At 52.2% G+C, this 48,687-nt stretch carries 51 protein-coding genes and 1 riboswitch (1 of these 52 cut by a window edge); of the genes, 5 read left to right on the top strand and 46 right to left on the bottom strand.

Features of this window, described 5'->3' with window-relative positions; all coding sequences use genetic code 11:
• Window positions 1-210 (top strand): hypothetical protein (locus ULO1_RS15005; RefSeq protein ID WP_207651127.1); only part of this gene is annotated, 210 nt, incomplete at its 5' end.
• A 317-nt stretch (window positions 211-527) separates the two neighbouring features.
• Here the strand turns inward: ULO1_RS15005 and ULO1_RS06870 are convergent.
• A complete protein-coding gene (locus ULO1_RS06870; RefSeq protein ID WP_078664231.1) occupies window positions 528-1,895 on the bottom strand; it encodes an MFS transporter in 1,368 nt (455 codons plus the stop codon).
• 93 nt (window positions 1,896-1,988) lie between these two features.
• Here ULO1_RS06870 and ULO1_RS06865 point away from each other — a divergent pair, with 93 nt between their 5' ends.
• Complete coding sequence (locus ULO1_RS06865; RefSeq protein WP_078664232.1) at window positions 1,989-2,141, top strand: DUF1540 domain-containing protein; 153 nt, start codon at window positions 1,989-1,991, stop codon at window positions 2,139-2,141.
• A 32-nt stretch (window positions 2,142-2,173) separates the two neighbouring features.
• On the opposite strand, the gene ULO1_RS06860 is transcribed toward ULO1_RS06865, so the two are convergent.
• The 17 genes from ULO1_RS06860 to ULO1_RS06780 form a co-directional block, all read right to left on the bottom strand.
• On the bottom strand, window positions 2,174-2,719 hold the full coding sequence (locus ULO1_RS06860; RefSeq protein WP_078664233.1) for a carbonic anhydrase: 546 nt from the start codon (window positions 2,717-2,719) through the stop codon (window positions 2,174-2,176).
• 21 nt (window positions 2,720-2,740) lie between these two features.
• Entirely contained in the window at window positions 2,741-3,718 is a 978-nt protein-coding gene (locus ULO1_RS06855; protein ID WP_079906288.1) for a sodium:calcium antiporter, read from the bottom strand.
• A gap of 200 nt (window positions 3,719-3,918) precedes the next feature.
• Window positions 3,919-6,006 carry a molybdopterin-dependent oxidoreductase gene (locus tag ULO1_RS06850; RefSeq protein WP_079933239.1) on the bottom strand — a complete coding sequence of 696 codons (2,088 nt, stop codon included), beginning with the start codon at window positions 6,004-6,006 and terminating at the stop codon, window positions 3,919-3,921.
• Between the two features lie 6 nt (window positions 6,007-6,012).
• Window positions 6,013-6,327 (bottom strand): metalloregulator ArsR/SmtB family transcription factor, encoded by a 315-nt coding sequence (locus ULO1_RS06845; protein WP_078664236.1) that lies wholly within the window; start codon window positions 6,325-6,327, stop codon window positions 6,013-6,015.
• Between the two features lie 13 nt (window positions 6,328-6,340).
• On the bottom strand, window positions 6,341-7,396 hold the full coding sequence (gene arsB / locus ULO1_RS06840; protein ID WP_079906285.1) for an ACR3 family arsenite efflux transporter: 1,056 nt from the start codon (window positions 7,394-7,396) through the stop codon (window positions 6,341-6,343).
• A 368-nt stretch (window positions 7,397-7,764) separates the two neighbouring features.
• On the bottom strand, window positions 7,765-8,043 hold the full coding sequence (locus ULO1_RS15150) for a hypothetical protein (RefSeq protein WP_242946583.1): 279 nt from the start codon (window positions 8,041-8,043) through the stop codon (window positions 7,765-7,767).
• A gap of 2 nt (window positions 8,044-8,045) precedes the next feature.
• Window positions 8,046-8,228, bottom strand: a complete 183-nt coding sequence (locus ULO1_RS06830; protein ID WP_078664238.1) for a hypothetical protein — start codon at window positions 8,226-8,228, stop codon at window positions 8,046-8,048.
• 185 nt (window positions 8,229-8,413) lie between these two features.
• Window positions 8,414-9,277 carry an agmatinase gene (speB, locus tag ULO1_RS06825; protein WP_079906284.1) on the bottom strand — a complete coding sequence of 288 codons (864 nt, stop codon included), beginning with the start codon at window positions 9,275-9,277 and terminating at the stop codon, window positions 8,414-8,416.
• Window positions 9,278-9,286: 9 nt separating this feature from the next.
• Window positions 9,287-10,114 (bottom strand): polyamine aminopropyltransferase, encoded by an 828-nt coding sequence (gene speE / locus ULO1_RS06820; protein WP_078664240.1) that lies wholly within the window; start codon window positions 10,112-10,114, stop codon window positions 9,287-9,289.
• 75 nt (window positions 10,115-10,189) lie between these two features.
• Window positions 10,190-10,786: a metallophosphoesterase family protein gene (locus ULO1_RS06815; RefSeq protein WP_159071812.1), complete on the bottom strand. Its 597-nt coding sequence runs from the start codon at window positions 10,784-10,786 to the stop codon at window positions 10,190-10,192.
• Window positions 10,764-11,855, bottom strand: a complete 1,092-nt coding sequence (locus tag ULO1_RS06810; protein ID WP_079933238.1) for a CotS family spore coat protein — start codon at window positions 11,853-11,855, stop codon at window positions 10,764-10,766. The genes ULO1_RS06815 and ULO1_RS06810 overlap by 23 nt, the downstream gene beginning before the upstream one ends.
• Window positions 11,855-12,898 (bottom strand): CotS family spore coat protein, encoded by a 1,044-nt coding sequence (locus ULO1_RS06805; protein ID WP_159446843.1) that lies wholly within the window; start codon window positions 12,896-12,898, stop codon window positions 11,855-11,857. The genes ULO1_RS06810 and ULO1_RS06805 overlap by 1 nt, the downstream gene beginning before the upstream one ends.
• 67 nt (window positions 12,899-12,965) lie before the next feature.
• Window positions 12,966-14,447 carry a cell wall metabolism sensor histidine kinase WalK gene (locus ULO1_RS06800; RefSeq protein WP_079933236.1) on the bottom strand — a complete coding sequence of 494 codons (1,482 nt, stop codon included), beginning with the start codon at window positions 14,445-14,447 and terminating at the stop codon, window positions 12,966-12,968.
• On the bottom strand, window positions 14,444-15,139 hold the full coding sequence (locus ULO1_RS06795) for a response regulator transcription factor (protein ID WP_079906279.1): 696 nt from the start codon (window positions 15,137-15,139) through the stop codon (window positions 14,444-14,446). The genes ULO1_RS06800 and ULO1_RS06795 overlap by 4 nt, the downstream gene beginning before the upstream one ends.
• 3 nt (window positions 15,140-15,142) lie before the next feature.
• Window positions 15,143-15,868: an epoxyqueuosine reductase gene (locus ULO1_RS06790; protein WP_078664246.1), complete on the bottom strand. Its 726-nt coding sequence runs from the start codon at window positions 15,866-15,868 to the stop codon at window positions 15,143-15,145.
• Between the two features lie 179 nt (window positions 15,869-16,047).
• Entirely contained in the window at window positions 16,048-16,593 is a 546-nt protein-coding gene (locus ULO1_RS06785) for a spore coat protein (RefSeq protein WP_078664247.1), read from the bottom strand.
• Window positions 16,594-16,606: 13 nt separating this feature from the next.
• Window positions 16,607-16,798 carry a spore coat protein gene (locus tag ULO1_RS06780; protein ID WP_078664248.1) on the bottom strand — a complete coding sequence of 64 codons (192 nt, stop codon included), beginning with the start codon at window positions 16,796-16,798 and terminating at the stop codon, window positions 16,607-16,609.
• A 132-nt stretch (window positions 16,799-16,930) separates the two neighbouring features.
• Between ULO1_RS06780 and ULO1_RS06775 the strand changes: the two genes are divergently transcribed.
• Together ULO1_RS06775 and ULO1_RS06770 are read left to right on the top strand one after the other, a co-directional pair.
• Entirely contained in the window at window positions 16,931-17,593 is a 663-nt protein-coding gene (locus ULO1_RS06775) for a DUF134 domain-containing protein (RefSeq protein WP_079906278.1), read from the top strand.
• A 13-nt stretch (window positions 17,594-17,606) separates the two neighbouring features.
• Window positions 17,607-18,173: a hemerythrin domain-containing protein gene (locus ULO1_RS06770; RefSeq protein ID WP_078664250.1), complete on the top strand. Its 567-nt coding sequence runs from the start codon at window positions 17,607-17,609 to the stop codon at window positions 18,171-18,173.
• Between the two features lie 52 nt (window positions 18,174-18,225).
• Here the strand turns inward: ULO1_RS06770 and ULO1_RS06765 are convergent, their stop codons facing one another.
• From ULO1_RS06765 to ULO1_RS06700, 14 genes are all read right to left on the bottom strand, one after another.
• Window positions 18,226-19,197 carry an ABC transporter ATP-binding protein gene (locus ULO1_RS06765; protein ID WP_079933235.1) on the bottom strand — a complete coding sequence of 324 codons (972 nt, stop codon included), beginning with the start codon at window positions 19,195-19,197 and terminating at the stop codon, window positions 18,226-18,228.
• Window positions 19,198-20,217, bottom strand: coding sequence for an ABC transporter ATP-binding protein (locus tag ULO1_RS06760; protein WP_078664252.1), 1,020 nt, complete (start codon window positions 20,215-20,217; stop codon window positions 19,198-19,200).
• A gap of 12 nt (window positions 20,218-20,229) precedes the next feature.
• Entirely contained in the window at window positions 20,230-21,126 is an 897-nt protein-coding gene (locus ULO1_RS06755) for an ABC transporter permease (RefSeq protein WP_143325424.1), read from the bottom strand.
• Between the two features lie 23 nt (window positions 21,127-21,149).
• Window positions 21,150-22,079 carry an ABC transporter permease gene (locus ULO1_RS06750; protein WP_079906276.1) on the bottom strand — a complete coding sequence of 310 codons (930 nt, stop codon included), beginning with the start codon at window positions 22,077-22,079 and terminating at the stop codon, window positions 21,150-21,152.
• A 118-nt stretch (window positions 22,080-22,197) separates the two neighbouring features.
• Window positions 22,198-23,853 (bottom strand): peptide ABC transporter substrate-binding protein, encoded by a 1,656-nt coding sequence (locus ULO1_RS06745; RefSeq protein WP_079906275.1) that lies wholly within the window; start codon window positions 23,851-23,853, stop codon window positions 22,198-22,200.
• A gap of 29 nt (window positions 23,854-23,882) precedes the next feature.
• Window positions 23,883-24,338 (bottom strand): Lrp/AsnC family transcriptional regulator, encoded by a 456-nt coding sequence (locus tag ULO1_RS06740; RefSeq protein WP_078664255.1) that lies wholly within the window; start codon window positions 24,336-24,338, stop codon window positions 23,883-23,885.
• Window positions 24,339-24,459: 121 nt separating this feature from the next.
• Window positions 24,460-24,981 carry a lytic transglycosylase domain-containing protein gene (locus tag ULO1_RS06735; protein ID WP_242947908.1) on the bottom strand — a complete coding sequence of 174 codons (522 nt, stop codon included), beginning with the start codon at window positions 24,979-24,981 and terminating at the stop codon, window positions 24,460-24,462.
• Window positions 24,982-25,054: 73 nt separating this feature from the next.
• The gene (coaE, locus tag ULO1_RS06730; RefSeq protein WP_078664257.1) at window positions 25,055-25,648 is read right to left on the bottom strand and encodes a dephospho-CoA kinase; all 594 of its coding nucleotides are present in this window, start codon (window positions 25,646-25,648) and stop codon (window positions 25,055-25,057) included.
• A gap of 109 nt (window positions 25,649-25,757) precedes the next feature.
• Window positions 25,758-26,390 carry a sporulation membrane protein YtaF gene (gene ytaF, locus ULO1_RS06725; RefSeq protein WP_159446842.1) on the bottom strand — a complete coding sequence of 211 codons (633 nt, stop codon included), beginning with the start codon at window positions 26,388-26,390 and terminating at the stop codon, window positions 25,758-25,760.
• 60 nt (window positions 26,391-26,450) lie between these two features.
• Window positions 26,451-27,278, bottom strand: coding sequence for a DNA-formamidopyrimidine glycosylase (gene mutM, locus ULO1_RS06720; protein ID WP_079933232.1), 828 nt, complete (start codon window positions 27,276-27,278; stop codon window positions 26,451-26,453).
• Window positions 27,279-27,280: 2 nt separating this feature from the next.
• Window positions 27,281-29,809 carry a DNA polymerase I gene (gene polA / locus ULO1_RS06715; RefSeq protein ID WP_079933231.1) on the bottom strand — a complete coding sequence of 843 codons (2,529 nt, stop codon included), beginning with the start codon at window positions 29,807-29,809 and terminating at the stop codon, window positions 27,281-27,283.
• Between the two features lie 70 nt (window positions 29,810-29,879).
• Window positions 29,880-31,025, bottom strand: coding sequence for a DUF4349 domain-containing protein (locus ULO1_RS06710; protein WP_079906305.1), 1,146 nt, complete (start codon window positions 31,023-31,025; stop codon window positions 29,880-29,882).
• On the bottom strand, window positions 31,022-31,552 hold the full coding sequence (locus ULO1_RS06705; protein ID WP_079906271.1) for an RNA polymerase sigma factor: 531 nt from the start codon (window positions 31,550-31,552) through the stop codon (window positions 31,022-31,024). Before ULO1_RS06705 ends, ULO1_RS06710 begins: the two co-directional genes overlap by 4 nt.
• A 73-nt stretch (window positions 31,553-31,625) precedes the next feature.
• Window positions 31,626-32,816 (bottom strand): MFS transporter, encoded by a 1,191-nt coding sequence (locus tag ULO1_RS06700; RefSeq protein ID WP_200805625.1) that lies wholly within the window; start codon window positions 32,814-32,816, stop codon window positions 31,626-31,628.
• Between the two features lie 464 nt (window positions 32,817-33,280).
• Between ULO1_RS06700 and ULO1_RS06690 the strand changes: the two genes are divergently transcribed.
• A complete protein-coding gene (locus ULO1_RS06690) occupies window positions 33,281-34,258 on the top strand; it encodes a hypothetical protein (protein ID WP_143325422.1) in 978 nt (325 codons plus the stop codon).
• Here the strand turns inward: ULO1_RS06690 and ULO1_RS06685 are convergent.
• From ULO1_RS06685 to ULO1_RS06620, 14 genes are all read right to left on the bottom strand, one after another.
• Window positions 34,251-35,153 (bottom strand): DMT family transporter, encoded by a 903-nt coding sequence (locus ULO1_RS06685; RefSeq protein WP_079906269.1) that lies wholly within the window; start codon window positions 35,151-35,153, stop codon window positions 34,251-34,253. The genes ULO1_RS06690 and ULO1_RS06685 overlap by 8 nt on opposite strands.
• A gap of 54 nt (window positions 35,154-35,207) precedes the next feature.
• On the bottom strand, window positions 35,208-36,956 hold the full coding sequence (gene pyk / locus ULO1_RS06680) for a pyruvate kinase (protein ID WP_079933228.1): 1,749 nt from the start codon (window positions 36,954-36,956) through the stop codon (window positions 35,208-35,210).
• 18 nt (window positions 36,957-36,974) lie between these two features.
• A complete protein-coding gene (gene pfkA / locus ULO1_RS06675; RefSeq protein WP_078664267.1) occupies window positions 36,975-37,937 on the bottom strand; it encodes a 6-phosphofructokinase in 963 nt (320 codons plus the stop codon).
• Between the two features lie 98 nt (window positions 37,938-38,035).
• Entirely contained in the window at window positions 38,036-38,995 is a 960-nt protein-coding gene (locus ULO1_RS06670) for an acetyl-CoA carboxylase carboxyltransferase subunit alpha (protein WP_079906267.1), read from the bottom strand.
• The gene (gene accD, locus ULO1_RS06665) at window positions 38,995-39,876 is read right to left on the bottom strand and encodes an acetyl-CoA carboxylase, carboxyltransferase subunit beta (protein ID WP_079906266.1); all 882 of its coding nucleotides are present in this window, start codon (window positions 39,874-39,876) and stop codon (window positions 38,995-38,997) included. Before accD ends, ULO1_RS06670 begins: the two co-directional genes overlap by 1 nt.
• Window positions 39,877-39,901: 25 nt before the next feature.
• Entirely contained in the window at window positions 39,902-40,111 is a 210-nt protein-coding gene (locus ULO1_RS06660) for a hypothetical protein (protein ID WP_078664270.1), read from the bottom strand.
• A 45-nt stretch (window positions 40,112-40,156) separates the two neighbouring features.
• Window positions 40,157-40,387: a trp RNA-binding attenuation protein MtrB gene (mtrB, locus tag ULO1_RS06655; protein WP_078664271.1), complete on the bottom strand. Its 231-nt coding sequence runs from the start codon at window positions 40,385-40,387 to the stop codon at window positions 40,157-40,159.
• 52 nt (window positions 40,388-40,439) lie between these two features.
• Window positions 40,440-40,913: a phosphatidylglycerophosphatase A gene (locus tag ULO1_RS06650; protein ID WP_079906265.1), complete on the bottom strand. Its 474-nt coding sequence runs from the start codon at window positions 40,911-40,913 to the stop codon at window positions 40,440-40,442.
• A gap of 66 nt (window positions 40,914-40,979) precedes the next feature.
• Window positions 40,980-41,543 carry a Uma2 family endonuclease gene (locus ULO1_RS06645; RefSeq protein WP_079933227.1) on the bottom strand — a complete coding sequence of 188 codons (564 nt, stop codon included), beginning with the start codon at window positions 41,541-41,543 and terminating at the stop codon, window positions 40,980-40,982.
• Window positions 41,544-41,557: 14 nt separating this feature from the next.
• On the bottom strand, window positions 41,558-43,150 hold the full coding sequence (locus ULO1_RS06640; protein ID WP_159446841.1) for a phosphodiester glycosidase family protein: 1,593 nt from the start codon (window positions 43,148-43,150) through the stop codon (window positions 41,558-41,560).
• On the bottom strand, window positions 43,125-46,628 hold the full coding sequence (locus ULO1_RS06635) for a DNA polymerase III subunit alpha (protein WP_079933225.1): 3,504 nt from the start codon (window positions 46,626-46,628) through the stop codon (window positions 43,125-43,127). The genes ULO1_RS06640 and ULO1_RS06635 overlap by 26 nt, the downstream gene beginning before the upstream one ends.
• 14 nt (window positions 46,629-46,642) lie before the next feature.
• On the bottom strand, window positions 46,643-47,572 hold the full coding sequence (locus ULO1_RS06630; RefSeq protein WP_079933224.1) for a magnesium transporter CorA family protein: 930 nt from the start codon (window positions 47,570-47,572) through the stop codon (window positions 46,643-46,645).
• A gap of 124 nt (window positions 47,573-47,696) precedes the next feature.
• Window positions 47,697-47,861, bottom strand: a riboswitch (M-box (ykoK) riboswitch).
• 15 nt (window positions 47,862-47,876) lie between these two features.
• The gene (locus ULO1_RS06625; RefSeq protein ID WP_079906260.1) at window positions 47,877-48,527 is read right to left on the bottom strand and encodes a phosphatase PAP2 family protein; all 651 of its coding nucleotides are present in this window, start codon (window positions 48,525-48,527) and stop codon (window positions 47,877-47,879) included.
• Window positions 48,528-48,532: 5 nt separating this feature from the next.
• Window positions 48,533-48,687: the 3' portion of a DRTGG domain-containing protein gene (locus ULO1_RS06620; RefSeq protein ID WP_079933223.1), read on the bottom strand. 1,153 nt of this gene lie beyond the right edge of the window; the window shows 155 of its 1,308 coding nt (coding positions 1,154-1,308); its start codon lies off the right edge, out of view — the gene reads right to left on this strand; it ends in the stop codon at window positions 48,533-48,535.

Genomic DNA, 48,687 nt, shown 5'->3' with positions numbered 1-48,687 from the left:
TATCGACTATTTTTATTGATTGTTTATTTTCTTTCTCATGCGCTCTCATATTTCTACCTTAACACCCTAAGTTATCCACATCAAGCCTTAAAGCATAATTTCCTAAACATTAAAAAAGCCTCTCTGTCCCGACAGGGACGAGAGGCTGAAGATGCCTTCCGCGGTACCACCCTGGTTGTTCCGGTCAAGCAAACCGGAACCCCTCTGTAGCCGGATAACGGCGGCTAACCCGGTACGGCCTACTGCCTGAGCAAGGGTTCGACCGACAGCTCAGGGGTGATCCCCGTCCGGGCCCGTGACACCGGTTTCCACCCTCCCGGCTCTCTTGCGTCCGTTCTCCCGACAGCCTTCCCCGTCGTCGCTTGTATAATGTATAACAGCTATATTTGTTAGTTATTGTACTAATGATGTCTGAATGTGTCAATACTTTTAGCGAAAATTTTAATGTTAAATTAATGTTAACTCACCACCCCAACGGGCTTGTCCGGCCTCTGAACGGTCGCTTTACCAGGGTGAACAGCTAAAACTTATCTGGCCCCCTCCTGTACCGCTTTTCGGCCCTGCATATTGATGACCAGACCCAGTATACTGATCAGGGCCCCTGTATAAAACACCCAGTCCATAGCCTGCAAAAAATCGTGGCTGAGCTTGTAGACGGTACCAAAGACAGACATGGAATAGGCGATCCCGGTAGCCATCCCCACATTGCGCATCAGGGCATTGATGCTGCCGGCAATCCCCAGTTTTGGTTTGGGAACAACTTCCATCATACTGCTGTTATTGGGGCTCTGGAACAGGCCCATACCCAGGCCCAGTACGGCCAGGTGCAGGAAAACCGCCAGCAGAGAGGAGTTTTTATTCAGAGTAGTCAAAGCCAGCAATCCGATGGTATTGACCGCCAGACCGGTATTGGTCAACCACTGATAGCCGAATTTGTCGGACAAACTGCCTGCCACCGGGGCCACAACTGCCATTACCACCGGAAAAGCGGAAAGAGCGATTCCGGCCTGAGCCGGGGAATAACCCAGTACCTGCTGGACATAAAAGGTCATAATCAAATTGGTGGAGAACAGGGAGATGAAAGAAATTAAACCGGTGATACCGCCATAGAAAAAGGGGCGGCGCTGGAACAGGGTTAAGTCGATTAAAGGACTGTCCATGCGGCGCATGCGGTAAAACAAAAAGATCAGGAGTGCCAGCCCCGCGCTACCAACAGCCAGCAAGCGAGGATCAGTCCAACCCAGTTTGTAACCTTCCGACAGAGCCCAGAGAAAGGCAGTTAAACCGGTAACCAGCAGCACTGCCCCCAGGCGGTCAAAGGTTTCCCCCCGGCTCAGTTCTTCTTCCCGGGGTAAGTTGAAGATCGACCAGATGAAAGCTAAAAGTCCAATGGGTATATTGATATAAAAGATACTGGGCCAGCCCCACTGAGCCACCATTACTCCGCCCAGGGAAGGCCCGGTCATGCTGCCTGCCGAAACCACGGTACCGATTAGACCCAGGGCCCGCCCCCGTTCCTGGGGCGGGAAAGCTGCTGTCACCAGCCCCATGCTATTGGCCATTAACATAGCTGCTCCCACTGCCTGCAGGATGCGGGCCAGGATCAGGACCAGCAGGGAACTGGCCTGGCCACAAAAAAAAGAACCCAGGGAGAAAACCAGAAAGCCGCTGGCATAGACGCGCCGCCGTCCCCACAGATCCGCTGCCCGGCCAAATACCAGCAAAAGACCGGAAATAGTTAATAAATAGGATGTAACTGCCCACTGAATTTCCCCGATGGTTACACCTAAATCCCGGGCTATGGTGGGTAAAGCAACATTGACAATGCTGCCGTCGAGAGTGGCCATAAAAGTACCAAGAGCTACATTGGCCAGCACTAACCATTTTTTGCTCACAATTATCCCCTCCCCACACAATTATATCCTGAATAAAAGCAGAAAACAAATGAAACAATATGCCTGTAAATCTATAAGGGGAGGTGTAGAAAAATGGCCACTATTAAATGCAAAGTAGAAGAATGCACCTATTATGATAATGCTATGTGCACTGCCAATACCATCGAAGTAATGTCCACCGGTGATAAGCGGGTCTCTTCTTCTGATGGCACCATGTGCAATACCTTCAAGCCTGCCAACCGGTAAAGGCAAAAGCAGAGGCCAGACGGTCTCTGCTTTTACTCTTTATACCCATCCACTACCAGTTCCAGATGCCCGGTATCGGGACAGAATAAAAGGCCATGATAAGGAATATCTTTAGGCAAAAGCGGGTGATTGCGCAATCCTGCCACCACTTCTCGCACATGGCCGTGGTAATCTTCCCCGAAGCCCTGAAGCCAGGCAGCCAGGTCCACACCCTCCAGGTCTTCCGGCTTCACACCCCGGGCCAGCATGGCCTGCCGCATCCTGTCCGCATCCGGTTTGGCCATTCCGCAATCGAGGTGGGCGATTACCACCACCTCTTCTACCCCCAGCAAATAGATAGCCACGGCCAGGCTGCGTACCACATCTTCGGTTAAAATAGTACCGGCATTTTTGATAACCTTGGCTTCCCCCCGTTTTAAACCCAGGGCCGGCTCCAGCATTTCCACTAGCCGGGTATCCATACAGGAGAAAATGGCCAGTTTTTTGGCCGGCAACTTGCCCGCCTGCCGGGCTTCCCGCTCCTGTTCCCAGCGCTGGACAAATTCCCGGTTAGCTTCCAGGATTTCCCTTAACAACATGAACACCACCCCCTGCTGTCATTATATAATGGTCAGTACAAAAAGCAAATAAAAAATCGCAAACAAAAGGAGCAGCTGGCCTGGAATGCGGCCCTGGCGCCGCCGGTTCACCAGCCAGAGGACTAGAGCAGCCACCAGGGCCAGGCCGATACTGGTCAGCCCCTGTTGCCCCAGCTGCCAGTCGGTGAAAACCATACCAAAGGCCGGCAACAGGCTGCTCTGAAAGACCATCGCTCCTGTCATGTTGCCAGTGGCCATTACATCCTTATTCTGCCGCATCCAGATAATGCTGTTCAGTTTTTCCGGCAACTCGGTGGCCACCGGGGCGAGAATCAGGGCGACCAGCATAGGACTGAGGCCCAGCCAGACCGCTATTTCCTCTACTCCACTTACGAACAGTTTGGCCCCCAGGATAATCACCCCTAATGCCAGCACTACCTGCAAAATCACCAGCGGCTTGCCCGGTTCCGGGTTTTTGCGAGCCAGATAGAGAGGGGGACAGTGGCCGATGGCTTCACAGTCAGCCTGCAGGGTACGCCAGACATACCAGAAATAGCCCCCGGCCAGCACCAGAGCGATACCATATTTGGCCCAACCGGGCAGGAAAGCTGCAACTACCGCCAGACCGTAGAAGACCAGGAAGAAGCCCAGATCCCGGTTGAGCTGTCCTTTGTTGACTGCCACCTCAGTGCCTGTTTCCCGTCGCTTCCGGTAAACCAGAGCCCCGGTTCCCACCAGGGCCAGCCCCAGGGTGACCAGCATAAAGGGGGCACCCAGAATCGCCCCTACCCCAATATGATGCCCGGCTTCTCCCACACCAAATAAAATGGCTACCACCGGAATCATGCTTTCCGGTAAGGCTGTGCCGACAGCCGCCAGCACACTTCCCACTGCACTCTGGGACAGATTAAGCTTTTTGCCCAGCCACTCAATCCCATTGGTGAAAAGTTCAGCCCCAATTAAGATAATAATCAGTCCTCCCAATAACTGCCACAACATAACTATCCCCTCCTATCAACTTTATTATTAACAAAAATAGACCCTGCCTTTCCTTCTCAGGAAAGACAGGGTCTTGCTTGGCTCCATCAGCCAACAGAGCCGGGCCTAAACGGCCGGAATGACGACTCTGTTCACCGGGCAATTTGCCCGACAGCTACTCCCCCTGTGTATATGCTAAGTATAGTTTAGCAAGGGAAGGTTCATTTGTCAACCTTTCTTAGCCTAACCCGGCATTCCTTGAGAATAGCCTGACCGCTGCCTGCTTCTGCCGTACCGGCCAACAAACGATTTACGGCTGCCCCCCGCCCTTTAGCCCGACTGCCCAGGGCCCAGTGGCCAAAACCATGGGCCAGGCCTACCACCCGGGGATGGATACCTTCTGTAAGGAAAACCCCGCTCTCAATCCAGCCATACTCTGATTCTACCCGTACCCGGTCCTCCGGGCCAATACCCAGAGCTGCCGCTGTCTCGGGATGAATCCAGAGGGGGTTTTCCCCATAGGCTTGTAACAGAGCCGGATTGTTCTGGCTGCGGGTATGGGTATGCTGATACACTTTCCAGTTAACCATATAAAAGGGATAATCCTGATTGGGCAAAGTCCCTGGCGGCTGCCAGTCACAGCCCAGCTGGATGCGGCCGCTTTCAGTAGGAAAGGGCCGTTCCCGCCATTTCTCATAACAGGTCGGTCCCCGGTTGAATACCGCTCCCGGCAGGCTGGCCAGTTCCGACAAGGAAAGTCCACAGGCCTGTTTCACCTGCCAGTCCAAGTACTGCTGGTAAGAAAGGTCAAATCCGGATAAGCTCAATTTCCGGGCCAGTTCCAGAATCCATTCATATTCCGGCCAGATGCCGGACCGCGGCTCCACCACCGGCTGGCGCAAACTGAGGGAAGGAAAAGCCGTCCAGTTTACTGTCAGGTCATAACGTTCATAAAAATGAGTACCTGGCAGGACCAGATCAGCCAGCAGGGCCGTTTCAGACAGATAGACATCGCAAACAGCCAGAAAATCCAGGCGACGCAGGGCTGCTTCGCTTTTCTCCACATTGGGCAGGGATAGCATCAGATTCTGAAAAACCACCACTGCCGCCCGCGGCTGATAGGGCTGTCCGCTGAGAATGGCTTCCCGGGCTGCCACATAACTGCCGGACTTGTGGGCAAAGGGATAGGCTGCTCCTCGCCCATCGACAGCAGGACTAGCAATCTGCGGCCAGTTCGGTTGCGGAGGACGCCCCGTCAGTTTAAACCTTTCCGGCCAGAGCAATCCACCGGGGCGATCAATGGTTCCCAGCAGGGCATTGAGACAGGCCACCGCCCGGGTAGTTTCCATACCGTTACTGTAATGGCTGACACCACACCAGGCATCCACCACTACCCTGGGTGCATATTCGGCCAGCAGAGCAGCCAGTTCCTCAATTTTCCTTTCCTCCAGGCCAGTCAGTTCGGCAGCCCAGGCCGGGGTTTTGTCCTGCAGATAGACGGCGAATTCATCCCAGCCACTGGTGTATTGCTGGACAAAATCCCGCTGATATTTGCCATCCCGCCAGAGGATATGGCAAAGAGCCAGCACCAGGGCCCCATCGGTTCCCGGTCGCACTGGCAGCCAGTGACCGCGGCAGGCGGTTTTGCTCCTGACCGGGTCAGCCACAAACAGCCGGGCCCCCTGGTCCAGAGCCTGCTCCAGAGCTGCCGGCAAGTACATCCATTTTACTGCCTCCAGGGGGTTCCAGCCCAGCAGCAGAATGACCCGGGCCTGAGACAAATGGGCCAGCGGACGCTCTATGCCCAGAACCCGCAGAAATCCGGCCCGCCGACCGGCATCGCAGATATTGGTGTGGTTGAGGAAATTGGGAGTGCCATAGGCCCGGCAAAACTCCTCCTGAATGTGAATAAAGGAATGATCTTCACAAAACCAGAGCAGACTTTCCGGCCCATGTTCCCGCCGCAACTGCTCCAGCCGTTCCGCCAGTAGTGCGAGGGCCTCTTCCCAGCTGATGGTCTGCCACTGCCCGCTGCCCCGTGGCCCTTTGCGCAGAAGGGGCCGGGTAAGGCGTTCCGGATCCGCCCACTGCCGGGGAGCATGCACTCCTTTCAAGCAGACCCGCCCACCGCGCTGTTTTTGCTCCTGAAACTCCTCCCAGGTCAGGGCCACTCCGATCGGGTTTTCGGAATTGGGCTTGATTTTGACTACCTCCCCATCCCTGATGCCGGCCAGAATACCGGTCTGGCCGCCACAGCCATTGCAACAGGTAGGGATCCAGGTTAGTTCATCATCTTTGACCGCTTTCATGTTCTTTTACTCCTTTGGCTGACACCGGCTGGCAGGCCGGGGAGGTAGTGGTTCCCCGGTGACAAGCAGGCCCTGGATTTCTGCCGTCAGTGCCTGCACAGCCTCAGACTGCAAACGGTAATAACTCCAGCGCCCCTCTTTGCGATCCGTCACCAGTCCGGCCTGTCTCAGGATTTTCAGATGATGGGAGGCTGTTGGCTGACTCATCTCCAGATAATCCATGATTTCACAGACACACAGCTCTCCCCGGGCCAGCAGCCGGATAATCTGCAGCCGATTCTCATCCGCCAGGGCCCGCAGTTTTTCCGCCAGTTCTTTCATGGTTAGCCTCCTGTCAGATGCTGCTATCCTTTAAGCCATAATACTTTCTACCCCAGGCCAGAGCTACATTAACTAGAGCGATCATCACCGGCACCTCAATCAGGGGACCGATAACCGCTGTAAAGGCCTCTTTGGACTCAATCCCGAAGACAGCTACCGCCACCGCGATCGCCAGCTCGAAGTTGTTGCTGGCTGCGGTAAAGGACAGACTCACTGTCTTGCCATAATCAACTCCCGCCTGGCGGCTGAGGAAGAAGGAAACCGCAAACATAACCACAAAGTAAATCAAGAGGGGAACTGCAATGCGTAACACATCCAGAGGCAGTTCAATTATATATTTCCCCTTGTAAGTAAACATTACCACAATTGTAAAGAGCAAAGCAATTAACGCCAGGGGACTGATTTTAGGCACAAACTTTTTCATATACCATTCGCTACCTTTAGCCGGTTCCAGCAGGGTTCTGGTTAAAAACCCGGCCGCAAAGGGAATCCCCAGATAAATGGCTACCGATTTGGCTACCTCAGCCATGGAAATATGCACTTCATAGCCTTTAAGCCCAATCCAGGTGGGCAAGACGGTAATAAAAATATAGGCATAAACAGAATAGAACAGGACCTGGAAGATGGAATTAAAGGCCACCAGAGCTGCCGCATATTCCGTATCCCCTTTGGCCAGGCTGTTCCAGACAATCACCATGGCGATACAGCGAGCCAGGCCGATGAGAATCAAGCCTACCATAAATGAAGGATAATCCCGCAAAAAGGCTACTGCCAGGATGAACATAAGCACCGGGCCAATCACCCAGTTCTGCAGCAAGGAAAGGGATAAGGCCTTACCATCCCGGAACACTTTACCCAGCTCCCGGTAATTTACTTTAGCCAGGGGCGGATACATCATCACAATCAAACCGATAGCGATAGGGATGGAAGTGGTACCGACCGAGAGACTATCCAACCACTGCGCCAGTCCGGGAAAGGTCCAGCCCAGCCCTACTCCCAGCGCCATGGCCAGGAAAATCCAGAGAGTGAGGAAACGATCGAGGAGCGATAAACCCGATTTGGCACTCATGTTTAATAAGGCCTCCTTTATTTATATATTTATATATGTTGATATGTTAATTATATTATATGTCAGGGGTGGGAAAAAAACAAGAGGACCTATCAGCGGTCCTCTTGTTGCTTAGTTAATTAAACGAATCATTTGAACTAAATTATCCAGTGGATCCTTCCGAAAAATCTTGAATCCATTTCGTGAATAAAAATCAATTAGCTTGGGCTTGTCCTGGCATTCTAAAAAAACAATCCGCCCACCTACTATTTCCTGTGCTCTTGAGATAACCGCGAGGGCATATTTCATTAACTTATCTCCGTTTATATCATCTTTATATAGATCATTTTTTCCCAGTTGACCAATTAAAAATGCAGGTATTTCAGTAATTAATCCGTCTCCTTTCTTGAATAAAGCCCATCGAGTCTGCGAATCTGGGATACGCTGGTGCCTTCAGGTATTTTGAGCGACTGTAATGCCAGGGCAAAATATCCCAGGAGCTTAAATTCTCCTTCTAATAATGCCTCCTCATCAAAAACAAGGTATGTTCGGCTTTTTGCTTTTTTCTCATAAATAATTGCTTTCTCTTTAATAAAATTTTCAATATCACGATCTTTTGCGCATTTAAAAATAGAGATGACTTCCGATACTTTCTTTTCGGAAGCCATCCCTAAGAATTTTTCGAGAGGGATAAGCAACGTCTTAATATTTCTTCACCCCTTGCTATCTCCTCAGCAGAAGCCAGCTTCTTATTGACAGGTTTCACATCTTCAGACAAAAGTACATCAATCAGTTTTTCAATTGCTTCTGGTTCTCTGATAATAATATTCTTATCAAAAGATACAGTTGCCATAACATCCACCTTCTATACTGAACACATCCTTTGCTATTATTATATGCTTTATCCTTATAGAAGTCAAAAAAATTTACAAACTTACACAAAAAAACACCCGCATAATGCGGGCGTATAAAAGGTGGGGTGAAAAGTCATGTGATAAATCACACATATATATTATCATAAATTGTAATTAATGGCAACTATTTTTCCGTAAAAGCCAGCAGCGCTTCCCTGACGATTTTGGCCCCCAGCAGGGCGGTGCGTTCACTCTGGTCATACTGGGGCGCGATTTCCACCAGGTCAAATCCTACTACCTGCAATTCCTTGAGGGCGATAATGGCAGCCAGCATTTCCGCTGCCGATATGCCCCCCGGTTCAGCCGTGCCGGTTCCCGGCGCAAAAGCAGGATCAACCACATCGATATCCAGGGTCACATAGATAGACCGGTTTTGCAGCTGCGGTATCACCTTCTGCAGTGGTTCTAACACCTGGAAAGGATAAAAATTGGTTTTGGCCCGACCATAGGCAAATTCCTCCCGGGTACCACTGCGAATCCCGAACTGGTAGACATTCTGTGGCCCAATCAGTTCTGCAACTTTGCGCATCACCGTGGCGTGGGAATGGGGATTGCCCAGATAATCTTCCCGCAAATCGGCATGGGCATCAAAATGGATAACCGCCAGGTCCGGATAACGGCGGGCATATTCCTTGATAATGGGATAGCTGACCAGATGTTCGCCTCCGATGAAGAGAGGAAACTTGCCAGCAGTTAGCACTTCAGCAGTGACCTGTTCAATGATCTTAAGACTTTCCTCCACCTGTCCAAAAGGCAGGGCCATATCCCCGGCATCATAATAGCTGAGGTCAGCCAGGTCCCGATCCTGGTAAGGGCTGTATTCCTCGATTCCCCAGGATACCCCTCTTACCGCTGCCGCCCCCAGCCGGGTACCAGGACGAAAAGAAGTGGTAAAGTCCATGGGAATGCCGATAATTACCGATTTGGCCTCGGCCCAGTCCCGGGTGGAACCCATGAAATCACTGATGCGTTCAACCTGTTTTAACATCCTGGCCACCTACTTCAGCAGCTCGGCGACAAAATTGGGCAGAGCAAAAGCTCCCTTGTGCACAGCCGCATTGTAGTATTTGGTAGGATATTGAGCGATATCCTCTTCTTTAACCGCGAGAGGATCATATTTTTTGCTGCCCATAGTAAAGGACCAGAGACCACTGGGGTAAGTGGGAATAGAAGCCAGATAAAGCCGGGTGATAGGGAAAATAGCGGATATGTCCTTGAAAACCCGGCTGATCAGATCAGCATTAAAAAAAGGAGATTCAGTCTGGGCCACCATGATACCATCTTCCTTCAGGGCCCGGTAAATGGAACGGTAGAAATCAGCGGCAAACAAACCCACAGCCGGTCCTACCGGTTCAGTAGAGTCCACCAGGATAATGTCATAGTGGTTCTCATGTTCAGCGATATGCTTGATACCATCTTCCACCCGCACATCCACTTTCGGGTCATCCAGGGCACAGGCAATTTCCGGCAGATATTTTTTGGAAGCCTCAATTACCTTGCCATCGATTTCCACCAGGGTAGCTTTCTGCACTCCGGGGTGTTTGATGATTTCCCGAATCGCTCCCCCATCACCGCCACCGATGACCATGACGTTAGCGGGGTTTGGATGGGTATTGAGGGCTACATGGGAGATCATTTCATGGTAAACGAATTCATCCTTGATGGTAGTCTGGACCATGCCATCCAAAACCAGCATGCGGCCAAATTGCAGGGTATCGATCACCGCCAGATCCTGAAACTCAGTCTTTTCTGTATGCAAGGTCTGAGTGATTTTACAGGTAATACCAACATTTTCCGTCTGTTTTTCGGTGTACCATAATTCCATTTTTGCTCTGACGCCTCCTTGGTTAAATATAAGACATGAATATTATACCAAAGGAGGCTAAAAAATAAAGCAAAATTATTCAATTACCGGACCTTTTTTTTCTTTCGGTACCCCGAAGACCATTATTTCGGCCCGCAACTCTGCCGGTTGTAGATGAAGAAAGCCAATAGTGGACAAATAGCGGTTGCGATGGCCCATGCCCGGAGAAAAGAGCAGTACTGTCCGCTTTTCCTTTCTTCCCATGGGACTGGAGGGACGGAATACCACCTTGCAGGAATCCAGAATGGGCCGGTGACTATGGCCGAAAACGATCATGTCCAGAGGTTCTTCTTCCAGAAAAGGTTCCACTGCCAGCTGGTATAGATATTCCAGCTGCTGGCTCTTGTTCATGTGTACCCCCCAGAATTCATCCCCATGAATTAGCCCAAAACGGTAACCCGCCACTTCCACGATTTTTCGCCGTGGCAGGTCCAGGCCAAAGCGCTGGCAATCATGGTTGCCAGCTACTGCTTCCACCGGGGCGATGCGGGCCAGTTCCTCCAGGGTCTCCGGTTGTACTATGTCACCGGCATGAAAAATCATATCCACCCCCTGAATGGCAGTCAGTATACGTTCATTCAGTTTTTCCCGCCGGTCGCCCACATGGGTATCAGCCAGGACGGCGATTTTCACTGTCTGCTCCCTCCTTACCCAATCCATTTAGCCAGGGAATATATTCTTCCGTCAGGGGGACCTGGGGCAGCTGCTGGAGCAGAGCCTCCTTGTCCTCATGTCCCGCTACCAGGTCCAGCAATTTCCCGGCCCACCGACATTTATCCCTGGCACTTAGCTGGTCCAGCTGACGATAGTAGGCTTTGGCCAGCCGCCATTCCTTTTCCGGGAAAGTCAACAAGGCCGTCAACACTTCCACTTCCTCCCGGGTCATTTTTCTTTCCCGGTGATAACTTCTCAACATGGCAAAGGCCAGAGGCTGGGACCAGTAGTTGCGGCGCAGACTGCGGCGCAGTAGACGCCAGAGATCAACCACCGGCAAATCAACCGCCAGGGAATCAAAATCAATCAACCAGCCCTCAGTTTGACCTCCATTCAAGCGCAGGAGAAAATTGCGCATCGCTGTATCCCCATGGCAGAGAGGGGCCAGACCTTCCCGCTGATAACTTTCCACCAGCTGCTGGTAAGGGGAGTGCCGTACAGCCTCTACCGCCTCCCGGGCCATTTCCAGTAACCATTTTTGCCGGGATAACAGAATGATGCTAAACAGATCCCGGTTTCCCTCCTGCCGGGCCAGTTCCAGGGATTGCACCAGTTCCTCCTTTTTTTTCTCCAGTTTCCTGGGCCACTGCCCCAGCTTATCCTTGCCCTGGCCTACCCGGGCAGCAGGGAACTGGCAGGCCACCCGGTGGAACTGGCCCAGAACGCGACTCACCGCCAGCAGATCTCGTTGCCGGTAATAGCTGGGTTCCTCTCCATTGACCCAGGTAGTCAGCAGACAGGCCTTCTCTTGCGGTTGTACCAGCCATTGCCCCGTCCGAGCAGGCACCAGCCGGGCAAAACGGTTAAATCCAGCTGCCAGCAAATATTCCTGGGCCTCTACCAGCAGTTTCAATCGTTCCGGATTGCTACGACTAAACTTGCAGGCAAAAATCCCTTCCTCTGCCTCCACCCGCCAGGCTGACCGTACCGGAGTCAGTTTTTTGACCGTCAAACCCCACTCCTCTTTCAATAGTTTTTCCAGCTGCATCAGGCCACTCCTCCCCCGCGATAACTGCGCAAACCAAAGTAACGGCCAAACTCTGCCAGGAAATAATGCTTTTCCCCCCGCTGGCGCAAGAGATCTTCCATTCGGAGCAGAAAATCATTCTGGCTCCAATCCCGTTTTTCCCGGTAGTAACGGTTGACCAGCCGCCAGTAACGCTGGGGAAAAAGCAGAAATGCCTGCAATACCTCGATTTCCTCCCGGTTCAGGCTGCGGGCCTGGTTGTAGGCGGCCAGAATCAGACGGGCCTGGTTAAATTTCCAGTGATACCGTCGCATGCTTCGATCCAGCAAACGGGCCACATCGGCAATATGCAGGTCATAACGGGCATAATCAAAATCAATCAACCAGCCTCTCCCCTCTGCATCGATCAGGAAGTTGCGAGCGGCCACATCCCGGTGAATAAAAGTCCTTTCCCGGGCCGACCAGCTGGCCAGGCTGCGATAGGCACTGCCCTGCAGCATGGTAATGGCCTGCTCCCCCTGCCGCAGGTAATCATTGACAGAATTCAGGAAAAGGCGGTCAAAGGGGGTAAGTAAATCGCGTTTTCGTACCAGGTCGCGAAATTCCTGCAGTTCCTGCCAGCGTTTCTCCCAAACCCAGGGCCAGCGCTGCCACATGGCTTTTCCGCCCCCATCTCCGCTGGGCTTGAGTTGGCTGGCTTTCTGGTGAAACTCACCCAGCACCCGGGCCGCTGCCGTCAGATGGCTCTCCTTGCTGAACCGGCATTTTTTGCCTTCCACCCAGCCAGTAGCGATAAAGGTCAAGGAGCCGATTTGAACATAAGGCTGCCCGGCCAGGGTGTAGAGAGGCGGAGCCAGCCGCTCAAACCCCTGGCGAAACAGCCAGTCCTGCAAGAACCAGAGGAACTGGATGCGCTCCGGTTTCATGTCGGTAATTTTCAGAGCCAGGGCACCGCTGGCATAATCCACCCGGTACACATCCTCCTGCAACCTGGTCACCAGCACCGGTTCCACCCCATAGGCCTGGCAGGCCAGCCGCAGCGCTCGTCCCGTTTCCACAGCCATAATACTGCCTCCCTCCCGGTCATACAGCATCATATGCCGGAAAAGGAAAAAAGGTGTAGGTCCTTGCCTACACCTTAGCGGGCAAAAAGATCTGAAATTCGGTACCTTTGCCCTCTTCGCTCTCCACCTTGATACTACCTCCATGGGCCTCCACAATGGAACGGGCAATCGCCAGTCCCAGGCCTGTTCCGCCCCGCCCCCGGGTGCGGGCCTTGTCCACTTTGTAGAACCGCTCAAAAATATAGGGGATATCCGCTGCAGGAATGCCATAACCACTATCCCTGACCTTGATTTTCCAGCCATCTGCTTCCGGCTCAGCCAGCAGGGTCACCTGTCCCCCGGCCGGCGTATGACGCAGAGCATTATCCGTCAGGTTAATCAGCACCCTGGTCAGCGCATCATAATCTCCGGTCAGCGGAGGCCCTGGCTGCGCCTCCACTTCCAGACTAATCCCCTGTTCCTGGGCCCAGGGGCGAAACTTCTGGGCCACCCCGGCCAGCAATTCTTCTACCTGTATAGGCTCCATTCGTAAAGGAGCCTGTCCCGCCTGATAGCGGGCCAAATCCAGCAGTTCATTGACCAGACCTTGCATCCGTCTGGTTTCGTCCATAATCACTGCCAGTAACTCCTCCCGGGCTGCCTCATCTGCTGCCAGCCCTTCCTGCAAAGCCTCAGTGTAACCCTGAATCAAAAACAGCGGGGTGCGCAGTTCATGGGACACATTGGCAATAAAATCCCGGCGCATTTTTTCCAGCCCCTCCTGGGCCTGCCGGGAACGTTCCAGTTCTTCCCCCAGTTTGTTCAGAGTCTGACCCAGCCGTCCGATTTCATCCCCGGAATTTACCTCTACCCTCCGGCTGAAATCCCCTCTAATCATGGCACTAGCTGCCTCAGTAATAGCCAGCAAAGGCGTGGTAATTTTGCGGCTCATCAGCAACCCCAGAACGGTGATCAGGGCCACTGCTCCCATGGCTGTGGCACTTAACAATAATCGTACCTGCAAAATAGTTTCAGTGATGGGAGCTACGGGCACATAGGCAAATACCCCAATCCGCTGTAAACTGGCATTTCGGCCGCCCCGCCAGGGCCCCATGCCGGGCATGACCCTCTCCGGTAAATCCACCGGTACCAGTACCATCAGGAGGGTCTGCCGCTGGCCGGGTATGTTGCCCTGTTTAACCAGTATCCGCCCAGCAGATAGGGCTTCCAGCTCTTCCTGGCTGATACGCGCTCCCCGGGCGAAATGTGCCGGATTGGAACACCCCATTACCACCCCGTGGTAATTGGCAATCCCAATGGTAGCCCCATCCTCTTCACTGAGAATTTCCGCATAGGTATAGGCTTTGGCCCAGTCCCCTTCCTCAGCCAGTACCTTGCCCACCTGCAGGCTGCGATTGATCAGGTCACGGGCCTGCCAGTTAAAATAGAACTGTTCAAACATGGAACTCAAAACCAGGCCCAGGATAATCATTACTCCGACAAACAACAATACCATGGAAAGCCAGAGCTTGACAACGATACTTTCTCTCAGTTGCTTGAGCCAGGTCATTTCTTCACCTCAAACTTATAGCCCACACCCCAAACGGTGACCACATAACCGGCTACTTCAGTACTGATTTTCCCCAGTTTCTCCCGTACCCGTTTGACATGGGTATCCACGGTACGCAAATCGCCAAAATAATCATAGCCCCAGACTTTTTCCAGCAGCTGCTCCCGGGTAAATACCCGCCCCTGATGCCGGGCCAGGAAATGGAGCAAATCATACTCCAGGGGAGTCAGGGCAACTTCCTGCTGTTCCACCAGGATTTTCCGGCTCTCCGGCAAAATGGTAAGGCCAGGAAAACTCAGCCCTTTTTCTTCGCCCTCCACTGGACTTGAGCCCAGGCTGCGCCGCAAAAGGGCTTTTATGCGCAGCACTAGTTCCTTGGGGCTGAAGGGTTTGACTACGTAATCATCAGCTCCCAGTTCAAAACCATGAATCCTTTCCTCTTCTTCCCCCCGGGCCGTCAACATGATAATCGGAACCTGGGATTGGCTGCGAATCTGCTGACAGGCCTCCCAGCCGTCCATGACCGGCATCATCAGATCCAGTACCACCAGGTCCACCCGTTCCTTTCGCACCAGCTCCACTGCCTGCTGGCCGTTTTCCCCCTCCAGAACTTCCAGTCCTTCTTTTTCCAAAAACAACCTCAACATCCTTCTGATCCGCTCTTCATCATCTACCACCAGTACTCTCGCCATCACTTATCCCCCATTATCTTTTTTATTCCAGTATACCATATTTTTTTGTCCATTCTGTGAAATTGTAATCAGCCTGGCATTGCGCCGGATTACCCCGGCCCCGCGCCAGCCCGCCGCTGTTTTGCCCCAGCTCTCCTTGAATTGCCGGTTACTTAAACTCAAGACCTCATCCACATCTATCCAGCCCCAGTCCCCCATTTTCTTTACCTGCTCCCGGTTATAGGGACAGACTTTCTGGCAATCATCACAACCGTACAGTCGGGGCGGCAGCAACCTTGCCTCTGCTTCAGTTATGTCCCCTCGCCGCTGACTGACCGCTGAAAGGCAGCGGCTCACCACCAGCCCCTGTTCAGTCAAGGCGCCACCAGGGCATGCTTCCAAACAGCGCCGACACTGTCCACAACGGCTGCCGGGTTTTTTTTCTATTTCGTTCTTCCCTCCATCTGCTGGGAAGGGCAATAAAGCTACCCCCAGGTTAACAAAAGAGCCGGCTTGCCAGTGGTAAAACAGGGTATTGCGGCCAATCCAGCCCAGGCCGGCTTTTACTGCCAGTTCCTTTTCCGGCCAGGGCCCGCTGTCTACCTGGATTTGTCCTGTTAACCCCATTCGCTGTAAAACTCGTTCCAGCATTTCCCGCATAACCCGGTGATAATCCTGACCCCAGGCCACCCGAGCCACATAGCCCTGGCACCTTCCCTCCTGTCGACGTTGCCATCCCTGCTCAGGCATGGCCCTTGCTACTACCAGGGCGGTCTGGCCCTGCCATGAAGTAAAACCAGCATCCAGAAAACCAGCAGCCAGCGCTGCCTGCCTGATCTGTTCCAGTTTAATCCCCCCTGTGTCGCTTTATTCATTTTCTACTATTATAACATAAAAAGAGGAGCGAAAAATCGCTCCTCCCATTGGTCTTAGTATCTGCCGAATTGCTGCTGGCCATAACCACCGGCTTGCATCTGGTAATCGGGGTTGGTCTGGGTCCAGTCGTTCATCACCTGTTGCCGCATATTGCTCAGATTGGATTGCAGCACATTCTGGGCCTGAGCCAGAGATGGGGTCAGGGTTACACCCCCGCCAAAGCCACCCATCTGCTGCTGGCCAAACTGTTGCTGACCAATGGCTTGCTGGCCAAATTGTCCCATTTGCTGTTGACCCATGGGCTGTTGGCCAAATTGCTGACCAATTCGACTGATGGTGACACCACCGCCCATAACCTGACTGATGGCACTCTGAATTTGCTGGGGCTGAGCCGGTTGAACCTGATACCAGCCCCGCTGATTCATGGTATTCCAGAGATCGGACTGAATATTGTGTTCATCATTGAGTATGTTAAGTACCGACTGACGCAGGCTGGGATTGGCAGATTCATTGGCAAAATTGTCATAGGCAGAGGTAATGTACTTTTCCGTTACCAGTAAGTCCTGCAGAAGATCTTTATCTGTCATTTGGCCGAACATGGCTTTCACCTCCTTATTGTCCCAGGAATTGAATCAGGGTATTGTAGTGCTGTTGATGGCGCTGGGCTATTTGCTGACACATAGCCCGAATTTGGGGATCAGTAGTTTGAGCTGCATAGCTGTTGAACTTGGCAACCAGCAAGCGCTCATTATTGATCTGGTCCTGCAACAGTGTCAGCTCTTTTTGAGACAGTTGGCCAGGCATATACTTCACCTCCCCAGTAATTTTCCTTTTATAGTGTTATATTTCTAACGAAAAAAATTCATGGTATTTCATGCCAATTATTATTGACATATGTTCATAATCGTGTTATGTTGAAAATAAGGAGGTGATGGAATGGTCCGACCTACCCGGTGTCGACATATTAGAGCTTTGCCCTGGGCACGCTATTATAAACCGGCAGGTGTTCCTTCTAGCCATTTGCATGATATTGAACTCACCTTTGAAGAATTGGAAGCTATTCGCCTTAAAGATTATCTGGATCTGGAACAGGAGGAATGTGCCCAGACCATGGGGGTGAGTCGCCCTACTTTTCACCGCCTGCTCAAACAGGCCCGGCAAAAAATCGCCCATGCCCTGCTCATGGGCCATGGCATACTCATTCACGGAGGAGGCAGATATACGATGAAAATCGCTATACCCACTGAAAACGGTCAGGTTAATCCCCATTTCGGTCGTTCCCGGCAGTTTACCATAGTAACAGTGGAAGACAACCAGATTGTCAATAAAGCTCTGGTCGATACAGCCAGCTACCAGCATCAGCACGGCCGCCTGGCTGAACTGCTGCAATCAGAAGGGGTCAGCGTGGCCTTGGCCAGGGGTATCGGTCAGGGAGCTATGTCTCACTTGCAATCTGCCGGTATTAATGTCTATTGTGGAGCCAGTGGCACTGTTGAAGAAGCAGTTGCAGCCTTCCTTGCAGGCAAACTGACCAGTGGTACCCCTTCCTGCGGCTGCGGAGGCGGTCACAGTCATGGCCACCATCGTCATTCAGATTAAGAGGTGAAATTCAATGGATGCAAAAGAGATCCTGATTGCCGAACATAAACCTATCCTGCTGGTATTAAAGGCTATTCGCCAGCTTTGTTCTCAGATAGTGGAAGGGGCGGAGGTGGATACCGCCCTCTTCCGGCAGATTATTGAATTTGTCCGCAACTATGCCGATAAATATCATCACATGAAAGAAGAAGACCAGCTGTTTAACCGTATGGAAGGAGAAATGGACCAGCGGTTGAAGGATGGTCCCGTGCTGGGCATGCTGGTGGAACACGATCTGGGGCGGCGGTTTATCAGCAAACTGGCGGAAGCTCTCAACCGCTGGGATCAGGGCGATAAGAGTGCCAAACTGGATGTGATTGCCAATGCCATCGGCTATGAGCAGTTGTTGCAGGAACACATCCATAAGGAAGACAATGTCATCTATCCTCTGGCCTGGCGTCAGCTGGCCCCGGAGACAAAAGAAAGCCTCAATCGGCTGTTTGCCGAAATTGAGGCTGATCCTGAAAATGCTGCGATCCGGGATAAGTATGTTAATTTTGCCCGGGAGCTGGCGGATAGGCTGGGTATTGAATCAATTTAACAAACGTAAACCCCTCCGGAATAGAAAATTATTCCAGAGGGGCTTTTTTCATTTATCTACCCACTTCACCGGCGAAGTGGCAGGCTACCATGTGACCGCCGCCCATATCTCTTAACTCCGGCTCCTGTTCAGCACAGATAGGCTTGGCATAACGGCAGCGGGTGCGGAAATGGCACCCACTGGGGGGATTGATGGGACTGGGCACATCCCCCTGCAGGATTATGCGCTGCCGGGAAGCCTCCACTTCCGGATCGGGAATGGGAATAGCTGACAGCAAGGCCTGGGTATAGGGATGCAGCGGCCGGTCATACAGTTCAAAGGACTCAGCCAGCTCCGCCATCTTGCCCAGATACATCACCGCTACCCGGTCACTGATGTATTTAACCATAGCCAGGTCATGGGCTATAAAGAGATAGGTCAGGCCCATTTTTTCCTGCAAATCCTTGAGCAGGTTAACCACCTGCGCCTGAATGGACACATCCAGGGCGGAGATGGGCTCATCGCAGATAATGAACTGGGGCTCTACTGCCAGGGCTCGAGCGATACCCACCCGCTGCCGCTGACCCCCGGAAAATTCATGGGGGAAGCGGTTAGCATGCTCGGCATTGAGGCCAACCAGACGCAAGAGCTCGATAATCCGTTCCTGGCGGGCCTTGCCCTTGGCCAGACCGTGGATATCCAGCGCCTCCCCGATGATATCCCCTACCGTCATACGGGGGTTCAGGGAAGCATAGGGGTCCTGGAAGATCATCTGCATGCCCCGCCGCAATTGCAGCAACTCTTTCCCCTTCAGATCATAGATATTGCGGCCATTGAATAGAACCTGACCGGCTGTGGGCTCATAGAGCCGAATGATGGTCCTACCGGCAGTGGACTTACCGCAACCTGACTCCCCTACCAGACCGACAGTTTCTCCCTTATGAATGGTCAGATTGAGGTTATTGACCGCTTTCAGGACCTGGCCGTGGCCTACCTCGAAAAACTTTTTCAATCCTTTAACTTCTACCAGTGGTTGTTTGGCCACTTAGCCCACCTCCTTTACCTGCAGGCGTTCCGGTTTAGGCGCCTGAGGATGTTGCAACCAGCATGCTACCTGATGGCCGTTCCCCAGGTCTGTTACCGGTGGTTCCTGCTCCAAACAGACTTTCATGCAATATTCGCAACGGGCAGCAAAACCGCAGCCTTTAGGTGGATTGAGCAAATCCGGTGGTGTACCGTAAATGGGGCTGAGAGGCTCTTTTTTGCGGGCATCCAGCCGCGGTACAGAACGCAGCAACCCCCAGGTATAAGGATGCTGAGGTTTGTGGAAAATATCACGGGCAGTACCCACTTCCACTACCTTACCGGCATACATAACGATGACCCTTTCGCAGAGATCTGCCACTACCCCCAGATCATGAGTGATCAGGATAATGGAAGTATCCATATCCTTCTGCAAATCCCGCATTAAATCGATAATCTGGGCCTGGATGGTCACATCCAGGGCAGTAGTAGGCTCGTCAGCAATCAGCAGTTTGGGATTGCAGGCCAGGGCGATGGCAATCATAACCCGTTGCCGCATACCTCCGGAAAATTCATGCGGATATTGGTCCACCCGTTTTTCCGGGCTGGGAATGCCCACCTTCCCCAGCATCTCAATTGCTTTAGCCCGGGCCTGCTCCTTGCTCAAACCCTGGTGTTTGATCAAACCTTCGGCAATTTGCCGACCGATGGTCATGGTGGGGTTCAAGGAGGTCATGGGGTCCTGGAAGATCATACCGATCTCATTGCCCCGGATTTTTTCCATTTCCTGTTCGGTGGCATTAACCAGGTCCTTGCCCTGGAAAAGAATCTGACCACCTACAATTTTCCCGGGGGGCCAGGGAATCAGCCGCATAATGGACTGAGAGGTTACTGACTTACCACAACCGGACTCCCCTACGATCCCCACTGCTTCTCCTTTATTAACATGAAAACTGACACCGCGGACAGCCTGTACTTCACCAGCATAGGTGAAGAAAGACACCCGCAGGTCTTTGACCTCTAAGAGTTTTTCCTGTTGCAATCCCAGCACCTCCTATTTGCGCATACGGGGATCGAGGGCATCGCGCAGCCCGTCACCCAGGAAGTTAAAGGCTAAGATGGTAATGGTGATAAACATCGCGGGGAAGAAGATCTGCCAGGGATAGGAGTAAATCCCCTTGATGCCGTCACTGGCCAGCACACCCCAGGATGCCATAGGTGCAGAAACCCCCAGACCAAGGAAGCTGAGCCAGGCTTCGGTGAAAATTGCTTCCGGAATAGCCAGAGTCATTTGAATGATAATCGGACCCATGGCGTTGGGAATCAGATGGCGGAACAGGATACGCCAGGAACTGGCCCCCAGAGTGCGGGCTGCCAGCACATATTCCTGTTCTTTCAAGGCCAGCACCTGTCCCCGTACAATCCGGGCCATCCCCATCCAGTAAACCGCTCCCAGGGCAATCAAGATGGTTTTCAGGCCGGGAGTCATGATCACCATCAACAAAATCACGTAGAGCAGGAAAGGTACAGACCAGAAGATTTCCACAATCCGCATCATGATTTCATCCACTTTCCCGCCCAGGTAGCCGGAAATGCCACCATAGATAACACCGATGATAAAGGTAATCAAACTGGTGGCAATCCCAATGAACAAGGAGATGCGGGCACCGTACATCACCCGGGTGAAGAGATCCCGGCCCAGGTCATCGGTGCCGAACCAGTGCGCAGTTGAAGGGGGCAGGTTGGTTGCGTTCAGGTTCTGATCTGAATAAGTATACCCGCTGATATAGGGGCCAAAAATAGCCAGAATGATCATAATCCCGATAATCCACAGACCGGTTACTGCCAGCTTGTTTTTCTTCAGACGCCGCCAGGCATCCTGCCAGAAGGTGGTACTGGGTCGGGCGATGGCTTCTGCCGCCCCCTTTTCTACTTCCACCCGTTGAAACATCTCTTTGGACAGCTCCACCGTGATCACCCTTTCTTCTCCACAAGTTTTATGCGCGGATCAACAGCCGCATAGGCCAGGTCTACCAGCAGGTTCATCAAAACCAGGAAAATACTGTAGAAGATAGTCAGACCCATGATCACGGTATAATCCCGGTTGCTGATGCTGGTGACAAAATAGCGGCCCAGACCAGGAATAGCAAAAATATGCTCCACCACAAAGGAACCGGTGAAGATACCGGCCACCAGAGGGCCCAGATAGGTAATAATGGGCATTAAGGCATTGCGCAAAGCGTGCCGGTAGATAATTACCCGTTCAGACAACCCTTTGGCTTTAGCTGTCTTGATATAATCCTGTTGTAAGACCTCTAACATGCTGGAGCGCATAAATCTAGCAATAACCGCAGTCGGCATCCCGGATAGCGCCAGAGCGGGAAGTACCACATTCTCCCAGCTCCCCCACATCGCTGCCGGAAACCATTGCAGTTTGAGGGCAAACACGTACATCAGCAAGGTCGCCAGAATAAAACTGGGCACAGCAAATCCGATAGTGGACAAAATCATGGCCAGATAATCCTGCCACTTGTTATGTCGTAATGCAGCTATGATTCCGGAAATAATACCTACTAGCAACGAAAAGGCAACAGCTACTGCCCCCAGGGTAGCGGAGACAGGGAAATAGGTTTTGATGATATCATTGACTGTAACCCCTTCTTCCTTGAAAGACGGGCCCAGGTTCCAGGTTACTACCCCTTTCAAGTAATCCAGGTACTGCTTGTACAGGGGATCATTAAGGTGATATTTTTCCTCCAGGTTCTTCTGAATAGCCGGCGGCAGTTTCTTTTCCGCATCGAAAGGCCCGCCGGGAATGGCTTTCATCATAAAAAAGGTGAGGGTCACCACAAAAAAGAGGGCGGTCACCACCGAAATCGCACGCCTCACTAAAAATCTCAGCACCCCGAAAACACCTCCTGGCTGTACCATTATTTTACTAGTTCCCTAACAAGGTAAGAAGGTATATGCGGACTCCCTTTGCGGAGCCGCATATACCTCCCTGCCGTCCTCTAAAAGTAGCTTATTTCTCTGCTACCCAGGCCCACTTAAATTCGAAATAGGGACCAAAGCTGGGTACTACTACATCTTTCAGGTTATCTTTCATCAGATAGGGATGAGTATAGAAGTAGATAGGAGCAATGGGCATTTCATCCATGAGGATCTTTTCCGCCTCATGCATGTATTCCATGCGCTTGGCATTGTCAGACTCCAGGTTAGCCTTTTTGATCAGCTCATCATACCTGGCGTTGCTCCAGCCAGTATTGTTGTTACCGCCATTGGTGACAAACATATCCATGAAGGTCATGGGATCCAGATAGTCAGCACCCCAACCGGCACGGGAAATGTCATAATCCAGATTAGACTGGGACTTGAGGTAGACTTTCCACTCCTGGTTCACCAGTTTCACATTGATACCCAGGTTCTTTTTCCACATTTCCTGAATGGCCAGAGCTATCTTCTGATGGTTTTCATTGGTGTTATAGAGAATGGTGATCTCCGGGAAACCCTTGCCATCGGGATAACCAGCTTCAGCCAGCAGCTTCCTGGCTTCTTCTGCGTCGAAGGTCTTGATCAGGGAACCGCCTACTTTGCGGAAATCCTTATCCGGGGTTGCATCGGGGAAACCAACGGGAACAAAGGCATCAGCCGGAGTCTGTCCAGCCTTGGTTACATTCTTGACAATAGCTTCCCGGTCAATGGCCAGGGCCAGAGCTTTCCGCACCTTGGGATTATCCAGAGGTTTCCGGGTTACATTGAAACGATAGAAATAGGTGGTCAACTGGGGTCCGATTTTCAAAGAACCGTCTTTCTTCAGGTTTTCGATTTCCTGAGTGGGCGGATTGTTCCCAATATCGATCTGACCGGTCTTGAACATGGTAAGTTCAGTATCAGCAGATTCAACCATAGTGAAGACAACCTGATTCAGCTTCACAGTATTAGCATCCCAGTAGCCGGGGTTCTTTTCCACCACAATCTGCTGCTTAGGTGTCCATTCTTTCATCTTGAAGGGTCCGTTGGTAATCATGGTTTCCGGCTTTTTGAACCAGGCTTCGGGATTGGCCTCAACGGCTTTCTTGTTCACCGGATAGAGGGTGGAGAAAGCAGTCAGACCCAGGAACTGGGGAGCAGGAGCCTTAAGGGTTACTTCCAGGGTTTTATCATCGATGGCTTTGACCCCTACCTGAGCAGGGTCGGTGATTTTGCCGCTGTTGTACTCTTCCCCGTTTTTCAGGTAGTAGAGCTGATAAGCGTAGTCAGAAGCAGTCTTGGGATCCAGGGCCCGCAGCCAGGCGTATTCAAAATCTTTAGCAGTTACAGGGTCGCCATTGGACCACTTGGCATCCCGCAGATGGAAGGTGTATTTGGTACCATCTGCGGAAATCTCCCACTTTTCCGCCATACCAGGGGCAATTTTGCCATCCTTGTCATAGCGGGTCAAACCTTCAAACAGGGCATTTAGAACTGTCATTTCGGGAGCGCCGGTAGCTTTGGCGGGATCCAGAGTTTCCGGGTCAGCTCCCAGGTTGTACTTGATCACCTGTTCTTTGGCCATTTGTACTTCAGCCTGTTTGCCCCCTTCTTTGGTTTCAGTCTTGCCGGCACAACCAGCCAGACCGGCTCCCAGCACCAGGCTGAGAGAAAGAAGAGCGGCCAGTGCTTTTTTCCCAAATTTCATGCGCTAATCCTCCTTTAGATCAGTTTACCCTACACAAAATCAAAGGTGTCTTTGTAGACTTTGAGTTCAATCGACACATCCGCCCTGACAATTCCGGGAATCCTGGCCAGCTTCTGGTGGACAAATTCAAGGAGCCTTTCATTGTTCTCCACGTAAACCTGGATAATCAGGTCATAGGCCCCCGAGGAGACAGCGATAAAGCGAACCTCCTTGAAAGGTATCAGCTGCTGGGCTACCTCTTCGGTCATCCCTAACTGGGTAGTAAGGCCGATAATAGCCTGGGTATGTAACCCTACCCGGCCAGGATTGGCATGGACAACAATTTCTATAATCCCTTCCTCCACCATGCGGTTGACCCGGCTTCTCACCGTCCCTTCGCTCACTCCCAGGCGTTGCGCCATTTCTGTGTAGGGCTTGCGCCCATCTTCCTGGAGCAGTTTGATAATCTCACGGTCAAGTGCGTCAATTTCTCCCTGGCCTTTCATTTTCCCCTCCTAATAATAGCATGAGATGTTCTAGTTTACAATCTTTTTTCGTAGCGTGTTTTATATATTTCTACGTTTTTCGTAAGAATCCTGCTGAATATCTTGAGAATTTTGCAAAAATTTATTTTTGTGTATATAAAATTTGATAAATTTCATAAGCTCGCAGGGTTTTTTTAACATATGCTCTGGTTTCCGGAAAAGGAATGTCATCGATGGTGGAATGCTGTCCGCTCCATTTCTCTTTTTCCAGCCATTTCCGCACATTGCCACTGCCACCATTATAGGCAGCCAGGACGATTATCATGTCACCATTAAACTCCCGGGCCAGCTGATTTATGTACCAGCATCCCAGCTTGATATTAAGCTCCGGCCTTAACAAATCCTCCTCTTTTACCGACCCCAGTTGCAGTTGTGAAGCCGCCCAGCGGGCAGTTTCCGGCATCAGCTGCATTAAGCCAATGGCCCCTTTTTCCGAACGGGCCCGGGGATTAAATTTGCTTTCCGTATGAATTACCGCTGCCACCAGTAAGGGATCCAGATGATAGCGCTCCGCCTCCCGGTAGATCACCTCCTGATAGGGAAAGGGGTAGAGCCATTTCCACAGGGCCCGGCTCTGCCCGATAATGAGTATCAGCAAAAACAAAACAGCTACCCCTGTCCAATAGAGTGCTCTTTTTCTTCCTTTTCCATACTTTTTCAAACCACAACCACTCCATTTAAAGCAGCTGGAGCCATAATTCATCCACTTGCTTTTTCATCTCTTCTCTGCTTCCATTATTATCAATAACCCTGGTAGCATATACCATTTTTTTGTCCAGAGGCCACTGGGCAGCCAGCCTTCTTTGCGCTTCCTCAGCTGCCATACCCCGGGCCACCGCCCGCTCAATCTGAATTTTCGGCTCTACCGCCACCAGCCAGACCTCTTCCACCAGGTCGGTCAAACCCGCTTCAATTAACAGAGGTGCATCCACCACCGCTACCGGCGGTGGGGTAGGACGGTTGTTCAGCTCATTCAGGCGGCGCACTATCTCCTGTCTGACCAGGGGATGAGTGATGGCATTTAACAGAGCCAGGTCTTCCGAACGGGTAAAGACTCTCTCCGCCAGCACCTGCCGGTTAATAGACCCATCTTCATTGAGTACATCCCGGCCGAAATAGCGCACTACTTCCAGCCAGGCCGGCTGGCCTGGAGCCATCAGTTCCCGGGCAATCAAATCCGCATCCAGGATTTCTGCCCCTTTTTCTTTTAAATAAGACGAAACCGTGGACTTGCCACTGGCCAAACCGCCGGTCAGACCGATTACCCGCACGGTTACCGCTCCTTTCAGGCACATTATATACAGTATATATTCGAGCCTGAGGCGGCAATTCCTGCCCTGGATTACAGAAAAAGAAGACCGCTGCCGGTCCCCTTGTTGTTCATCTCAATTTATTTATCCCCAATACCACTAAAATCATTCCCGGTAAAATTGCTGCCCAGCGGGAAAAAGCCAGCCGACTGCAAACCTGTCCCAGTTTCAAGCCTCCTCCCACCATAATAAATGTGGTTACCCCCACCAGCAGGGGTATTTCCCACATACTGGCATCGGTTAGGCCCAGGCCAATTCCAGCGGCAAAGGCATCCAGCGCCAGGGCCACCCCCAGCCAGAGGGCTTCTAATGGTGAAATGACTCCCGAGCGATCCAGGTCCGCCTGCTGGGGCTCCCGCAAAATCTGGATAATTAAACCCAGACCGGGAATGCGAAATTTGACCAGGGTAGCCTCCTCTTTTTCTCCCCTTTCTTCAGCGGAGCCCAGCCTCTGGGCAAAAATCCAGATCCCCACCCCGATCAGAATCAGGCCGCCTATCTTTTCCGCCCAGACCGCAGGCAAAAAGCGATACAATCCCTTTCCGCCCAGCAGGGACAGGGCCAGAGTAGCGGAAGACGCCAGGCTGATGATCAGGAGAGAATACCAGGGCACCCTGATCTGCCGTAAACCATAAGCCATCCCCGCAGCCAGTCCATCCAGACTCAACGCAACCGCGAACAAAATACCGACCAGTAAATTCAACCTCTTTCCCTCCCTTGCCAGATAAGTCTATCTCACTATATGGCAAGGGCAAGGGAAAGGTTACTGCTGGCAGACAGGACAGTAAACGGTGCTCCTGCCTGCCAGGCGCATTTTCTCCAGGATAGTGCCACAGCTGTGGCAGGGTGAACCGCTGCGACCATAGACCTTCAGCCTTGTCTGCATCTGGCCTTTCTGGCCCAGCCCATCCACATAATCACTGAAAGAAGTGCCCCGGTTTTCTATCCCTTCGGCCAGAACCTGACGTACTGCCAGCCAGAGGCGCTCGATCTCCCCCTGGCTCAAAGATTGACCAGGCCGATCCGGCTTGATACCTGCCCGGTAGAGAGCCTCATCGGCATAAATATTGCCCAGCCCGGCCACTATTTCCTGGTTCAGCAAAATATTCTTGATGGGAGCTTTTTTCCCCCGTACAGCTGCCGCCAGTGTTGCCACTGTCCATTCCTGCTCCAGAGGCTCTGGTCCCAGCCGGGCCAACCCTGGCTCTATCTCCAGTTGCTCCTGGCGGCAAAGCCGCACCTCACCAAAGCGACGCACATCACTGAAACGCAGCTGTTGACCGCTGGACAGGTGCCAGATCAGATGGGTATGGGGCAACAAAGGCGCCTCCGCCTCTGCCAGCACCAGTCGGCCGGTCATGCGCAAATGGATCAGCAGTACCTGCCCATCATCCAGCAAAAAAAGCAGATATTTGCCCCGCCGCCGGATTTCCACAAAACGCCGTCCCATCAGGTTTGTAACGAAGGCCCGGGCATTCAGCACCCCTTTGATTACCCCCGGATGCAATACCTCTACTGCTCTGATTTCCTGGCCACACACAAGAGGGGAAAGGCTGCGTCGCACTGTCTCCACTTCCGGCAATTCCGGCATAATTACACCTCCAGCTGACTCATATCATACCAGTTATCTCCGGCCTTAACTTCCACTTCCAGGGGCACTGTCAGCTGTACTGCTGTGTCCATTGCTTCCCTGAGAACCCGGGCTACTTCCCGGACTTCTTCCGCCGGTACATCAAAAATCAGTTCATCGTGGACCTGCAGCAGCATTCTGGCCTTGAGCCCGGTTCTTTTCAGGGCCGCATCGGCTTTCAGCATCGCCACTTTCATAATATCCGCCGCTGTCCCCTGAATCGGGGTATTCACTGCTGTCCTCTCGCCAAAAGCCCGGACATTCCGGTTACTGCTGAACAGATCTGGCAAATAGCGGCGGCGTCCCAGCAGAGTAGTGACATAGCCTTGCTCTTTGGCCCGGGCTATGGTCTGGTTAATATAGTCCTTAACCCCGGGATACTGGCGAAAATAGCTTTCGATATAGGCCCTGGCTTCCGTCCGGCTGATTTTCAGATCCCGGGCCAAACCAAAGTCACTGAGCCCGTAGACAATCCCAAAATTGACCGCTTTGGCCGCCCGCCGCATTTCCCTGGTTACCGCTTCCCGCGGTACGCCAAAGACCTGGCTGGCGGTTTTGGTATGAATGTCTTCCCCCTGCCGGAAAGCTGCCACCAGCTCCGGATCCCCACTGAAATGAGCCAGAATGCGCAGCTCGATCTGGGAATAGTCGGCAGAAAGCAATTTGTGTCCCGGTTCCAGGGGCCGAAAAGCCTTGCGGATGCGGCGGCCCAGTTCCAGCCGCACCGGAATATTCTGCAAATTGGGTTCGGTGCTGCTTAACCGTCCGGTCGCAGTAACGGCTTGATTAAAAGTAGTATGGATCAACCCATCAGCCCCCAGTAGCTGTTGTAAGCCGGCTATATAGGTAGACTGCAGTTTGGCCAGTTGCCGGTACTCCAGGATTTTTTCCACGATAGGATGATGCAGAGCCAGTTCTTCCAGCACTTCGGCACTGGTGGAAAAACCGGTCTTGGTTTTCTTTAGCACCGGTAAACCCAGTTTATTAAAGAGAATTTCCCCCAGCTGTTTGGGAGAATTAAGGTTAAACTCCTCCCCCGCCAGCTGGTAAATTTCCCCGGTCAAGCGCTGGATCGCTGCCTGCAGCTCCTGGCCCATCTGTTCCAGCTCCCCGGCATCAACCCTTATTCCAGTCCGTTCCATGCGGAACAGCAGCTCAGCCAGGGGCTGTTCTACCTCAGTCAATAAATGGGTTAAATCCCTGGCTTCTAACTGTTCCCGGGCCTGTTCCCAGGCTTTTAGCAGTGAACCGGCCGGTGGTTCCTGTTTCTTGCCCGGATCCAGTAAATATCGGGCCAGCAGTAAATCTCCTGCTGGATTCAACCAGACCACCTGCCCCAGAGCATTGCTTAGACCCCAGTTCAGGGTTTTTACATCATAAGTAATTACGGGCAAACCCAGCCCGACCAGCGTTTGAACCCGCTCCCGGGTCAGAGGAAAAGCCAGCTCTCCCTGTTCCGCTGCCAGCCAGAACTCTTCGATTTTAAATCTGGCATCGCCACTGCCATAAGGGTTATATCCCACAACCAGGTATCCTGCCTCCCGGGCTCCGGCCAGCAAACGCTGCCAGTCTGCTTCACTGCCAGGAACTACCGCTGGTTCCTCTGCCCTCACCTCAATTTCAGCACTGGTTGTATCTCCGAACCGTTTGAGCAGGGTTTTAAACTCCAGTTTGGTCAGCATTTCCTGCAAACGGGGATAATCAGGCTGCCGGCGCCTGAGTTCCTCCCAGCTGAAAGCCAGAGGTACATCCCGGCGTATCCGGGCCAGGTCGCGGCTCATAAAAGCCAATTCCCGACCCTGGAGCAGCTTTTCCCTCAGTTTCCCGGCAATCTCCCCTATGTTCTGATAAAGGTTCTCCAGGCTGCCATATTGCTGTAACAGTTTGAGGGCGGTTTTTTCCCCTACCCCCGGTACACCGGGAATATTGTCAGAACTGTCCCCCATCAGCCCCTTCAAATCCAGAATCTGAGCCGGTTGCAGTCCCGTCTTTTCCGTTAAATTCTCAAAATTATACCGCTCCAGGTCACTGATGCCTTTCCGGCACAGCAAAACTTCCGTCTGTTCGTCGATCAGCTGTAAACTATCCTTATCCCCGGTGACAATTAGACTCCTGATTCCCCCTTCTGTCCTGGCCCTTTCCACCAGGGTGCCGATGATATCATCTCCTTCATAGCCCTCCAGCTCACAGCGGGCTATGCGCAGAGCCTCCAGCACTTCCTTGACCAGGGGAAACTGGGGCCGCAGGTCATCAGGAGTTTTGGGCCGGTGTCCCTTGTACTCCGGATACAGCTCCAGCCGGTACTGAGGCCGCCCGGCATCAAAAGCTACCGCCACCAGGTCAGGTTTTTCCTCTTCCAGCAATTTTAAAAGCATGTTAAGAAAACCAAAGACGGCATTGGTGGGTACCCCCGAACCGGTAGTCAGGGGAGGCAAGGCCCAGTAAGCTCTATGTACCAGACTATTGCCGTCAATTAACAGCAGTTTTTTCATTCCTGTCACCTCAAAAGTATTTTAACAAAAAAACAGGCCCGGGGCTACTTCCCCGGGTAGGAAATGCCTGCTAATTTTTCAGTTTGCGCTTGAGCCAGAAGATGGCCAGCCCCAGAATTCCACCGGCCAGGAGCAAGCGCCAGAAGTTATAGACCAGGCTCAGAAGCACTTGCCAGGCATCCTGAACCAGCTGATTGGTCCCCTCCCAGAAGGCCAGTTGCAGCTGGGCCCAGAATCCTTCCCCATCTACACCGATTCCGGCCGCCTGGTCTTTTTGCAGATTAACAGTAATAGTGGCAAATTCCACCTGGTTGTTCATTACTTTCAGCTGGGCCGTCAGACTGTCAATCTCACCCCGCACCCGGCCCACCTGCTCCTCCAGGCGCAGGATATCCTCCACTTTGGTGGCTTTCTGATACAGTTCCAGCAGCCTTTTTTCCTGGACCTTAAGATTGTTCAACCTTGCTTCCAGGTCCGTATACTGCAGGGTAACATCCTGGCTGCTGCGCTGGCTGGTAAGGATGCGCCCTTCCTTACCCAGACCGGCCAGGAAGCTGTCCAGTTTGGCAACTGGCAAACGCACCGTAACACTAGCCGACTGCACCTGGTCCTCCCTCTCCTGGTTACCCTGGAGAAAAGCATTTTCCACATAGCCTCCAAATTGTCCCGCTCTGGCTTGCAGGCGCTCAAAACTGGCCTGCACATCTTTTACGGCGATTTCCAGAGTAGCGGTCACAATCAATTTGCGCTCAGCTGTACTTGAGGAAGGAGGAGGACTGCCCGATTCTTTCATTGGGGCCTCTGCCATACTCTTAGCCGTCAAAGTTGGGTCTGCATATGAATGATAAACGTTCTCTTGATTTAGTAAGGCCCGAACACCAGGCCAGAGGCTAAAGCTGACCAAAGTCACCAGCAGCAAAGCTGCCACCAGACTGGCTACACCAGTAACAATTTTGCCCTTGCTCAATCGCAGCCACCCGTGCCCGGCACCTAAAGGCTGGCGGGCCAGCCTTGCTTTGAGTCTCTGCTGGAAATCAGGACCCGGTGTTTGCTCCGGTTCAGCCGCCAGCAGCTGCTGCAAATGCTGCAGCTCCTCTTTTTCCCGCTGGCAGACAGGACAGGTAGCCAGATGCTCCTCCACTACCATCCTTTCCTTTTCTGTCAGCATCCCATCCAGGAAAGGAGACAACAGTTTTTTCACGCGTTCACAGGTCATTGTTCATTCCCCCTTTCCCTGGCAGCCAGCCAGAGCTGGCGCAAATTCTGCCGGGCCCGGGCCAGACGGGATTTGACTGTCCCCAGATTAATCCCCAGGATAGCGGCAATTTCCTCATAACTGAAACCCTGTACATCCCGGTAAATCAAAATCAGGCGCTGTTCTGGCGGCAGCTGATTTAACAGCTGCTGGACCTCCAGCTCTCCCTCGATGTCCTTCCTGACCGCCACAGCAATCTCTTCCTCCCAGGCTGTTTCCTGCTGGCGTGAACGCCGGCGAAGGGCATCTTTGCAGGTATTAGCGGCCACGCGGTACAACCAGGTGACAAAAGCCGCTTCCCCCTTGAAGCCCGGTAATTGCAAAAAGACTTTCAGCCAGATCTCCTGGGCCAGGTCTTCCGCATCCTCTCTGTTCCCCATAAAACGCCAGGCTACGCGCCAGACATAGGGCTGGTAATGTTCTGCCAGACGGGCAAATGCCTCTTTATCCCCTATTTGACTGCGGGCCAGCAGTTCTGCCAGTTCCATCCCTTCGCCTCCTTTCCGTTTTCAATTAAATAGACGAAAAAAATGAGCCAGAAGTTCCCGGCTCGAAAATTTTTTAACGAAAAACATACCACAAACCAGCTGTTGCCAGCAATGCCAGTCCAGACCCAAAATAAAAGGGAGCAGCCGGACCTGCCCATTGCCATAACCAGCCCGCCAGCAAACTGGCAGGCAGCAGACTGATACCCAGACTGAAATTATAGAGGCCATAGGCTGTCCCCCGCTTTTCCGCCGGAACCAGGTCCGCCACCAGGGCCTTGGCCACCCCTTCGGTGGCGCCATAATAGACTCCATAAAGGGCATAGAAAAACCAGACCTGCCAGCTGCTATCAGCTCTGGCGAAACCAAGATAGACAACAGCATACACCAGCCAGCCCCCAGCAATCAGATAAATCCGCGGAATGCGGTCAGAGAGTTTACCGGCGGGCCAGGCTACTGCTGTCGTGAGTAAATTAAAGAGAGCCAGTAGAAAGAATATCTGCACCACCGATAAACCGACATTCTGGGCTCTTAACAGCAAGAAAGCGTCACTGGAATTACCCAGGGTAAACAGAATATTAATCAGCAAAAATGCCTTAAAGCGCCAGTCAAACCCGGATAAAGACCAGTCCAATCTATGTTTCAGTGCTGATTTTTCCGCTTTCGGCTCCACTTCCTTAACAAAAAAAATCAGCAGTATAGTACCTATAAATACCGGAATGATCGCCGCCAGCACCAGATAGCGATAGCCTGTTAACGTTAGTTGTACTTGCCCCTGCTGGGACCAGTAAACCAGCAAGGCAGCCAGGGTAGCTCCTAGCACCGCTCCGAAGGGGTCAATGGCCCGGTGAAAACCGAAAGCCTGCCCCCGCTCTTCCGGAGCCACCGAATCAGCGATGAGCGCATCCCGGGGGGCGGTGCGAATCCCTTTGCCCACCCTGTCCAGAAAGCGAATGCCCAGCACCCAGAGCCAGCTACTGGCAAAATAGAGAAAAGGCCGGGAAAGGGCCGGAATCAGATAACCGGCTACCACCCATGGTTTACGGCGCCGAATCCGGTCAGATAAATAGCCGGCCAGAAATTTCAGCAGGGTAGCTGTAGTATCGGCTATCCCTTCAATCAAGCCAATAACCGAAGTCTTTACCCCCAGGATATTGCTGAGAAACAAGGGCAGGGTACGAATCACAATCTCACTGGAGAGGTCATTGAAAAAACTGACCCAGCCCAGTATGAAAACATTCCGCGGCAATCCCCAGATTTTCTTCAATTGCCTTCTTCCTCCTCGTATCATATATTTAGAGATTTAACCTGAACGGTAATATTAACCGTTCATTTTTTGTACCAAATTGTTCTTTAATAACTGGAAATTAGACTTCCTTTTTGCTGCTGTTCCAGGCACAATGTAATCGTGAGATTGCACTTTTTACGCGTAGGTTGCACAGACCTATTGTTTCCCCGCCCGTGTGTAGCAGAACGGGCGGAAGCAGGTTCTTTAGGTTTTAGTGCTCATTCCCGGCGAGGTTGCTGACCGGCTTCGTTTTGGCCGTCTCCCGGAAAATAGCCAGGTCGATTTTCGTTATCTCCCTTTACAGCGGTTCCATAACTTCACCCCTTGTACATATTATTACATTTGTTGTATACTTGGGACAAGGGGTACAATGTTTGTCGGCCTTACTCATGACTGAAGTCACGAGTGTGCGGCCGACATGCATCAAATAGAGGAGTGATACTATGAAGCTAATAACCAGGTGGTTGAGTTTGTTCCTCTTGTTGCTATTAGCCTTTCCAGGACCAGCTCTGGCTAAAACCACCAGAAAAATAACAGACCGCAAGCCGCCTGTCCTCAGCTGGCTGCAAAAGCCCAATCCACCTCTGGTCAGCGGAGGTAACTGGCCCCTGCGTTTTCGCTTTAATGAAAAATCCCGGGTCTGGCTGGCTGTCTATAACAGTAAAGGCAAGGCAGTAGTTCGTCCCATCCAGGGTCGCTGGTACCAGGTAAGCCCTATCGGGGTAAATATCAGCCTTAAAAACTGGCCAGCAGGCAACTACACCCTCTGGCTCACCGCCCAGGACCGGTTCGGCAACCGCAGTCGCTGGAAAATGACAGTAAAGATAGGTGACCGTCCGGCAAACAGTAGCCCTCCTGCCGTTAGCCCCAGCAATCCCGGGCGGCAAACCCCTGGCAGCAGCAGTACAGGGAGAGTCAGCTCCAGCAGTGGAGCTGGTGGCAACAGTAACGGCGGTAGCATCAGCACGGGAGGCTCTACTCCACCGGGGACAAACAATCCGGTTCCACCTTCTCCGCCGGCATCACCACCGGTAATAACTCCACCACCGGGGTCCTCGCAGTCGGATCCGGTAAACAATCTGCCAGCAGACGAACTGGCCCGGTTATATGCTGTACCAAGGGTGGATGAGGTGAAAAACTCCGCCATTCCCGGCTATGCTATTCGTTTTTACCTGGCTGAACCCAGCTATGTATCGATTCGAATCTACAACAGTCAGCAGCAGGTAGTTGCGGTCATTTATGACCGGCCTACTGAACCCCTGCCTGATGGCCTCAACACCGTGGTCTGGGATAAAAAAGTCACCCTGGAACCCGGCCGCACTGACTGGGCCACCCCTGGTGTCTATACCTGGGAGGTAGTCGTGAAAAAAGGCGATGGCACCCTGGTTAACCGCTTCAGCGGTGAAATCCAGGTTAAGTAGAAGCAGCAGTTTGGGCTGCTTCTTCTTTTTTCCCCTGGCCCAGGATCACTCCGGTTAAAATGGCCAGCAAGCCAAACCAGTCTTTGAGCTGCAGGTTTTCGCCGAGTACCAGGGCTGCCAGCAAAACAGTAAATGCTGGCTCAAAACTGCTGATTAAAGCTGCCCGGCTGGCTCCCAGCTTCTCGATTCCGAGGAGATAGCCCAGAATAGCCAGGGCTGTTGAAAGGATACCGATAGCCAGGCCAGCCAGTATTCCGGTCTGGTCCATTGCCGACCACCAGCGCCAGGGCGGGGCCAGCGCGTTAAACAAAAGGGCACAGGCAAGGCAAATCCAGGCAGTCACAACCACTGGCGGTTTCGCCTCAACATTTTTCTGCCCCAGTATCCCGAACAGGGCATAAGCCCCTGGAGCCAGCAAAGCCAGACCTATCCCTCGCCACTCTGTAGCGCTGAACCCGCCCGCAAAAGGATTAAGCACCAGGGCACAACCCAGAAAGGACAAAGCTATTCCGCTCCATTGCCAGAAAGAAGGCCGCTCCAGGCCAAAAAACCAGGCCAGCAACGCAATCAAAGCGGGGTAGAGATAAAGGATCAAAGCGGTGAGCCCCGCCGGTATATACTGCAAGGATGAGAAATATCCTATGGCCGTAATCCCATAGCCCAGCCAGCCCTGTAAAGCAAAACGCACGGTTTGGACCGGTCCAAGTCGCCACTGGCCGGGATATTTCCAGACCAGCAGAGGCCAGAGGACCCCGCAGGCCGCCAGAAAGCGCAAAGCCAGCAAACTGTAGGGATCAGCCCCGTGCTGATAGGCAATTTTAACGAAAATGGCCATGGAGCCGAAGCCCATGGCCGAAATGACAGTTGCCAGCAGTCCCTGCCATTTTTTGTCCATTTTCTTCCCCTCCCCGGAGACTATTATAGCACAGAAAGGGGAGATATGCCACCATTAGAGAACATTGGCAGTTCCGCGATAAATCAGCCCCCGCATGCCATCAACGGTGACCAGGGTGCCATCCTCCAGAATGTGAGTAGCATTATCCACACCTACTACGACACCGATACCCAAATTGAGGCCGACAATGGCAGCATGAGAGGTCAATCCACCGGTTTCGGTAATCACTGCGGCACATTTTTCCATTACCGGTACAAAATCCTTATCTGTAGCGATGGTAACCAGAATATCACCAGGCTTGATTTTGGCCTCCGCTTCCTTCGCTGTGCGGGCCACTTTTACTGTACCTGTTACCGCCCGGGCCCCTATTCCGGTTCCTTTGGCCAGAATCTCTCCCACAGTGTGTACCTTGATCAAATTGGTTGTTCCCGGCACCCCAACCGGTACACCGGCAGTGATTACCACCAGATCACCGGCTTTTATCAGACCGGCAGCCAGGGCGGTTTCCACTGATACCTTCAGCATTTCATCTGTGGATTTGGTTTCCTTACAGAGCAGGGGATATACCCCCCAGACCAGCAAGAGCTTGCGGACCACATCCATTTTGGGAGTAATGGCTACAACCGGTGCCTGAGGACGGTATTTGGAAACCATTTTGGCTGTATGGCCTGATTTGGTGGCACAGATAATAGCGGAAGCCCCCAGATCATGGGCGGTAGTCACCGTGGCATGGCTGATAGCATCGGTGGTGGTCCGTTCCGGCACTATCCCTCGCCTTACCGTTAACTCCTCATAGCGCAAAGCCCTTTCCGCCCGTTCGGCAATGCGAGCCATGGTTTTTACCGCTTCCACAGGATATTTGCCCGCTGCTGTTTCCCCACTGAGCATGATCGCATCAGTGCCATCAAAGATAGCATTGGCCACATCGGTAGCTTCTGCCCGGGTAGGACGGGGATTGCGGATCATGGAATCCAGCATCTGGGTCGCTGTGATTACCGGCTTACCGGCCCGGTTGCATTTTTCGATGATCATTTTCTGGACCAGCGGTACTTCATCAATGGGAATCTCCACTCCCAGGTCACCCCGGGCCACCATGATACCATCCGCTACCTTCAGGATTTCATCAATATTGTTAACCCCTTCATGGTTTTCGATTTTGGCGATAATCTGCATATCTGAGCCATGTTTTTCCAGAATCTCACGAATGGCCAGCACGTCCGCCGCTTTGCGCACAAAAGAGGCTGCAATAAAATCCATGCCCATCTTGATCCCGAATTCAATATCGGCAATGTCCTTCTCAGTAAGAGCTGGTAAGTTGATGACAGCACCGGGAACATTTACCCCTTTCCGGGAGCTGATTTCCCCGCCATTTTCCACTACACAGTGAATTTCGGTGCCTTCAATTCGCTCCACTTTCAGTCCGATCAAGCCATCATCGATGAGGATGGCAGTGCCTTCCCGCACATCTTCAGGCAAGCCTTTATAGGTTACAGGTATGCGGTTGCCCCCGCCTTCCATCTCTTCCGTAGTCAGAATCAGCTTGTCCCCGGGGTTAACAGTGATTTTTTCCTTCAGGACTCCCAGGCGAATTTCCGGCCCCTTGGTATCCAGTAAGATGGCCACCGGTCGGTTAGCCTTAGCAGATGCCTGGCGGATAGCCTCCACCCTCCGCCCGTGTTCCTCGTGGGTACCATGGGAAAAATTCAGCCGGGCCACATTCATTCCAGCTTCAATCAATTGAACCAGAGTTTCCACCTGCTCACTGGCAGGTCCAATGGTGCAAATAATTTTGGTACGCCGCACCTTAATTCCCTCCTCTTGCTATATCGAAAGAATATTGGCCAGTTTATAGACCTCCAGGTCAATCTCCTTTTTCTGCTGCAAAGCCCATTCAATATCAAAGTCCTTAATTTGCTCGGAAACTATACCTACCATTTTTTTGCTCTCCCCTGCCAGCAGCAATTCCACCGCTTTGGCACCCATGCGGGCTGCCAGCACCCGGTCAAAGGCTGATGGCGCTCCACCCCGCTGAATATGGCCCAGAATGGTCACCCTGGTATCAAAACCGGTTTTTTCTTCAATATATTTACCGATGTCCAGGGCACTGCCTGCCCCTTCTGCCACCAGGATGATAGAATGCAACTTACCCCGGGCATGGCCTCTTAAAAGTTTTTGCACCACATCCTCCAGGCTAAAGGGAACTTCCGGGATGAGGATGGATTCCGCCCCCCCGGCCAGGCCGGCTTGCAGGGCTATGTAACCAGCCCGCCGCCCCATGACTTCAATGATAAAGGTGCGTTCATGGGAAGTAGCAGTATCGCGGATTTTGTTGATGGCATCCAGCACCGTGTTGACACAGGTGTCAAAACCAATTGTGTAATCCGTGCAGGGAATATCATTATCAATGGTGCCGGGAATGCCGATCACCTTGATGCCATGTTCATTGGCCAGCAAGGTGGCACCGCGGAAGGACCCATCACCGCCTATAACAACCAGGGCATCCACTTCCATTTTGCGCAGATTATCAGCCGCCTGGGCCCTGCCCTGCGGAGTGCGGAAGGCCTCGGAACGAGCTGTGCGTAAAACGGTACCGCCCCGGTGCACAATATCTCCAACAGAACTGAGATTCATCAGCCTCATTTCGCCATTGATCAGGCCGGCATAGCCCCGTTCGATTCCCACCACTTCCAGACCGTGATAAATGGCAGTCCGAACTACCGCCCGCACTGCTGAATTCATGCCCGGTGCATCGCCACCACTGGTAAGTACGCCAATTCTTTTCATGCCAATTACCCCCTTGCCACTTTTTGTCCTGGCGGGCCTTTAACTGTCCCAGCCTTGTAATAAAGGAGCCGATGGGGCAATGCCTCATCGGTAATAGTTTATCCCTCCTGAAAACTGCCTATACGGCGAAAACGCTGATAACGCTGTTCCATTAACTGTTCTCCCGTCTGACCGGCCAGCTCCTGCAGTCCCTGGAGCAGTTGCTCCTTGACCTTGCTGGCTGTAAACTCATGATCCCGATGGGCCCCTGCCAGGGGTTCAGGAATGATGCCATCTATTACCCCCAGCTGCAGGAGATCCTGGGCGGTCAGCTTCATGGTTTCAGCCGCCCGGGGCGCCTGACTGCCATCTTTCCAGAGAATAGCAGCAAAGCCTTCCGGGGAAATCACGGAGTAAACAGAATATTCCAGCATATATACCTTATTGCCAAGGCCCAGGGCCAGCGCTCCACCACTGCCCCCTTCACCGATAACTACTGCCAGCAGGGGAACAGAAAGTCCAGCCATGGCGTAAAGAGCTCGGGCAATGGCTTCTCCCTGGCCCCGTTCCTCTGCCCCAATCCCGCAAAAAGCCCCCGGGGTATCAATAAAGGTGATGATGGGGCGTTTAAACCGTTGCGCCTGTTCCATCAAGCGAATGGCCTTGCGATAGCCTTCAGGATGGGGCATACCGAAATTGCGGGCAATATTTTCCCTGGTATCCCGCCCTTTCTGGTGCCCTAGCACCGTTACCGGCCGCCCTTCCAGGAGGGCAATCCCCCCTACCAGAGCAGCATCATCGGCAAAATTGCGGTCACCGTGCAATTCGATGAAATCATCAAAAATTAAATTAATATAGTCCAGGGTGGTTGGCCGCTGGGGATGACGGGCGATTTGCACCTTCTGCCAGGGTGTCAGGCTGGTATAGATCTCCTGACTCAGCTGCCGGGCTTTTTCCTCCAGAGTAGCGATTTCTCGCGAGAGGTCAATCCCCTTCTCCTGGGAAAATTTCCTCAGTTCCGCGATTTTGTTTTCCAGCTCCAGGAGAGGCTTTTCAAACTCCAGTAAAGTCACAGCCATTAAGCCCTCACCTCCTGAGGCTGGTGCCAGGCCAGCAGTTTAGTCAGTACCGTTGCCAGTTCCTTGCGGTGTACTACCTTGTCCACCTGACCATGTTGCTGCAAAAACTCCGCCCGCTGAAACCCTTCCGGCAACTTCTGTCTGATGGTCTGTTCAATCACCCGGGGCCCGGCAAAGCCGATGAGAGCACCCGGTTCAGCCAGAATGATGTCCCCCTGGGAGGCAAAACTGGCAGTCACCCCACCGGTGGTGGGATCAGTCAGAACCGTTATGTAGAGCAGGCCTGCCTCTTTCAATCGGCGCACCGCCAGGCTGGTTTTGCCCATTTGCATCAGAGAGAGAATGCCTTCCTGCATGCGGGCTCCCCCGGAAGTGGCAAAAACCACTACCGGTAACCGCCGTTCAATGGCAGCCTCAATAGCCCGGGTGATTTTTTCCCCTACCGCTGAGCCCATGCTGGCCATAATGAACTGATTGTCCATCACCACCAGCATTACAGGCTGGCCCCCAATGGTGGCAGTACCACACACAACAGCTTCCTTTAAGCCAGTTTTGCTCTGGGCTTCAGCCAGTTTGCCCTCATAGCCGGGAAAGCCCAACGGATTTACGGAAGTAAGCCCGGCATCCAGTTCGACAAAGCTGTCCCCATCCACTAACTGCTGAATCCTTTCCCGGGCAGTGAGATGGAAATGGAACTGGCAATGGGGGCAAACTTTGAGATTGCGTTCCAGTTCTTTTATAAACACAATCTGACCGCATTTAGCACATTTTTGCCAGAGTCCTTCCGGTATTTCCCGTTTAACTGCCGGTTCTGCCGGTTTAGCCGGTCCGGGCTGGACCGTCACATATTTGGGCTTTTTAAATAAATCCTTTAAAGCCATGAACGGGCTTTCACCTCATTTCCCTTTAACGTCCATAGACAGCATGATTGTTAATAACTTCCAGAGCGTCTTCCAGTTCGGAAGCCGGAACCAGTATTTCATAAGCGCGGTCATCCTGGGTGGAACTGGCCAGGCCCACCGGACGTAGTGAAACCAGAAACCCTTCTGCCATCAGCACATCCCGCAGTTTTTCCGCTGCCGTTTTGCTGGGAGCGATATAAACTACTTTTAGCACCTTTTTCCGCCCTCCCTTTTCCTTCTCCGGCCAGGTTTTCTCTGGTTATTCTCCCGCTTCCACCACACCATGTTTGGTATAGATAGAAGCCTTGCCTCTGATTTTAATAGCTGAAGTATGTTCAGTAAACTGGGCAATCATCACTTCGCCCCGATCCAGCTTTTCCGAATGATGAAACTTGGTGTCCTTGCCCCTGGTCAAACCGATAATAGTCACTCCATTTTCTTTGGCTTTGACCACAATATAGTCACCCGCAATATCTTCCAGGTTTAACAAAACGGCCACCTCTTTATGCTCATACTCATTTCAGCTTAAATGTTATCATAGCTCAGGGGGTTTTGCAATAATGATGCGCAATCCGGGCAGAAGCTGCAGCGGCAATACCTGCCACCAGGTCGTCCAGAAAGGTATTTACGCGATTTAGTTTGCTTTTATCCAGTCTGCCGATAATTCCCATCTTTTTCTTGTCCAGATAACCAAAACTGGTAATTCCCACTGTCCCATAAATACTGGCAATAGCCATGGCCAGATTTTCATCTATTCCATACAGAGGTTCATCTCCCGCCACAATGGTCTGTAACGGTTCAGGCAACAGCCCTTGCTCTGCCAGTTTATCCAGAGCCAGTCCCGTGAGCAAAGCATATTGTACTTCCCGCTTGCGCAATACGCTGTGGACTGCCTCCAGACACTCTTCCAGGGTAAGTTCCGGACTAAAGGGCTTTTGCAACCTCAACACGATTCTGGCTATATCCCGGACATCTACTCCCCGCTCTTTTAACAGGGCCAGCATCTCCTGACGCATACTTCTTCCCCTCCTTCAGGTATCCTATCATATGCACGAAGGAGGGCAGGGCGAACCATGCTGCCACTAGCGAAAAATTTCTTTTACCGGGAAAGCCAGGGCGGAAAAGAGCCGGCTGCTGACCGTTTCCCCCAGGGCAAAGGTATCCGGTTCATTAAAATGAGCATCCACCAGGGCAAATATTTGTACTGTCCTGCTTTTCGGGGAAACAATCCAGTATTCTTTCACCCCGTATTTTTCATAGAGTGCCATTTTTTTGATATAGTCAATGGAAGCGGTAGAAGGGGACAAAATCTCCACTACCAGATCAGGACTGCCTTTACAGCCTCTTTCATCAAGTTTGGTCTGATCACATACCACCAGTAAATCAGGCTGAACCACGTTGGTGCAGTCCTCTTCACTCTCGCCAGGAGCAAGCAGCAATACATCAAACGGGGCAGCGTAGACCTCACAGTCCCTATCGCGGAAATAGCTTCCCAGCAACAGGGAAAGATTCATTGAGACCCTCTGATGTTCCCGCCCCGGTGATGCCTGCAGATAGGGTACTCCTTCGATGATTTCCAGTTTATCTTCCCCTTCCCAGGCTAAATAGTCCCGATAGGTATAGATTTTTTTTTCATTGGGTAACATCTTTTCACCCCCTGTTACTGAGGCAAACTGACCAGGGCTGCTCTGGCCTTTGCCCCAACAGTGCCACCGGGATCTAAAGCCACGGCCTTGTTCAGGTTTAGCCTGGCTGCAGCGTAGTCCTTCACATCCCAGGCGGCATAACACAGGCCCAGTCCATAATAACCATTGGCTTTCTGCGGAAACCAGCGAATTTCCTCCTGGAAAGCCTGGATTGCCAGGTCATACTGGCGCTGACTGTAATAAAGCCAGCCCAGGGTATTGATAGCCTCCTCATTGCGGGGATTTAACCGAAAAGCTTCATCCAGATGCCGGGCAGCTTCAGTCAGTTGCCCAGCCGCTTTCAGTTTCAACCCCAGCTGATAATGGGCATCTGGATTTTGCGGGTCATACTGTAAGGCTTCCTCAAATTTGCCCGCTTTAACCAGATCGGCGGCAATTTCCCAGCCAGGTTTGACCTGGGCAGCTGGCCAGGCACTTCCCCGTACTACCACCAGGGCATTGCTCAACAGCCGCCCCGGGCGGGTAAGATATTTTCCCTGCCAGTACAGACCGGTAGAAGCTCCCCCATCCAGAGCCATGGCATCCCTGACGCCCAGTTTCTGCAAAACTGCTGCCAGCTGGTATACGGTAGCGTCACTGATATTGCCCATTAACACAACCTTGCCGGGCAGGATGGCCACAAAGCTTTTGGGCCCGGCAGCCTGCGTCTGTTTCCAGTGAGTAATTCCTTCCGCCTGCGGGTTAACTACCACCCGGCCATTCTTAACCAGTAGCGGCCCTGCTCCCAGACCAACCGCTCCCTGCCGCCAGTCCAGAATAGGACCCGTTTTGCTGCCAATATGCCAGTTCAACCGCCATTGTACGCGATCGCCCACTCTGAATTTGTTGAACTGCGCCTGAGCCTTTGATCCCGGGCCAAAATGAATAACAAAACCATCCGCCGGAATCTGGGAGTTGGGCCCACTGATAGCCACCACCCGGCCCTGACGAACAATCACTTCTTTTCCGGAACGGGTCCCGGTCCTAAGGCCGCGGGCCGGTGTGAAGACAGCACTGGCATCAGCTTCAGCATAGACGTGATTTAGCCCCCAGGCATACCAGTTGTTGCGATAATCCCAGGAACCATTGATACTCCCTGTTACTTCGCTTTGCAGTCTTTCCATCAACAGCTCCCCTGTCCGGGTGAACAGGGCAGTAGTACCGGTATTGCCGGTATGAACCGGTATACCTTCAACCAGCAGATTGCCCTGAGGCTGAAAATCGGAATAGGAGTTAAAATAAGTGCCATTTACTGCCGCAATGCCATTCTTGCTGCGGGCCAGCGCCTCCAGGGATGCGGTTTTTCCCACCTGGCCTCCGCCCAGAGCCACGGCCAGGCGTAAGCCCGGAGTCTTTAAATCCACACTTACTGCTTTTAGCACGGTTTTCTTGCTGCCAATTTTTATATCATACTGCCGGTAACTTACCCCTGGTCCACCGCTCACCGCTGCTCCTTTTTGAGTGACTGTTACCGTAGCTGTGGCCGCTTCCCCCTGTAGCCCGCCCAGCAACCAGGTCATTAAAATGAACACCGCTATTCCTTTAAGCCATCGGTTGTGCCGCTTCATATTTTCGCTCCTTCCCATTGGTTCTGGCTATGAAGGGTCTGGTCACTACCGTCCCCTCGCCCAGCAGGTTTTGCAATTCCTTCACCATGCTTTCCCCTGGCTCTACTCGCCAGTTGACCGGCAAGTATTCCGCCTCCTTCCCCGCAGGACTGACATAGACCAGTACCACCGGATGAGGGCCGGGATAACGGGACAGCAAGGTCAGCACTTTTTCCCGGATTTCCACCGCTTGTGCCCGGGGTCCTGGTAAACGCAGATAAACCTGTATTAAAGGCCGAAATTGCGGAGCCCGGGGTTCCAGTGCTGGCAGCACAAAATCTTCTAGAGGCAACACCTCTTCCACCAGCAGCTTTACTCCGTCATCATTGTGGTTGACCTTGCCCTTAATCGCCAGGGTACGTTCCGGTTGTAACAGACTCCGATATTTTTTCAAAATACTGCCGAAGATAACCAGCTCCACTTTCCCGGCCAGGTCCTCCAGCCAGGCAAAGGCCATTTCTTCCCCCCGCCGGCTAAGAGTGGGCTTGATTTCCACCAGCAAGCCGCCACAGTAGACCATCTTACCTTCAGCCATTTCCCCCAGTTGCGCCAGAGGGGTAAAGCCAGGAGAATGAAGTAAGGTGCGAAACTGGTCCAGCGGGTGGCCGGAAATATAGAGCCCGAGATATTCCTTTTCATTCTGTAATATATCTGCCTCCGTCCAGGCAGGAACCTGCGGCAGGGGAATTTCCGCTGCCGCCTTTTCCCCCAGCACATCAAACAGGCTGAGCTGGCCGCCAGCGCGTTCCCGTTGTACCTGTTGACCGTGTTCTACCATTAAATCCAGAGCTGCCATATACTGGGCCCGGTGTCCGCCCAGGCTGTCCAGCGCCCCGGCGCGGATCAAGGACTCCAGCACTCTTTTGTTGACCTGGGATAAATCCACCCGCTCGCATAAGTCCTGGAAAGAGAGAAAAGGCCCATCGTTTCTGGCCGCAATAATGGCCTGGATCGGCCCCTGCCCCACATTCTTGATGGCTGCCAGGCCCATTCTAATTCCTGCTTCGGTTACAGTGAATCCCAGCCCGCTCTGGTTAACATCCGGAGGCAGAACCTTAATCCCCATGCGGCGGCATTCTTCGATATAAATGGCTACTTTATCGGCATTGCCCATCACTGAGGTTAGCAAGGCAGCCATGAATTCCTCGGGATAGTTGGCTTTCAAGTAAGCAGTCTGGTAGGCCAGCAGGCCATAGGCCGCCGAGTGGCTGGCATTAAAGCCATAACCGGCGAAATATTCCATCAGATCAAAGATCTGTCCGGCCACTTCCGCTTCTACTCCATTGGCCACCGCCCCCTCCACAAATTGCTGGCGCAGTCCAGCAATGACCTCCGGTTTTTTCTTGCCCATGGCCCGACGCAACAGGTCCGCTTCTCCCAGCGTAAAGCCTGCCAGGTCAGAAGCTATCCGCATCACCTGTTCCTGGTAGAGAATCACCCCGTAGGTAGAGCGCAAAATTGGTTCCAGTTTGGGATGCAGATATTTAATCTGCTGCTGGCCATGTTTGTTCCTGATAAAATCCTCCACCATGCCGGAACCCAGGGGGCCAGGCCGATAGAGGGCCACCAGAGCGATGATATCATCAATACACTCCGGTTTCAGTTCCCTGAGCAGCTGCCGCATCCCCGCAGATTCCAGCTGGAAGACACCGATTCCTTCTCCCCGGCTTAAAAGTTCATAAGTCGCTCTATCATCCAACGGCAGTTGATCCAGATCCAGTTCGATACCGCGCCTTTCCCGGATATAAGCCAGGGTATCCCGCATTACCGTCAGGGTGCGCAGCCCCAGCAAATCCATTTTCAACAGTCCGACTTCTTCCACCGTCTCCTTGGCAAACTGGGTGGTAATAATCCCATCAGCGGAACGATAGAGGGGGATCACCTCCTGCAGGGGTTCTTTTCCGATCACTACCCCGGCCGCATGAGTAGAAGCATGGCGGGGCATACCTTCCACCGCTGCCGCCAGGTCCAGTAATCTCTTTACCGCTGGTTTTTCCTGATACAGGGCCTTGAGCTCACCGGAAACCTGCAGGGCCTTTTCAATAGTCATCCCCAGTTCAGCGGGGATGAGCTTGGCTACCCTATCCACTTCCCCGTAGGGTAGTCCCAGTACCCGGCCCACATCCCGCACTGCCGCCCTTGCCGCCATCGTACCAAAGGTGATGATCTGGCAAACCCGGTCCGCTCCATATTTTTCGATCACATACTGAATTACTTCTTCCCGCCGTTCAAAGCAAAAATCGATATCTATATCCGGCATGCTAACCCGTTCCGGATTGAGAAACCGCTCAAACAGCAAATTATAACGTAGAGGGTCGATGTTGGTGATACCCAGCACATAGGCCACCAGACTGCCGGCAGCACTGCCCCGGCCGGGCCCGACAAAAATCCCCTGCCGGCGGGCATAGTTAACGAAGTCCCAGACGATGAGAAAATAGCCGGAATAGCCCATCCGCCGAATTACACCCAGTTCATATTCCAGCCGGGCCTCCATTTCCGCCGTAACCGGCTGGTAGCGCTGCCTGAGTCCTTCCCGGCAAAGCTCTTCCAGATAGCTGTCCAAATTATGCCCCTCTGGCACCTGATATTCGGGCAAATGTAAACGGCCGAATTCCAGTTCCAGCTGGCAACGCTCGGCAATGGCCAGGGTATTATCCAGGGCTTCGGGATACTGGCCCAGTACCAGCTCCATTTCCGCCCGGGACTTGAGGTAAAATTCCCGGCTCTCAAATTGCATCCTGTCCGCATCTTCCAGGGTTTTACCGGTCTGGATGCAGAGTAAAATCTCCTGTACTTCCGCATCAGTTTTTTCCACACAATGCACATCATTGGTAGCCACCAGCGGCAAACCCAGTTCCCGGCTGAGGCGCACCAGACCGGCATTAACCCGCAACTGTTCCTCCAGGTAGTGGTTTTGCAGCTCCAGAAAAAAGTTTGCCGGCCCAAAAATCTCCCGGTATTCCAGCGCAGCCCGCCGGGCCAACTCCTCCTGGCCCTGGCTCAAGTGCCAGGCTACTTCCCCTCCCAAACAGGCACTGAGGGCGATCAGGCCTTCACTGTGCTGGCGTAAAAGCTCCTTGTCCACCCGCGGTTTATAATAAAAGCCTTCGGTATAAGCCAGGGAAACCAGAGTCACCAGGTTGCGATATCCCCGCTCGTTTTCCGCCAGCAACACCAGGTGATAGGGGGATTCATCCATTTTGGCCTCTTTTTGCCAGCGGCTGCGGGGAGCCACATACACTTCACTGCCAATGATGGGCTTAATCCCCGCCTGACGGCAGGCTTTATAAAAATCGATCACGCCGAACATGGCGCCATGGTCAGTGATGGCCAGGGCAGGCATACCCAGTTCGACTGCCTTCTGTACCAGCTTTTTTATTCGGGCCGCTCCATCCAGCAAACTGTATTCAGTATGAACATGAAGATGAACAAAACTCAATGGCGGCACCACCTTTAAAACAGGTCTTTTTTCCTGAAATAGATGGCTAGCAAGACAGATAGTAATAAAGATAAAATGATTGTCATCAGGAAAGCATGGGGATAATTTTGCATCGGAATACTGACATTCATGCCAAAGAAACTGGCAACCATAGTAGGTATCGATAAGACAAGAGTAACCGATGTTAAAAATTTCATTACAATGTTAAGATTGTTGGATATGATGGAAGCAAAAGCATCCATCATTCCACTCAAAATATTACTGTAAATGTGGGCCATTTCAATAGCCTGCTTATTTTCTATTATAGCATCTTCCAGTACATCTTTGTCTTCTTCATACATGTTTAAAATTTTTAAGCGCAGCATTTTTTCCATCAGCAGTTCATTAGCTTTCAAGGAAGTAGTGAAATAGACCAAACTCTTTTCTAAATCTAATAGATTAAAAATTTCTTCATTTTTCATTGATTGGTGCAAAATGGATTCTATTTGTTCCCGTTTACGGTTAATCATGCGCAAATACTTTAAATAATAGCTGGAGATTTGTTGAAACAGTTGAAAAACGAACCTAGTTTTCTTATAGGTGAAAAAACCTTTGACTTTTTCCCGTTTAAAGTCTTCAATCACAGGGCTCTGTACACTGCACACGGTAATTATAAATTCATCTCTAACAATTATAATACCTAAAGGTACCGTATAAAAATCCTGATCACTTTCGCTGTAAGGAATATCCACAATGATCAGGATCTGGTCTCCTTCTTGATCAATGCGAGCTTGCTCATCCAGATCAAGAGGGTGAAAAAGAAATTCCCTCTTTACCCCTGTATGCTCAACCAGCAGGTCGGTCTCATGAGGCTCAGGTGCTGTTACATCAATCCAAACCCCTTTGGTAATCTGGCTTTTTTGCAGTGAATTATTATTAGTTTCGGTGATGAAGATTTCCACCATGGATAACACTCCTTTGCCAATATACTTCGTAATTCGTCGCTGTTATCTTTACCTTTACTTCCATCCATACTCTTCATCACCTCCAAAAAAAAAACTTCCCGAAAATGGGAAGCCAAGTTTCATCTTCACTCCCCACTCGTTTGAGTTTTAGCTCTGTATAGCTAGGCTGTTCGCCAGCCACATTAGATAAAGCCTTAAGCCGGCCATATCTGCTAACCCATTGGTGTCTCTCGACATTTCTGGGCAGTGGCATCTGTCTATACAGTAGCCTCACCTAACGAGGAATTATTTATTTCAAGTATTATTATACGCTCCTCTTTCTTTGACCGTCAACCAGCCAGTTAAAATTTTTTACTGCCAGCCACCAGGTTCCCAGCCAGAAGACTCCTGCCGCAAAGCCCGCCAGCACATCACTGGGATAATGTACCCCCAGATAGACCCGGCTTAAACCAATAAGTAAAAACAACAATACCGCCAGGGCCGCTGCCATTCTGTTATATGGCCGGGGTAGCAGCTTCCAGGCCCAGTAAGCCAGCAATCCATAAGCAATAATCCCGATCATGGCATGGCCGCTGGGAAAACTAAAACCACTGGCCTCAGTTAACCAGGGCCGGGGTGGCCGGGGACGATGAAAGAGGCGCTTCAAACTCTCCTCCAGCGCCACTCCGCCAATGAGTACAGCCCCGGAAAGCTGGGCTGCCCGCTTCCCGGCCTGAGAATGCCCCAGCAGCCATAAAGCCAGCAAACTCAGAGGAATAACCGCCTTACCGCTGCCCATAAAGGTAATAGCCCGCATTAGTTCGGTCAGCCAGGGCTGGCGCCAGCCCTGAATCCAGCCTGACACCAGGGAATCAAAAGGGTAAAGCTCATGATAGATTAGATCCTCAGCCAGTTTGGCAAACCAGAACAGTCCCAGCCCGGTCAAGGCCCAGATCAGTACCATTTTTTTCTTCATTTCGCTCACCTCTCCAGGTTCTTGCCGGTAATAAAGGCTTTAGCCACCAGTTGCTCTCCCTGCCGTACTGTTACTTCAATTTTGGCTACCCGACGGGAGGTGGAAAGGACGGCAGCCTCTACTTCTACCTGCTGGTCAAAGGGTACCGGCTCTATATGTA

This window comes from Carboxydocella sp. ULO1, assembly GCF_002049255.1.
Taxonomy (GTDB): Bacteria; Bacillota.
The sequence above is the reverse complement of the archived record's forward strand: the minus strand, read 5'-3'. Positions and strand labels throughout refer to the sequence as shown.

Bases quoted from the DNA above. Each gene is read 5' to 3' on its own strand.
- ULO1_RS06865 (WP_078664232.1), top strand. From the start codon at position 1,989: ATGGCCACTATTAAATGCAAAGTAGAAGAATGCACCTATTATGATAAT.
- ULO1_RS06860 (WP_078664233.1), bottom strand. From the start codon at position 2,719: ATGTTGTTAAGGGAAATCCTGGAAGCTAACCGGGAATTTGTCCAGCGC.
- ULO1_RS06855 (WP_079906288.1), bottom strand. From the start codon at position 3,718: ATGTTGTGGCAGTTATTGGGAGGACTGATTATTATCTTAATTGGGGCT.
- ULO1_RS06850 (WP_079933239.1), bottom strand. From the start codon at position 6,006: ATGAAAGCGGTCAAAGATGATGAACTAACCTGGATCCCTACCTGTTGC.
- ULO1_RS06845 (WP_078664236.1), bottom strand. From the start codon at position 6,327: ATGAAAGAACTGGCGGAAAAACTGCGGGCCCTGGCGGATGAGAATCGG.
- arsB (WP_079906285.1), bottom strand. From the start codon at position 7,396: ATGAGTGCCAAATCGGGTTTATCGCTCCTCGATCGTTTCCTCACTCTC.
- ULO1_RS15150 (WP_242946583.1), bottom strand. From the start codon at position 8,043: ATGGCTTCCGAAAAGAAAGTATCGGAAGTCATCTCTATTTTTAAATGC.
- ULO1_RS06830 (WP_078664238.1), bottom strand. From the start codon at position 8,228: ATGGCAACTGTATCTTTTGATAAGAATATTATTATCAGAGAACCAGAA.
- speB (WP_079906284.1), bottom strand. From the start codon at position 9,277: ATGTTAAAACAGGTTGAACGCATCAGTGATTTCATGGGTTCCACCCGG.
- speE (WP_078664240.1), bottom strand. From the start codon at position 10,114: ATGGAATTATGGTACACCGAAAAACAGACGGAAAATGTTGGTATTACC.
- ULO1_RS06810 (WP_079933238.1), bottom strand. From the start codon at position 11,855: ATGCAGCTGGAAAAACTATTGAAAGAGGAGTGGGGTTTGACGGTCAAA.
- ULO1_RS06805 (WP_159446843.1), bottom strand. From the start codon at position 12,898: ATGGCTGTGGAAACGGGACGAGCGCTGCGGCTGGCCTGCCAGGCCTAT.
- ULO1_RS06800 (WP_079933236.1), bottom strand. From the start codon at position 14,447: ATGACCTGGCTCAAGCAACTGAGAGAAAGTATCGTTGTCAAGCTCTGG.
- ULO1_RS06795 (WP_079906279.1), bottom strand. From the start codon at position 15,139: ATGGCGAGAGTACTGGTGGTAGATGATGAAGAGCGGATCAGAAGGATG.
- ULO1_RS06790 (WP_078664246.1), bottom strand. From the start codon at position 15,868: ATGCCTGAGCAGGGATGGCAACGTCGACAGGAGGGAAGGTGCCAGGGC.
- ULO1_RS06785 (WP_078664247.1), bottom strand. From the start codon at position 16,593: ATGTTCGGCCAAATGACAGATAAAGATCTTCTGCAGGACTTACTGGTA.
- ULO1_RS06780 (WP_078664248.1), bottom strand. From the start codon at position 16,798: ATGCCTGGCCAACTGTCTCAAAAAGAGCTGACACTGTTGCAGGACCAG.
- ULO1_RS06775 (WP_079906278.1), top strand. From the start codon at position 16,931: ATGGTCCGACCTACCCGGTGTCGACATATTAGAGCTTTGCCCTGGGCA.
- ULO1_RS06770 (WP_078664250.1), top strand. From the start codon at position 17,607: ATGGATGCAAAAGAGATCCTGATTGCCGAACATAAACCTATCCTGCTG.
- ULO1_RS06755 (WP_143325424.1), bottom strand. From the start codon at position 21,126: ATGTTTCAACGGGTGGAAGTAGAAAAGGGGGCGGCAGAAGCCATCGCC.
- ULO1_RS06745 (WP_079906275.1), bottom strand. From the start codon at position 23,853: ATGAAATTTGGGAAAAAAGCACTGGCCGCTCTTCTTTCTCTCAGCCTG.
- ULO1_RS06740 (WP_078664255.1), bottom strand. From the start codon at position 24,338: ATGAAAGGCCAGGGAGAAATTGACGCACTTGACCGTGAGATTATCAAA.
- mutM (WP_079933232.1), bottom strand. From the start codon at position 27,278: ATGCCGGAATTGCCGGAAGTGGAGACAGTGCGACGCAGCCTTTCCCCT.
- polA (WP_079933231.1), bottom strand. From the start codon at position 29,809: ATGAAAAAACTGCTGTTAATTGACGGCAATAGTCTGGTACATAGAGCT.
- ULO1_RS06710 (WP_079906305.1), bottom strand. From the start codon at position 31,025: ATGACCTGTGAACGCGTGAAAAAACTGTTGTCTCCTTTCCTGGATGGG.
- ULO1_RS06705 (WP_079906271.1), bottom strand. From the start codon at position 31,552: ATGGAACTGGCAGAACTGCTGGCCCGCAGTCAAATAGGGGATAAAGAG.
- ULO1_RS06690 (WP_143325422.1), top strand. From the start codon at position 33,281: ATGAAGCTAATAACCAGGTGGTTGAGTTTGTTCCTCTTGTTGCTATTA.
- ULO1_RS06685 (WP_079906269.1), bottom strand. From the start codon at position 35,153: ATGGACAAAAAATGGCAGGGACTGCTGGCAACTGTCATTTCGGCCATG.
- pfkA (WP_078664267.1), bottom strand. From the start codon at position 37,937: ATGAAAAGAATTGGCGTACTTACCAGTGGTGGCGATGCACCGGGCATG.
- ULO1_RS06670 (WP_079906267.1), bottom strand. From the start codon at position 38,995: ATGGCTGTGACTTTACTGGAGTTTGAAAAGCCTCTCCTGGAGCTGGAA.
- accD (WP_079906266.1), bottom strand. From the start codon at position 39,876: ATGGCTTTAAAGGATTTATTTAAAAAGCCCAAATATGTGACGGTCCAG.
- ULO1_RS06650 (WP_079906265.1), bottom strand. From the start codon at position 40,913: ATGCGTCAGGAGATGCTGGCCCTGTTAAAAGAGCGGGGAGTAGATGTC.
- ULO1_RS06645 (WP_079933227.1), bottom strand. From the start codon at position 41,543: ATGTTACCCAATGAAAAAAAAATCTATACCTATCGGGACTATTTAGCC.
- ULO1_RS06640 (WP_159446841.1), bottom strand. From the start codon at position 43,150: ATGAAGCGGCACAACCGATGGCTTAAAGGAATAGCGGTGTTCATTTTA.
- ULO1_RS06630 (WP_079933224.1), bottom strand. From the start codon at position 47,572: ATGGTGGAAATCTTCATCACCGAAACTAATAATAATTCACTGCAAAAA.
- ULO1_RS06625 (WP_079906260.1), bottom strand. From the start codon at position 48,527: ATGAAGAAAAAAATGGTACTGATCTGGGCCTTGACCGGGCTGGGACTG.